54 protein-coding genes, 1 tRNA gene and 3 pseudogenes (2 of these 58 running past the window's edge) are annotated in these 55,668 nt (G+C 71.3%); 35 read left to right on the top strand and 23 right to left on the bottom strand.

What is annotated here, in order from left to right; genetic code table 11:
* The 4 genes from P3T39_RS09560 to P3T39_RS09575 form a co-directional block, all read left to right on the top strand.
* Positions 1-2,662, top strand: the 3' portion of a protein-coding gene (locus P3T39_RS09560; protein ID WP_280696958.1) for an NEW3 domain-containing protein. 1,541 nt of this gene lie to the left of the window's left edge; 2,662 of the gene's 4,203 nt are visible here — the last part of the coding sequence; the start codon falls outside the window, past its left edge; its stop codon occupies positions 2,660-2,662.
* Complete coding sequence (locus P3T39_RS09565) at positions 2,659-3,492, top strand: hypothetical protein (protein ID WP_280696959.1); 834 nt, start codon at positions 2,659-2,661, stop codon at positions 3,490-3,492. Before P3T39_RS09560 ends, P3T39_RS09565 begins: the two co-directional genes overlap by 4 nt.
* Before the next feature lie 59 nt (positions 3,493-3,551).
* Positions 3,552-3,788, top strand: a complete 237-nt coding sequence (locus P3T39_RS09570) for a DUF6296 family protein (RefSeq protein ID WP_280696960.1) — start codon at positions 3,552-3,554, stop codon at positions 3,786-3,788.
* Between the two features lie 337 nt (positions 3,789-4,125).
* Positions 4,126-4,680: a GNAT family protein gene (locus tag P3T39_RS09575; protein ID WP_280697080.1), complete on the top strand. Its 555-nt coding sequence runs from the start codon at positions 4,126-4,128 to the stop codon at positions 4,678-4,680.
* A 3-nt stretch (positions 4,681-4,683) separates the two neighbouring features.
* Here the strand turns inward: P3T39_RS09575 and P3T39_RS09580 are convergent, their stop codons facing one another.
* The 3 genes from P3T39_RS09580 to P3T39_RS09590 form a co-directional block, all read right to left on the bottom strand.
* Positions 4,684-4,875 (bottom strand): hypothetical protein, encoded by a 192-nt coding sequence (locus P3T39_RS09580; RefSeq protein ID WP_280696961.1) that lies wholly within the window; start codon positions 4,873-4,875, stop codon positions 4,684-4,686.
* Positions 4,876-5,207: 332 nt separating this feature from the next.
* Positions 5,208-5,717: a F0F1 ATP synthase subunit B gene (atpF, locus tag P3T39_RS09585; RefSeq protein WP_280696962.1), complete on the bottom strand. Its 510-nt coding sequence runs from the start codon at positions 5,715-5,717 to the stop codon at positions 5,208-5,210.
* Positions 5,718-5,862: 145 nt separating this feature from the next.
* A complete protein-coding gene (locus P3T39_RS09590; RefSeq protein WP_280696963.1) occupies positions 5,863-6,006 on the bottom strand; it encodes a hypothetical protein in 144 nt (47 codons plus the stop codon).
* Positions 6,007-6,117: 111 nt separating this feature from the next.
* Here P3T39_RS09590 and P3T39_RS09595 point away from each other — a divergent pair, with 111 nt between their 5' ends.
* The 9 genes from P3T39_RS09595 (at position 6,118) to P3T39_RS09635 (ending at position 17,195) form a co-directional block, all read left to right on the top strand.
* Positions 6,118-6,369, top strand: a complete 252-nt coding sequence (locus P3T39_RS09595; protein WP_348534324.1) for an NAD-dependent epimerase/dehydratase family protein — start codon at positions 6,118-6,120, stop codon at positions 6,367-6,369.
* A gap of 171 nt (positions 6,370-6,540) precedes the next feature.
* A complete protein-coding gene (locus tag P3T39_RS09600; protein WP_280696965.1) occupies positions 6,541-7,149 on the top strand; it encodes a DUF6585 family protein in 609 nt (202 codons plus the stop codon).
* Positions 7,150-7,772: 623 nt separating this feature from the next.
* Complete coding sequence (locus P3T39_RS09605) at positions 7,773-8,570, top strand: phytanoyl-CoA dioxygenase family protein (protein ID WP_280696966.1); 798 nt, start codon at positions 7,773-7,775, stop codon at positions 8,568-8,570.
* 11 nt (positions 8,571-8,581) lie between these two features.
* Positions 8,582-9,172 (top strand): DUF6309 family protein, encoded by a 591-nt coding sequence (locus P3T39_RS09610; RefSeq protein ID WP_280696967.1) that lies wholly within the window; start codon positions 8,582-8,584, stop codon positions 9,170-9,172.
* A gap of 20 nt (positions 9,173-9,192) precedes the next feature.
* Positions 9,193-13,443 carry an amino acid adenylation domain-containing protein gene (locus P3T39_RS09615; protein WP_280696968.1) on the top strand — a complete coding sequence of 1,417 codons (4,251 nt, stop codon included), beginning with the start codon at positions 9,193-9,195 and terminating at the stop codon, positions 13,441-13,443.
* A gap of 58 nt (positions 13,444-13,501) precedes the next feature.
* On the top strand, positions 13,502-14,758 hold the full coding sequence (locus P3T39_RS09620) for an aminotransferase class III-fold pyridoxal phosphate-dependent enzyme (RefSeq protein ID WP_280696969.1): 1,257 nt from the start codon (positions 13,502-13,504) through the stop codon (positions 14,756-14,758).
* Between the two features lie 37 nt (positions 14,759-14,795).
* Positions 14,796-15,656, top strand: coding sequence for a TauD/TfdA family dioxygenase (locus tag P3T39_RS09625; RefSeq protein WP_280696970.1), 861 nt, complete (start codon positions 14,796-14,798; stop codon positions 15,654-15,656).
* Positions 15,653-16,420 (top strand): SDR family oxidoreductase, encoded by a 768-nt coding sequence (locus P3T39_RS09630; RefSeq protein ID WP_280696971.1) that lies wholly within the window; start codon positions 15,653-15,655, stop codon positions 16,418-16,420. Before P3T39_RS09625 ends, P3T39_RS09630 begins: the two co-directional genes overlap by 4 nt.
* 4 nt (positions 16,421-16,424) lie before the next feature.
* Positions 16,425-17,195 (top strand): methyltransferase domain-containing protein, encoded by a 771-nt coding sequence (locus tag P3T39_RS09635; protein ID WP_280696972.1) that lies wholly within the window; start codon positions 16,425-16,427, stop codon positions 17,193-17,195.
* A gap of 42 nt (positions 17,196-17,237) precedes the next feature.
* Here the strand turns inward: P3T39_RS09635 and P3T39_RS09640 are convergent, their stop codons facing one another.
* Complete coding sequence (locus P3T39_RS09640) at positions 17,238-17,546, bottom strand: hypothetical protein (RefSeq protein WP_280696973.1); 309 nt, start codon at positions 17,544-17,546, stop codon at positions 17,238-17,240.
* 293 nt (positions 17,547-17,839) lie between these two features.
* On the opposite strand from P3T39_RS09640, the gene P3T39_RS09645 reads away from it, so the two are divergent.
* The 3 genes from P3T39_RS09645 (at position 17,840) to P3T39_RS09655 (ending at position 20,660) form a co-directional block, all read left to right on the top strand.
* Positions 17,840-18,376 (top strand): ferritin-like domain-containing protein, encoded by a 537-nt coding sequence (locus P3T39_RS09645; RefSeq protein WP_280696974.1) that lies wholly within the window; start codon positions 17,840-17,842, stop codon positions 18,374-18,376.
* A 177-nt stretch (positions 18,377-18,553) separates the two neighbouring features.
* Positions 18,554-19,279 carry a DUF998 domain-containing protein gene (locus P3T39_RS09650; RefSeq protein ID WP_280696975.1) on the top strand — a complete coding sequence of 242 codons (726 nt, stop codon included), beginning with the start codon at positions 18,554-18,556 and terminating at the stop codon, positions 19,277-19,279.
* A gap of 151 nt (positions 19,280-19,430) precedes the next feature.
* Positions 19,431-20,660 carry an aromatic acid exporter family protein gene (locus tag P3T39_RS09655; RefSeq protein ID WP_280696976.1) on the top strand — a complete coding sequence of 410 codons (1,230 nt, stop codon included), beginning with the start codon at positions 19,431-19,433 and terminating at the stop codon, positions 20,658-20,660.
* A 42-nt stretch (positions 20,661-20,702) separates the two neighbouring features.
* Here the strand turns inward: P3T39_RS09655 and P3T39_RS09660 are convergent, their stop codons facing one another.
* From P3T39_RS09660 to P3T39_RS09670, 3 genes are all read right to left on the bottom strand, one after another.
* On the bottom strand, positions 20,703-21,389 hold the full coding sequence (locus tag P3T39_RS09660) for a hypothetical protein (RefSeq protein ID WP_280696977.1): 687 nt from the start codon (positions 21,387-21,389) through the stop codon (positions 20,703-20,705).
* A gap of 91 nt (positions 21,390-21,480) precedes the next feature.
* Entirely contained in the window at positions 21,481-21,708 is a 228-nt protein-coding gene (locus tag P3T39_RS09665) for a DUF6480 family protein (protein ID WP_280696978.1), read from the bottom strand.
* Between the two features lie 118 nt (positions 21,709-21,826).
* Positions 21,827-22,156, bottom strand: coding sequence for a hypothetical protein (locus P3T39_RS09670; protein WP_280696979.1), 330 nt, complete (start codon positions 22,154-22,156; stop codon positions 21,827-21,829).
* 217 nt (positions 22,157-22,373) lie between these two features.
* On the opposite strand from P3T39_RS09670, the gene P3T39_RS09675 reads away from it, so the two are divergent.
* Positions 22,374-22,447: transfer RNA gene (locus P3T39_RS09675), tRNA-Met, on the top strand.
* Positions 22,448-22,859: 412 nt separating this feature from the next.
* Here the strand turns inward: P3T39_RS09675 and P3T39_RS09680 are convergent.
* The gene (locus P3T39_RS09680; protein WP_280696980.1) at positions 22,860-23,744 is read right to left on the bottom strand and encodes a LysR substrate-binding domain-containing protein; all 885 of its coding nucleotides are present in this window, start codon (positions 23,742-23,744) and stop codon (positions 22,860-22,862) included.
* Between the two features lie 143 nt (positions 23,745-23,887).
* On the opposite strand from P3T39_RS09680, the gene P3T39_RS09685 reads away from it, so the two are divergent.
* The 3 genes from P3T39_RS09685 (at position 23,888) to P3T39_RS09695 (ending at position 26,473) form a co-directional block, all read left to right on the top strand.
* Positions 23,888-24,916 carry a bile acid:sodium symporter family protein gene (locus P3T39_RS09685; protein ID WP_280696981.1) on the top strand — a complete coding sequence of 343 codons (1,029 nt, stop codon included), beginning with the start codon at positions 23,888-23,890 and terminating at the stop codon, positions 24,914-24,916.
* Positions 24,917-25,067: 151 nt separating this feature from the next.
* Positions 25,068-25,301: a hypothetical protein gene (locus P3T39_RS09690; RefSeq protein ID WP_280696982.1), complete on the top strand. Its 234-nt coding sequence runs from the start codon at positions 25,068-25,070 to the stop codon at positions 25,299-25,301.
* Positions 25,302-25,543: 242 nt separating this feature from the next.
* On the top strand, positions 25,544-26,473 hold the full coding sequence (locus tag P3T39_RS09695) for a hypothetical protein (RefSeq protein WP_280696983.1): 930 nt from the start codon (positions 25,544-25,546) through the stop codon (positions 26,471-26,473).
* A gap of 149 nt (positions 26,474-26,622) precedes the next feature.
* Here the strand turns inward: P3T39_RS09695 and P3T39_RS09700 are convergent, their stop codons facing one another.
* Together P3T39_RS09700 and P3T39_RS09705 are read right to left on the bottom strand one after the other, a co-directional pair.
* Positions 26,623-27,084 (bottom strand): DUF5990 family protein, encoded by a 462-nt coding sequence (locus P3T39_RS09700; RefSeq protein ID WP_280696984.1) that lies wholly within the window; start codon positions 27,082-27,084, stop codon positions 26,623-26,625.
* A 74-nt stretch (positions 27,085-27,158) separates the two neighbouring features.
* Entirely contained in the window at positions 27,159-27,839 is a 681-nt protein-coding gene (locus tag P3T39_RS09705) for a phosphatase PAP2 family protein (protein ID WP_280696985.1), read from the bottom strand.
* 510 nt (positions 27,840-28,349) lie between these two features.
* Here P3T39_RS09705 and P3T39_RS09710 point away from each other — a divergent pair.
* Positions 28,350-29,414: an NAD(+)/NADH kinase gene (locus P3T39_RS09710; protein WP_280696986.1), complete on the top strand. Its 1,065-nt coding sequence runs from the start codon at positions 28,350-28,352 to the stop codon at positions 29,412-29,414.
* A gap of 160 nt (positions 29,415-29,574) precedes the next feature.
* On the opposite strand, the gene P3T39_RS09715 is transcribed toward P3T39_RS09710, so the two are convergent.
* From P3T39_RS09715 to P3T39_RS09725, 3 genes are all read right to left on the bottom strand, one after another.
* A complete protein-coding gene (locus tag P3T39_RS09715) occupies positions 29,575-29,841 on the bottom strand; it encodes a DUF6295 family protein (RefSeq protein WP_280696987.1) in 267 nt (88 codons plus the stop codon).
* Positions 29,842-29,843: 2 nt separating this feature from the next.
* Complete coding sequence (locus P3T39_RS09720; RefSeq protein WP_280696988.1) at positions 29,844-30,587, bottom strand: dienelactone hydrolase family protein; 744 nt, start codon at positions 30,585-30,587, stop codon at positions 29,844-29,846.
* Positions 30,588-30,694: 107 nt separating this feature from the next.
* Positions 30,695-32,554, bottom strand: a complete 1,860-nt coding sequence (locus P3T39_RS09725) for a right-handed parallel beta-helix repeat-containing protein (RefSeq protein WP_280696989.1) — start codon at positions 32,552-32,554, stop codon at positions 30,695-30,697.
* Positions 32,555-32,649: 95 nt separating this feature from the next.
* Here P3T39_RS09725 and P3T39_RS09730 point away from each other — a divergent pair, with 95 nt between their 5' ends.
* From P3T39_RS09730 to P3T39_RS09750, 5 genes are all read left to right on the top strand, one after another.
* On the top strand, positions 32,650-33,543 hold the full coding sequence (locus P3T39_RS09730) for a TetR/AcrR family transcriptional regulator (RefSeq protein WP_280696990.1): 894 nt from the start codon (positions 32,650-32,652) through the stop codon (positions 33,541-33,543).
* 94 nt (positions 33,544-33,637) lie between these two features.
* Entirely contained in the window at positions 33,638-34,060 is a 423-nt protein-coding gene (locus P3T39_RS09735) for a GntR family transcriptional regulator (protein WP_280696991.1), read from the top strand.
* Positions 34,057-35,151, top strand: coding sequence for a DUF5808 domain-containing protein (locus P3T39_RS09740; protein ID WP_280696992.1), 1,095 nt, complete (start codon positions 34,057-34,059; stop codon positions 35,149-35,151). The genes P3T39_RS09735 and P3T39_RS09740 overlap by 4 nt, the downstream gene beginning before the upstream one ends.
* Before the next feature lie 76 nt (positions 35,152-35,227).
* Positions 35,228-36,310: an alpha/beta hydrolase gene (locus P3T39_RS09745; RefSeq protein WP_280696993.1), complete on the top strand. Its 1,083-nt coding sequence runs from the start codon at positions 35,228-35,230 to the stop codon at positions 36,308-36,310.
* Positions 36,311-36,555: 245 nt separating this feature from the next.
* A complete protein-coding gene (locus P3T39_RS09750) occupies positions 36,556-36,984 on the top strand; it encodes a protein-tyrosine phosphatase family protein (RefSeq protein ID WP_280696994.1) in 429 nt (142 codons plus the stop codon).
* A 183-nt stretch (positions 36,985-37,167) separates the two neighbouring features.
* On the opposite strand, the gene P3T39_RS09755 is transcribed toward P3T39_RS09750, so the two are convergent.
* Both P3T39_RS09755 and P3T39_RS09760 read right to left on the bottom strand, forming a co-directional pair.
* Positions 37,168-37,539 (bottom strand): hypothetical protein, encoded by a 372-nt coding sequence (locus P3T39_RS09755; protein WP_280697091.1) that lies wholly within the window; start codon positions 37,537-37,539, stop codon positions 37,168-37,170.
* Positions 37,503-37,673 (bottom strand): annotated as a pseudogene (locus tag P3T39_RS09760) (helix-turn-helix domain-containing protein); the annotation flags it as partial. The gene P3T39_RS09755 and the pseudogene P3T39_RS09760, both read right to left, overlap by 37 nt.
* 141 nt (positions 37,674-37,814) lie before the next feature.
* Between P3T39_RS09760 and P3T39_RS09765 the strand changes: the two are divergent.
* The gene (locus P3T39_RS09765) at positions 37,815-38,081 is read left to right on the top strand and encodes a hypothetical protein (protein WP_280696995.1); all 267 of its coding nucleotides are present in this window, start codon (positions 37,815-37,817) and stop codon (positions 38,079-38,081) included.
* Positions 38,082-38,186: 105 nt separating this feature from the next.
* Here the strand turns inward: P3T39_RS09765 and P3T39_RS09770 are convergent, their stop codons facing one another.
* Positions 38,187-39,089: a hypothetical protein gene (locus P3T39_RS09770; RefSeq protein WP_280696996.1), complete on the bottom strand. Its 903-nt coding sequence runs from the start codon at positions 39,087-39,089 to the stop codon at positions 38,187-38,189.
* 419 nt (positions 39,090-39,508) lie between these two features.
* Between P3T39_RS09770 and P3T39_RS09775 the strand changes: the two genes are divergently transcribed.
* Positions 39,509-41,461 (top strand): bifunctional metallophosphatase/5'-nucleotidase, encoded by a 1,953-nt coding sequence (locus P3T39_RS09775; protein ID WP_280696997.1) that lies wholly within the window; start codon positions 39,509-39,511, stop codon positions 41,459-41,461.
* A 117-nt stretch (positions 41,462-41,578) separates the two neighbouring features.
* On the opposite strand, the gene P3T39_RS09780 is transcribed toward P3T39_RS09775, so the two are convergent.
* Both P3T39_RS09780 and P3T39_RS09785 read right to left on the bottom strand, forming a co-directional pair.
* Positions 41,579-42,001 carry a nuclear transport factor 2 family protein gene (locus P3T39_RS09780; RefSeq protein ID WP_280696998.1) on the bottom strand — a complete coding sequence of 141 codons (423 nt, stop codon included), beginning with the start codon at positions 41,999-42,001 and terminating at the stop codon, positions 41,579-41,581.
* 43 nt (positions 42,002-42,044) lie between these two features.
* Positions 42,045-42,965 carry a zinc-binding dehydrogenase gene (locus P3T39_RS09785; protein WP_280696999.1) on the bottom strand — a complete coding sequence of 307 codons (921 nt, stop codon included), beginning with the start codon at positions 42,963-42,965 and terminating at the stop codon, positions 42,045-42,047.
* 122 nt (positions 42,966-43,087) lie between these two features.
* Between P3T39_RS09785 and P3T39_RS09790 the strand changes: the two genes are divergently transcribed.
* Positions 43,088-44,050, top strand: coding sequence for a LysR family transcriptional regulator (locus tag P3T39_RS09790; RefSeq protein WP_348534322.1), 963 nt, complete (start codon positions 43,088-43,090; stop codon positions 44,048-44,050).
* Positions 44,051-44,125: 75 nt separating this feature from the next.
* Here the strand turns inward: P3T39_RS09790 and P3T39_RS09795 are convergent.
* Positions 44,126-44,266 (bottom strand): annotated as a pseudogene (locus P3T39_RS09795) (aldo/keto reductase); the annotation flags it as partial.
* Here P3T39_RS09795 and P3T39_RS09800 point away from each other — a divergent pair.
* Positions 44,264-44,401 (top strand): annotated as a pseudogene (locus P3T39_RS09800) (aldo/keto reductase); the annotation flags it as partial. The pseudogenes P3T39_RS09795 and P3T39_RS09800 overlap by 3 nt on opposite strands.
* 159 nt (positions 44,402-44,560) lie before the next feature.
* Positions 44,561-45,412 carry a class I SAM-dependent methyltransferase gene (locus P3T39_RS09805; RefSeq protein WP_280697001.1) on the top strand — a complete coding sequence of 284 codons (852 nt, stop codon included), beginning with the start codon at positions 44,561-44,563 and terminating at the stop codon, positions 45,410-45,412.
* Positions 45,413-45,658: 246 nt separating this feature from the next.
* On the opposite strand, the gene P3T39_RS09810 is transcribed toward P3T39_RS09805, so the two are convergent.
* Positions 45,659-47,671 (bottom strand): glycoside hydrolase, encoded by a 2,013-nt coding sequence (locus P3T39_RS09810; protein WP_280697002.1) that lies wholly within the window; start codon positions 47,669-47,671, stop codon positions 45,659-45,661.
* Positions 47,672-47,821: 150 nt separating this feature from the next.
* Between P3T39_RS09810 and P3T39_RS09815 the strand changes: the two genes are divergently transcribed.
* Complete coding sequence (locus tag P3T39_RS09815; RefSeq protein ID WP_280697003.1) at positions 47,822-48,319, top strand: hypothetical protein; 498 nt, start codon at positions 47,822-47,824, stop codon at positions 48,317-48,319.
* Between the two features lie 78 nt (positions 48,320-48,397).
* Here the strand turns inward: P3T39_RS09815 and P3T39_RS09820 are convergent, their stop codons facing one another.
* Positions 48,398-48,661, bottom strand: a complete 264-nt coding sequence (locus P3T39_RS09820; protein ID WP_280697004.1) for a hypothetical protein — start codon at positions 48,659-48,661, stop codon at positions 48,398-48,400.
* Between the two features lie 323 nt (positions 48,662-48,984).
* Entirely contained in the window at positions 48,985-51,636 is a 2,652-nt protein-coding gene (locus tag P3T39_RS09825; protein ID WP_280697005.1) for a SpoIIE family protein phosphatase, read from the bottom strand.
* Positions 51,637-52,093: 457 nt separating this feature from the next.
* On the opposite strand from P3T39_RS09825, the gene P3T39_RS09830 reads away from it, so the two are divergent.
* Complete coding sequence (locus tag P3T39_RS09830; RefSeq protein WP_280697006.1) at positions 52,094-53,494, top strand: glutamine synthetase; 1,401 nt, start codon at positions 52,094-52,096, stop codon at positions 53,492-53,494.
* 115 nt (positions 53,495-53,609) lie between these two features.
* Here P3T39_RS09830 and P3T39_RS09835 read toward each other — a convergent pair whose 3' ends face one another.
* Positions 53,610-54,221: a TetR/AcrR family transcriptional regulator gene (locus P3T39_RS09835; RefSeq protein ID WP_280697007.1), complete on the bottom strand. Its 612-nt coding sequence runs from the start codon at positions 54,219-54,221 to the stop codon at positions 53,610-53,612.
* 95 nt (positions 54,222-54,316) lie between these two features.
* Between P3T39_RS09835 and P3T39_RS09840 the strand changes: the two genes are divergently transcribed.
* The gene (locus tag P3T39_RS09840) at positions 54,317-54,841 is read left to right on the top strand and encodes a PH domain-containing protein (RefSeq protein ID WP_280697008.1); all 525 of its coding nucleotides are present in this window, start codon (positions 54,317-54,319) and stop codon (positions 54,839-54,841) included.
* Positions 54,838-55,668 carry the 5' portion of a PH domain-containing protein gene (locus P3T39_RS09845; protein ID WP_280697009.1) on the top strand. It continues 726 nt past the right edge of the window, so 831 of the gene's 1,557 nt are visible here — the first part of the coding sequence; its start codon is at positions 54,838-54,840; its stop codon lies beyond the right edge, outside the window. Before P3T39_RS09840 ends, P3T39_RS09845 begins: the two co-directional genes overlap by 4 nt.

Here is a 55,668-nt window from a genome sequence, read left to right on the forward strand (position 1 = left end):
CTTCGACCGGTCGGCACTGGTGGAGGTGGCGCTGCCGGAGGGCACCGACGGCGGGCGGGTGCTGGACGACACCGGCGCCGAGGTGCCCAGTGCGGTGGACCGGGGCACGCTGCGCTTCCTGGCCGCGGACGTTCCGGGGCTCGGCTGGCGGACCTGGCGGCTGGTGGACGGCGAGAGCGACCAGGGCTGGGTGGCGGGCGACGGCGTGGTCATCACCAACGAGCGCTACCGGGTCACCGCCGATCCGGCCCGGGGCGGCGGCCTGACCAGCGTCCACGACCTGCGCCACGACCGGGAGTTGATCCAGGACGGTCAGGTCGGCAACGAGCTGCGGGTGTACGAGGAGTATCCGCAGCACCCCGACTTCGGTGAGGGTCCCTGGCACCTGGTCCCCAAGGGGCCGGTGGTCGGCGCCTCGGCCGGGGCCGCGACGGTCCGCCGGGAGAGCGGCCCGCTCGGCGAGCGGCTGGTGATCGGCGGCACCGTCGAGGGCATCGCCTACGAGCAGACCGTCACCCTCTGGCGCGGCATCGAACGCGTCGACTGCCGAAGCCGCGTGGTGGACTATGCGGGAGCGGACCGGCTGCTGCGGCTGCGCTTTCCCGTCGATCTGCCGGGCGCGCTGCCGGTCAGCGAGGTCGCGGACGCCGTGGTCGGCCGCGGATTCGCACTGCCGGACGTCGATGCGGCCGAGTCTCCGTGGACGCTGGACAACCCGGCCAACACCTGGTTCGGGCTGGGTTCCACGGCCCGGGCCGAACTCTTCGACCTCACGGGCACGGCGATCGGCGCGCGGGCACTGGGCGTCGCCGAGGTGGTCGTCCCCTCGCTGGAGGAGGCGGCCGAGGCCCGCGACCTGGTCGTCGCCCTGGCCCGGGTGGGTGTCACCGCGACCACGTCGAGCGCCGACTGGTCCCGCTACGGCTGGCTGGACGTCGACTCCAACCTGCCGGACTTCCGGATCGTGCTCGGCGGACCCGAAGTCAACGAGGCCGCGCGGGAGTTGCTGGAGCGCGCCGGTGCCGAGTACCAGTCCGCGCTCAGGGCGCACGGCAGGGTGTGGGTGCCGGCGGACAAGCCGCTGCACGAGATGTGGCAGCCGGGCGCCGACCTGCGCGATCTGCGCGCGCTGCCCGCCCTGGTGGTGAGCGATCCGGCCGCGCTCGCCGACGACCTGGGCGACGCCCGGGTGTCCGCCGTCTGCCCCGGCACCGTACCCGGCGGCGAGCTGCTCACGGACCACACCGTCGCACTGCTCACCTTCGGCCTGCCGGGCTTCGCCGTGGACCCGGGCGGTGCCCTGCACCTGTCGCTGATGCGCTCCTGCACCGGCTGGCCGTCCGGGGTCTGGATCGACCCGCCGCAGCGCACCCTTGCGGATGGCTCATCCTTCCAACTCCAGCACTGGACCCACGAGTTCAGCTACTCACTGGTCTCGGGCGACGGCGACTGGCGGGCCCTGGCCCTCCCCGCGCAGGGCCAGGAGTTCAACCACCCGCTGTACGCCCGGACCGCCGCCGCACACCCGGGACCGCTCCCGGCGCGCCACGCCAACCTGCGGGTGGAACCGGCCCGTGAGGTCCTGCTCGGCACCCTCAAGCCCACCGGCAACCCGATCGCCCAAGGCTCGTCGGCCGGCACCGACCCGGCCCTGGGGGTGACCCTGCGCCTGGTCGAGTCCACCGGCCTCGGCCGGGCGGCACGCCTGGCGGGCGCCCTGCGCTTCACGGAGCTGCGGAGCGCCGATCTGCTGGAGCGGACCGGTGAACTGCTCACCGGCGACATCGTGCTGCACGGCTCGGAAGTCGCGACCGTCGTCGGCGTACCGGGCGGGGCGAACCGGGGCGAGGCGGCCACCGAGCGGGCGCTGGGACCGGTCGCCGAGGTGGCACAGCCCGTGCACGCCCGGTATTGGCTGCACAACCGCGGCCCCGCACCGATGGGCTATCTGCCGGTGTCGATCGGCCTCTCGCCGGGGCTGCTGCGCACGGACGGCGAGTCGGTGGAGGTCTCGGTGGTACTCGCCTCGCAGCTGCGCGACGCGGCCGTGGAGGGCGCGGTGAGCGTGCTGGCTCCGCAGGGGTGGACGGTGAGTACCGGGCGGCGGCCGTACCGGCTGGAGGCAGGCGGCCACCTGCGGTTCCCGGTGACGCTGCGGCCGCCGGCGGACACGGCACCGGGCCTGTACTTCGTGGCGGCCCGGGTGGAGCACGCCGGACAGTGTGTCGAGGACGTCGCCACGATCGCGGTCGGCGCGCTGCCCTCCGTCCTGCCGGTGCCGGGCGCGGTGCCGGAGGACTGGGCGGCGGCCCAGGGCACCAAGGCCGCCGCCGGACGGGACACGGGCCTGTCCGTGGACGTGGTGTCGTCGTCCCTGCGGCTCGCCCCCGGCGGCCGGGCCGACCTGGGCGTCGTGCTCGCCAACCGCACCCGGGGCGAGATCCGTGGCGAGCTGCAACTGGTCTCCCCCTGGGGCACCTGGGAGGCGATCGCCGCTCCCGTCCGCGGCTTCGTCCTGCCGGCGGGCGCCGAGCAGACGGTCGCGTTCGAGGTGGCGGTGCCGCGCGATGCCGACGCCGGGGCGTACTGGGCGCTGGCGAAGGTGATGTGGTTCGGCCGGTGCCAGTACGCGCCGACCGTCGAGGTGGTGGTCGCGCCGTGAGCAGCACGCACACGCCCGGCCGCACCGGTTCCCACGGGCACAGGCACGGAAACCGGCACGAACACGGGCACGGGCACTCCGACGGGACTGCGCACGCCCACCCCGTGCCGGAGATCCTCGGTCTGCTCGACGGCAGGCCCCTCCCCCGGACCGAGCTCGACCGCCGCCTCGCCGCCCTGCGCGGCGGGCCCCGGTCCTCGGCGCTGCCCGTACCCGGCAGCGCCGAGGACCGGCAGTTGACCCGCTGGGTGGCGCAGGTGGTGCTCACCGAGCAGCTCTGCGCAGCCGAGGCGGCGGCGCGCGGACTGGACACGGCCGCCGAGGCCACCGGTCGCAGCCGGCCGGCCCGCCTCGACCAGCGCGCCGCCGTCGAGCTCGGCTCCATCGCCGCCGCCGCATTCGAGGGCAGCGCCGCCGTCCGGGCGGTGTACCGGGCCGTGACGGCCGACGCCGCACTCTCCCCCGACGAGGCCGCCGCATACCGCCGGGCCACCGAGGGCCGGGCGGAGGACGGGCCGCTCTGGCGGATCGCCACGCCGGACGGCGAGTTCGACGCCCGTCCGCAGACGCTGCCGCTCGCCCTGGCGGCCGCGCTGCGCACGGCAGGCCCGGGCCGTACGGTCACGGCCGACGGCTGGACGGCCACCCTGCTCACCGAGCAGAACGCGCCCGTCGCGCAGCGCGACCCGGCGCCCGAACTGCTCGAAGCCGCCCGCCGGATCGCCTTCGTCCGATGGCTCGACCACGCCCGCGCCCACCGCCTGACCCTCGTCCCCGGCCTGGAACACCCGGGAGACCCGGCACAGCCGGACAACCACCACCGGCACTGACCTCCGCCGGGCCCCACTGTCCGTACGATGGGGGATGGGGCCCGGTGAGGAGAGCGGTCATGGGTCGAGTTCGACGGTACGCACTGACATTCCCCGGCGATCCGGGCAGCCACGGGCCGCAGGACGTGGTCATCGTCAAGGACACGGGCGTGGACGGTTCCGGCGGCCATCCGGTCTACGCGGACGACTCCGGAATCGTCCGGGCCGAGATCAGCGATCGCGGCGAGGTCCGGATGCTGGCGAGCGGTGGACACCAGTCGCACCGTACGCCCCTGCACGCCGAGCCCCTTCCCTGACTCCCGCGCCCGCACATGCGGGCACGCGCGGAGACCGAGCGGCGCCCCTGCGAGGGCAATGCGCGCAGAAATGCGGGTGTGCGGCGGATCCTCCGCAGTCTTTGCGCGCCAGCATCGCTCCGGGGGCTCTGCGCGTCGCGCCATTCCCGCTGCCGCCCTGCTGCTCGGCCTCTCGCCCGTCGCTAAGCCGTCCAACCTACCGTCCACCGCCGGGTGTTGCGGATCCACTCGGACAATTCGTTTGCTGCGACGGCTGCTTCATGCCGACAATCGGCCTGTGGACCAACACTCAAGAGCCGACTTCTCCGTCAAACCGACCCTGGTCGGCGACAAGGTGATGCTGCGCCCCTTCCTCCTGGACGAGGACGCCCCCGCCATCCGTGCGCTCCTCCAGGACCCGGAGGTGGGCCGACTGACCGGCAGCGACAACGGCCCGTCCGATCCGCAGCCGTGGGACGAGTCGGCCGAACAGCGGATACGCACCTGGTACGGCAGCCGCCATGAGCAGCCGGACCGGCTCGACCTGGCCGTCGTCGAGCGGGCGACGGGTGCCTGCGCGGGCGAGGCGGTCCTCAACAAGTGGGACAGCGACAATCGCAGCTGCAACTTCCGCATCGCCCTGGCCCCGTCCGGTCAGAACCGCGGGCTCGGCACCGAGGCCCTGAGGCTGATCGTCGGCTACGGCTTCGAACAGCTGGGCCTGCACCGGATCTCACTGGGGGTCTTCGCCTTCAACCCGCGTGCCATCCACAGCTACGAGAAGGCCGGTTTCGTCGTGGAGGGCGTCCAGCGCGACGCGCTCCACTACGACGGCGCCTGGGTGGACCAGGTCGTCATGTCGATCCTGGCTCCCGAGTGGGAGGGTCATCGCGGCCACCCGAAGACCGGCTGACCGCTACTCGGCCGCAGGTGCCGCGGCTGCCGAAGGCGCCGCCTGGGAGGACCGGCGGAGGGCACCGACCACCATGGTGACGGCTCCGGCCACGGCGGTGATCAACCCGGCCCCTGCGGTGATGATCGCGGCGAGGGAGTCGCCCTCGCTCTTGTCGGGCGCCGACTGGACCACCAGGAGCGTCTGTGTGACCACGGGCACCGGAGTCGGCGTCGGCTCGGGGCTGCCGGTGGGCGGCGTCGCACCATCGGTGGGCGGGCCCGCTGTCGCGCTGACACCGGGCCCGTGGTCTGCGGACTTTGGCGAACTGTCGGCCGGGGCCGCCAGAAGGGCGCCCAGCAGCAGCAGGACTCCCGCACCCAACAGCGCGGCCCCGGTCGGTACCGGCCTGCGCGACCCCCGCGGTGACTGCGCAGTCGCCCCCTTGGTCTCCCGCACCATTCCCCTCCCCTGGAGAATCCGCGGTCAGCGTACCGCACACGATCCCCGCCCACCGGGGGCTTACTGCGCAGCTCGAAGCCGTCGGGTCAGGACTGCGCGGTGGCCTTGGCGTCCAGTTCGGCGAAGAACTCGTCGGCGACGGCGCGGGTCCTCGGCAGATCGGCCAGCGGTTCACCGACGATCCGGCCGGCGAGTTCGCTCGCCAGGGCGATGACGTCCTCGCGCAACTCGGCCTCCGCGATGACCCGGTCGGCGGCCAGCTGCACGTTGGCCTCGGCGACGAGCTGGTCACGCTGCTGCTGTCCTTCGGCGCGGACGGCGGCCATCAGGGCCGCGCCCTCCTCGGCAGCGCTCTGCCGGAGCTGGGCCGCCTCGCGGCGGGCCGCCCTGAGTTCGGTCTGGTACTCCTCGTAGATGCGCTGCGCCTCGGCGCGGGCGGTCTCCGCGCGTTCCAGACCGCCGCCGATCGCATCTTCGCGAGCCGCGAGCGTCTTCTCGATCCGTGGCAGCACCACCAGTCCGAGGACGCCGAAGATGAAGAAGAAGACGACTAGTCCGACGACGAGTTGAGCATTGTCAGGCTGCAATGGTCCCATGAGCACATGATAGTGAGAGCTCATTCTCCGGCCTGCGGCAGGTCCTGACTTCTCGTCAGCAGAGCTGTTCCGCAGCCACCGGGACGACAGAGCGCCCCGCCCCGGACGGCCAGCCGACGCAGGGCGCTCCCAAGGATCTGCGAGGTCAGGCCGGCTCCGCCGACTCCGCCCCGGTCGCGACGGGCTTCGGCGCGGAGCCGGAACCGGCGGCGGGGCCCGAGGCGCGGCGCAGGAAGAGGGCCAGCGTCGGGACGAGGTAGACCGCCCAGACGGCCACCTTTAACTCCACACTGCCTCTCCTCTCGGCTTCCACCCCCGGCTTCCGCCCTTTCTGATCGCTCATCACCGCCTCTCCCCCACCTGGCGATTCACGCCGTGGGACCCTGGTCAGGTGGACGAGATGAAGGTTCTGGTGGTCGGCGGTACGGGATTCCTGGGGCGCGCCGTGGTCGCGGAGCTGCTGGGCCGAGGCCATCGGGGCACCGCGCTCAGTCACAGCCGGCCGCTCGCCGACGACCCGGCTGACAGCCCGGCACACGGCCCATCGGGTGCCGGGACTGCCGTTGTCGCGGATGCGGAGCAGTTGGGCGAGGACGGCTGGGCGGCGCGGATGGGTTGCCTACTGGCGGAGCCTCTTGGACCGCTCGTCTAGGATCAGCCGGTCGACGGCCGAGTCCGAGAGGGTCCACAGATGGCGAGAGAGCGCGACGAACCCCCGCCGGAGGTCCGGCGACTGGCCGAAGAGCACGCGTTCGGACGGTACGTCAGGAGCGGCGACGCTCCGTGGTTCCCGAAGACGTGCGCGGGGTGCCTGGTGAGCGGCGTGGCACTGTCACTCGGGGCCGGACTCCTCCTCCACGGCGACCAGCCCGCCTGGGCGGTGGCCGGCGCCACCCTCGGCGTCCCGCTTGCGCTGCTCACCGCCACCGGACTGCTCGACAGGAGAGGCGCGCAACGGCTGCCTCGCGCGCACTGCTTCGAGCACGGCATGGTGCTGGCCACCGGAGCGGAACTCGCCGCGCACTCCTGGCAGCGGCTGCGCCCCTTCGAGTGGGTCACGGGCGGCTACCGGCAGACTCCCGTCCACCACCTTCAACTGCGCACCCTGGACGGGCAGCCGCTGTTCGAGTTCGGCGGCGAGGTCGGTTGGGCGGCAGAGCTGGTAGCCGCCGACGAGCTGCCGCGCTCACTCCAACTCCTCGACCAGGGAAGCCCGGTGAACTTCGGCCGGGTCACCCTCACCCCCGAGGGCATGGTGGTGGACGGAACCGCCGTGCCCTGGCCCACGATCCGCCGCATATCCTCCCACCGGGATCGCATCGACATCCTCCACCTCACGGCGCGAGGCGAGTTGCGCGCCACGATCCCCTGCCAGGACACGCCGCACCAGCGGGTTCTGCTCACCCTGGCCAGGTCCCACATGCCGGAGTGACGCCCCGCCCGGCCATCACCGCATTCCCCGGGATGCCCAGGTTCCGGGAGATCAACCGGATCGACATTCGCCCGGCCCGGGACAACCGGTGTATCTCAGCCCAGTCCACCACTCGAACCACTCTCTCCTCCTGACCCTCAAGGAAGATCAGGACGATCGGATGATCGCAAAGACGGTTCACCATTGATCCGCCGATCAGCGGTCGGATTTCACCTGATACCGAGATCCCGTTCTCTTCGATCATCATGATCCAGTGTCCGAAATCTCCATGTACCAGAACAAAGGCCCGGATACTTCCCGCCTACCCCCCGAGGCACCCGGGATCGAAAGTGTCCACCATCCGGGACGGGCCCCCTCCAGCCTGCGCACACACCGCCCGACAGGCCGAACGGTCCACCGGACGAACCGGTGGGCGGACGAAGGATCGGGGCCGGACGGTCAGTTGGCCTGAACATGCCCCCAGGCCCGATGCGGCTCTTGTGAGGCGCGCTCTCGGAACCCCAGACTCCATCACGCAGAATCCGACCGGGCATGGTCAGTTCGTGCCCTTCCGTGGTGATTGAATCGCCTGAAGCCTGCGGTGAATGACGCGTCATCGTCGCCTGAAAGGGTGAATAATTTTAGTGCCACTGTTTCTTGAGGAGCGTGAGGCCCTCGACGCCGCACAGCTGGATCAGTTTGCGGAATCAGGATATTTGGTCCTTCCCGGTCTCCTGTCGGAGACCCTCCGGAACCGGCTCGTGCCCGAAGTGGACCGCTGGGTCGACGAGGGTCTGCGCGCTCGCTCGATAGCCTCCTGCGTCGATCCGGTCACGCACGAGCCGCCCCCGGTCATGGAACTGGAGCTGCCGGGGCACGGTGAACTTCTCACCCACCGCCTGCTGATGCGCGCGCTCGCGGACCTCATGGGCCCTTCGTTCGTCTTCCACCATCTGCACAGCGACAGGCAGAGCCCCGACATCGCGGGCAAGCCCTGGCACCACGACTACGAACCCAATGACCGTGCGGATCCGTCGCTGTTGATGGTCCACGCGCTGCACTACCTCGGCGGCCTCGACAAAACGGTCGGGAGCCTCGCGGTTCTGCCCGGTTCCCATCGCGAGTCCGTCGGCAAGACCGCGCTTGTCCACCTCGGCACTGCGGGACTGCCGGGTGAGGTCGTCATCGACCGGCTGCCGGCCGGCTCGACCGTGCTGCTCAACTCGGCGCTGTTCCACACCCGCAGACCCGCCCCGGACGGACCCGGTCGGCCCCGCTACTTCGTCGACGCGTCGTACTGCCAGGTGGGAGCGCGCTGGCGGCCGGTCAAACCCTACTGGCGACAGATGCTCGCCCGGGCCCGAGAGCTCAACCTCGATCACGGGCGGTGGCCGGAACTGTTCGCGGACCGGCACTTCACCGAGTACACCAGAACCACCTGAGAGGCATCGGTGTGAAAGTTGTCAGCTCGGTCACGTTCGCCGAGGTCCAGGAGATCTACCTGGGGTATCACCCGGTCGGGCAGACGCACGAGGCGAACACCAACCAGGACGGGGAGGAGAACCTCCAGCGTGCCGAGCAGCTGCTCGGCAGCTGGTGGGGAGTGCGGCTGTCGCGGGCGGAGGTCCTCGACGTCATGCTGCCCTGGCACCTCAGCGAGGGCGGCAAGCTCGAACTCGTTCCGCGGGCCGGGCTGACGGTGGGGCAGGCCGCGGAGCGCGTCCGGTCCGGCGGGGCCGAGTGGGCCGAAGCGAACCCGGTGTGTGCGGCAAAGCTCGAACTGCTGAAGTCGTCACCGCTCACCCCCGTGTACCTCAGCACTCTCCCGGTGCCGCATTCCGACTACTCGGACCTCCGTCTCGGAAGCGGCCTCGTCCACCTGGACGGCCTGCATCGAATGATCGCCTGGGAACTGGCCCGGCGCCTGCCCCACGAGGAGCGGCTGGAGGCCTTCGTCGCGGGCGATGTCCGGACCCACCTCGACGCAGGAGACAGATCGACCATCATGACGCCGCCCGCACAGACCGGAGACGAGCAAACGTGACGTGTGCGATACGGTCCACCTTGTCGCTGACCGATCTGCTGGCACACAATGCCCGGGTTCACCCGCACCGGCCCGCCCTGACCGACGGGCTCCACTCGTTCGACTACCGAACGCTCGACATGGTGGCCAGCCAGGTCGCAGGCCACCTGCGCGAGCTCGGCGTCGGCCGCGGGGACCGGGTGGCGCTGCTCGGGCCCAGGGACGCCCGATTGTGCGCCTTGCTGCACGGTGTTCTGCGTTCGGGCGCCGCTGCGGTGATGGCCGACCCGGAATGGTCCGGTCCCGACCTGCACAGGCGTCTTGACGCCGTCCAGGTCAGCTGCGCGCTCACCACGGACGCGGCGGTCCGGGCACCGGAGGCCTACCGCACCGAGGTCCTCGACGTCGATGCGCTGGCTGCCGGCAGCCCTGCCGGCCAGCCCCTCACCGTCCTGGGCCCGGACACGGATCTGGCGTACCTCTCCTTCACCTCGGGTTCGAGCGGAGCACCGAAGGCCGTCGCCGTCACCCACGCCAACGCGGTGCACTACGCCCGGTCGCTGCGCCACCGGCTCGGGCTCACCGACGCCGACGCCCCGCGCATCGCCCACGTCACCACGCTGGCTGCCGACCTCGGCCACACCTCCTGGCTGCTCGCGCTCGCGACCGCGGGTTCGGTGCACGTCGTTCCTGATCACGAGGTACGCGACCCGGAGGCCTTCTGGGCATCCCTGCGCAGCGCCGGAGTGTCGGTCCTGAAGACGACGCCGTCGCATCTGATGGCGCTGCTGGAAGGGCGGCCCTCCGCGAGCCCTGCCCTGCACACCGTGCTCCTGGGCGGTGAGGCGCTGCCGCGGACGTTCGCCGCCGGCCTGCTCGACGGTGGCGTCACGGCCCGGGTGGCCAATCACTACGGGCCGACGGAGACGACCGTCGGTGCCACCTGTTTTCTCGCCTCGGCGCCGAGCGACCTGCCTGCGGACGAGGCGACGGTCCCCATCGGCACCGCGATCGGCGAGGTGGACCTCAGGTTGCTGGACGGCACCGGAGAGCCGGTCCCCGATGGCGCGGAGGGCGAACTCTTCATCGGCGGGAAGGGCGTCAGCGCCGGCTACTTCGGCCGGCCCGACGAGACCGCGCGCCGCTTCACCCGGCACGACGGCGAGGGGGTACCCCCGGCCGGAGGTTGGGGAAGGGTGTACCGGACGGGCGATGTATGCCGTCGCCGACCGGACGGGAACCTCGTCTTTCTCGGCCGGTCCGACCGCCAGGTCAAGGTCAGGGGTTTCCGGGTCGATCTCGCCGAGGTCGAGCGGGCCATGGAGGAGTTCCCGGGCATCGTCAAGTCCGCGGTGATAGTTCGGGACACTCCCACGGGCAGCCAACTGCTGGCCGCCGTGCGGTCGGCGGACGGGCACGGCGAGCGCGTGACGGTTGACGCGCTCCACTCCCACCTGCGCGACCGGTTGCCCGGGTACTCGGTCCCGCAACCGATCATCGCGGTGCAGGACTTCCCGATCGGCTCGAACGGGAAGCTCGACCGCGAGCGCCTCGGCGCGGTCGTCAGCGGGATCATCGAAGCCCGGGCGCGACGGGCGAAGACGGGGCAGGCGGCCCCGTCGGACCGGATCGACACGGAGCTGGTGCGCTCCATAGCGGACCTCTGGGCGGGCGCGCTCGGCCTGCCCTTCGTCGGTCCGCACGCCGACGTGCTGAGTCTCGGCGGGGACTCGATCCTCGCCATGCGCACGGTCGCGCTACTGCGCCGGTCCGGGTACCGCGTCGCGTTCGAGGACTTCTACCAGAACCCGACACCGACACTCCTGGCCTCCGTCGCCACCCCGGTACATGACGGTGCGTCAGTGTCGGCCGCAGCCCCGGACGGTGGCCGGGACCGGCGGCTTGCGCCGGCCCAGCGGTGGCTGTTCAGGCAGCCCGTCGACGACCTCCGGCACTGGAACCAGTCGGTTGTCCTGCGGTGCGAGGCGGCCGTAGACGCCGCGGCTCTCTCGGCGGCCGTCGAGGGCGTCCTCCAGCGTCATCCGGCACTGCGGCAGCCCCTCTCTCCGGACGGTCCCGGCGACCCGCGGCCCGTGGGCGATCTGGACGTGGTGTCCTTCTCCTCGATTCCGCGACCGGCGGGCCGACTTGCAGAGGTGATCGACGGCGTCTGCACCGAACTGCACCGCAGCCTCGACCCGGCGGCGGGGCGCTTGATCCGGATCCATCTCTTCACCGGCCCGCCCGGCGTCGACGACCGGCTGGCTGTGATCGTGCACCACCTGGCCATCGACGGTCTCTCCTGGCGGATCCTGCTCGACGACTTCGCCCGTGCGTACCGGGCGGCGCTGTCCGGGCAGCAGGCCGACCTTCCCCCGACGGCCGACTTCTACCGGTGGGCCGCAGCCTCGCCGTCGGCGTCCACCGTCGCCGGGACGGATGCGCCGCGCCTTCCCGTGACCGGCGTGACCAGCGTGACCGGCGGTACCGAACCGGCAGCCATCAGCTGGGCTCTCGACGAGGGCGCGACCGCCCGGCTCGTCGGGCGGTACGGACGAGGGCAGGGGCTCGAAGCGTTCCTGCTGTCGGCTTTCGCCGACGCCGTGTCGGGCTGGAGCGGCCAGTCCCGTCTTGCGGTGGAGGTCGAGACCCACGGCCGCGATGTCTCGGGCGACGACGGCGAGTACCTGGACACCGTCGGCTGGTTCACGGCCGTGAAATGGGTGACCGTCGACTCCCCCGACCGGACCGGCAGCGTCGACAGCGCGGGTCGCCCTGCGGTGGCCGAGCGGGTGCGCGAGGTCGGGCGTCGCGTCGGGGAGGCGACCGAGCTGCCGATGGACACGGCAGGTTCTCGCCCCGAGGTCGGGTTCAACTTCCTCGGGACGTTCCGGCTGCCCGACGAGCCGTCGCTGGGCTGGTCCGTCGCGGACGAGCAGGCCGGAACGGCCCGGTGCACGGCCGGGGATCCGCTCTACCTGCTCCGCCTCACCGCACGCATCGTCGAGGACCGGCTGGTGACCGATCTGGTGTACACGTGGCCGAAGTTGTCCCACGGCAGTGCGGACGGCATCGTCGCCTCCTTCGCCCGCAGCGTGGCGGCCGCGGTCGAGGCCCCGGCCCTTCCGCACACCAGGACGCCGGCGTCGACCTCCGGTCAGCTGCTGCACCCGGGGACCGGGACGCGCCCCGGCGGCGGCCGCTGGAGGGTGAGCGAACCGACGCGGGTGCTGCTCACCGGGGCCACCGGCTATCTGGGCAGGCATCTGCTCACCGAGTTCGTCGACCGGGGCGCGCACGTCACCTGCCTGGTACGCGGAGAGCGCGACGCCGACGCCGCTCGACGGCTCGACACCGGACGCGACCGGGTGGATGTGGTCGCCGGTGACATCGACCGGGAGGGCCTCGGTCTGTCCCGGGCCGGTCTCGCCCGCGCCCGCGCCGCGCATGTCGTCGTCCACGCCGCTGCGGACGTCCGCCTGGTGGCCTCGCCCGCCGAGCTGGAGCAGACCAACCACGCTGCGGTCCAGCGGCTGCTGGGCTGGATCGACGCCCAGGCCCCCCAGGCCCGCTTCCACCATGTTTCGACGCTCGCCGTCGCCGGCAGCGTCGACGGGCCCGCCCGCCGTTTCAGCGAGGCCGACCTGCGAATCGGCCAGAGCTTCCGCACCCCCTACGAGCGGGCGAAGTTCGGAGCCGAGGAGAGCGTCCGGTCCTGGGCGGCGTCGGGCCGTCAGTACTACATCCACCGGAGCGGTCACATCGCCGCGCACAGCCGCACCGGTGCGTTCCAGCGCAACATCGGGGACAACCGGATCTACCAGCTCGTCCGTGGCTATGTGCTGGCCGGCGCGGCGCCGAGGCGGCCGTCGACGACCTTCGCGTTCTCCCATGTCGACACGGTGGCCGCAGGGATCGCGGCGATCGCGACGAATCCACACGCCGCGCCCGGCGTGTACCACGTCGAGACGCCCTACGAGGTACCCCATGACGAGCTCGTCGGATGGCTCGTCGACTACGGCTACCAGATCGTGCTGACCGACGACGACACGTTCGCCCGGGCCATGGCCCGCGCCGAACAGACCCATCCGAGGGCAGCCCGGCTGGCGTCGGCCTGGTCCCAGCTGGAGGACCGCAACGTCGTCGTCGACAGCTCGTACACGACGTCCGTGCTCGGCCGCGTCGGCGTGCGCTTCGCCCCGCCGACCCCTCAGTGGTGGTCCGCCGCCCTGTCGTGGGCGGCCGGAGTCGGTTTTCTCCCGTCGCCCGTGGTCTCCGGCCGGACGGCCTGACCACAGCCGTCACCGCAGTGCCATCACCGCGTATTCCACCAAACAGAGGGTAGGCCCCGTGTCTCAGCTGTCCCCGGTGCTCAAACAAGCCACGCCCGTCGTCGCCACCCGAGGAGAAGGGATCCACCTCTTCGACGCGGACGGCCGGCGCTACCTCGATTTCACCTCCGGGGTCGGGGTGACCAGCACGGGCCACTGCCACCCGCGGGTGGTCGAGGCGGTTCAGCGGCAGGTCGGCCGGTTGATCCACGGGCAGTACACGACCGTGCTGCACGAGCCCCTGCTGACCCTCACCGAGCGTCTCGGCGAGGTGCTGCCCGACGGCCTGGACTCGCTGTTCTATGCCGCCTCCGGCAGTGAAGCGGTGGAGGCCGCGCTGCGGCTCGCCCGGCATGCCACCGGCCGGCCGAACGCGATCGTGTTCGACGGCTCCTTCCACGGGCGCACGATGGGTGCGGCGGCCCTCACCACCGCGGGCACACGGTTCCGCGCCGGAATCGGTCCGCTGATCCCCGGCATCGCGGTGGCGCCGTTCCCCTACGCGTTCCGGCTCGGGATGAGCGAGGAGGCGGCCGTGGAGTACGCCCTGCGCGGTCTTGACCACGTGCTCGCCACCGTCAGCGCACCCGGCGAGACCGCCGCGATGTTCGTCGAGCCGGTGCTGGGCGAGGGCGGCTACGTTCCGGCCCCGGCGGGCTTCGTGGCCGGACTGCGCGAACGCGCGGACCGCCACGGGATCCTGCTGGTGCTGGACGAGGTACAGACCGGGTTCGGCCGGACCGGCAGGTTCTGGGCCCACCAGCACAACGACGATGTCGTGCCGGACGTACTGATCACGGCCAAGGGGCTGGCCAGTGGCTTCCCGCTCTCCGCGATCGCGGCGCCGACCGCGCTGATGCGGAAGGCCTGGCCGGGTTCGCAGGGCGGGACGTACGGCGGGAACGCGGTGGCGTGCGCCGCCGCACTCGCGACGCTCGACGTCATCCGCGACGAGCGCCTCGTGGAGAACGCCGCCGAGCAGGGACGGCGCCTGGTGGACGGGCTGCGGAAGGTCGCGGCCGGCGCCCCGGCCATCGCCGACGTGCGCGGCCTCGGGCTCATGGTGGGCAACGAGTTCTGCCACCCCGACGGCTCCCCCGATCCGGCCACCGCACAGCGCGCCCAGCGGGCGGCCGCCGACCTCGGTCTGCTGCTGCTGACCTGCGGGACGTACCTGAACGTCGTTCGGATGATCCCGGCACTGGTCGTCACCGCCGAGCAGATCGACGAGTCGCTGGCGCTGTGGTCGAAGGCCGTAGCCGTCACGACCGACTGAGTACCTGGTACCGATGATGAAGGGAGCAATCCACGACATGTCCGATGACACGGTGACCGAGATCGGCTGGAGCAGCACGGATCTGGCGTCTCGACGTGCGCTCTGGTCGATGTCGCTCAGCGACGGCGACAAGAAGCTCTTGTGGGCGGACGCGCAGGCCGGGCGGTGGCACCGGGCCGACAGGGTGCGCGAGATGCTGCGCACCTTCGTGCTCGGCAGCACCCGGTCGGCGGGTTTCGCGCACGTGGGCAACCTGATGGATCCGGCCGCGCCCGAGGACGACATCGTGGCCGGACTGTCGTTCGTGCTGCGGGAGTTCGGGGAGATCGTCGTCCAGAACGCCCAGGGCGACCTGACCCAGGTGCTCCGTGACCGCGACGGTGACGGGGCGACCGAGCTCGGGTTCCACTGCGACACCTGCGACCTGCTCGTCCTGCTCTGCCTCCAGCCCGCCGTACGGGGTGGGGGAGACACCAAACTGGCAAGCGCACGGAACGTCCACGACATCATCGAGCGAGAGCGGCCGGATGTCCTCACCACGCTCCGCGAGGAGTGGACCTTCGACCGGACCGGCCGCGCCGGCGAGCAGATCGTCGTCGCCCCGATCTTCTCCACCGGACAGGACGGGACGGTGAGCTGCTACTACCAGCCCCGCACGGTGCGGACGTCTCCCGAGAAGGGCGGCCCGCCGCTGAGCGCACGCCAGTGGGAGGCCCTCGGTGTCCTCGACGAGGTCCTCTACCGGCCGGAGATCGCCTTCGGCCTGTCCATGGCGGCGGGCGATCTGCTGATCATCCGCAACAGCCGGGTGCTGCACGGGCGTTCGCCCTACGTCGACGAACCGGGACCCGGATCCCGCCGCATGCTCAGGGTGTGGATGAACACGGAGGTCCTGTGACTGCCGGCGCGGAGGGAAACGGCAAGGTCGCCATCGTCACCGGTGGCGGCAGCGGAATCGGCAGGGCCAGTGCGCTCGCTCTGCTCGAAGCCGGATGGTCGGTCGCACTGGCCGGCCGGCGCAAGGAAGCGCTCGAGGAGACCGTCGGACTCGCGGGAGCCGACCCGCACCGGATGACCGCCGTCCCGACCGACATCAGGAACCCCGACGAGGTCGCAGCCCTGTTCAGGAGCGTGAGCCAACTCTTCGGCCGGGTGGACCTGTTGTTCAACAACGCGGGCGCGGCCACCCTGCGGAGGCCGATCGCGGACGTACCGTTCGAGGACTGGACCCGGGTGATGGACACCACCGTCACCGGCACCTTCCTCTGCGCGCAGGAGGCCTTCCGCACGATGCGGTCGCAGTCACCGATGGGCGGGCGCATCATCAACAACGGTGCCCCGTCGGCGCATTCGCCACGGCCGAACTCCATCGCCTACACCACGGCCAAGCATGCCGTTCTCGGACTGACCCGAGCGCTGTCGCTGGACGGACGGCAGTACGGCATCGCCTGCGGGCAGATCGACGTCGGCAACGTGGCTCCGGTGGACGGGAGCCCGCAACCACCCGCCATGCAGGCCGACGGGACCATGGCCGTGGAGGCGACGATTCCCGTGGCGCGCTTCACCGAAGCGCTGCTGCTGATGGCGTCGATGCCGCTGGACACCAACGTGCAGTTCCTCACCGTGCTGCCGACGACGATGCCGTTCATCGGGAGGGGCTGAGAGCATGCTCGTCAGCGCCCGATCCTTCGACGAGTACCGAGCGATGTTCGCACTGTCGGACCACGACCTCTCCCTGCGTGTACTGGACTGCCCGGGCGGGGCGGCGAGCTTCGTGGCACTGGCCGGGGCGCGCGGTACGGACGCCGTCGCCGTCGACCCCCAGTACGGTCGGGACCGGGACAGGCTGGGCACGTTGGTGCTGCGCGAGATCGAACACAAGCACGCGTTCCTCGTGGAGAACGAGTCGAGTTTCGTCTGGACGTGGTTCGGCGGCGTCGAGCGCTACACCCGGCTGCGCGCCCAGGCCGCGCGCACCTTCGCCGCCGATCTCGCCGCACGCCCGGACCGCTACGTCGCGGGCTCCCTGCCCGACCTGCCCTTCGCCGATCGCTCCTTCGACCTCGTGCTCAGCTCCCACCTGCTGTTCTCCTACGGGGCGCAGCTCGACGCGGCCTTCCACCTGAGCGCCCTGCTCGAAATGGCGCGCGTGGCCCGCCGGCAGGTCCGGCTGTTCCCGGTGCTGCTGCACACCAGCGACGAGCGGTACGGCCCGCTGGAGCGCATCCGGGAGGAGTTGGCCGGCTACGGCATCCCGACCCGGCTGGAGCGGGTCGACTACGAGTTCCAGCGCGGGGGCAACGAGGCGCTCGTCCTCGACTGCAGCGACCACGGTGCGTTGCCGAGGGCGAATCCCGTCGGCCGGCCTGCGGCCGGCAGCACCGATCCGGTGCGCTGGAGACATCTCGGTGCGGGCTTGGCGCGGCCCTCCCCCTGAGCAGTGGTGCGCCGGCTGCTGCCCCACCGTGCCCGTGAGGTCTCAGTGGGGCAGCAGCCGGCGGCCGACCAGCCCGACGAGGGCGATCAGGGTGGCCAGCCAGAACAGGCCGAAGAGAGCCAGCACCGGGACGGAGTCGACCTGGACCGCGACGGTCATCAGCCCGAGCGAGCAGGCGGTCAGGAACACCGCGGTGGAGCCGGTGACGGAGCACACCTGCAGCCACAGACGCCACAGCCGACCGAGGGTCATGGTGCTCAGCCTCCGGTCGAGCCCGGTGTCGGCCTTGAGATCCGCCTCGATGGCTGCCAGGATCTGTCGCTCTCGCCGGGACAGCGCAGGACCATCCATCGTCGCCACCTCCTCGGTCCACGGTGGCGGGACTCCACCTCGCGGTTGCCCGAAGTCCGCACGTTCTAACATCGGCCGCGTCCTCAATCGGCCGCGCTGCGGGCGGTTCGGCTCCTGCGGGAGTCCTCCCCGCCCACCCGTGTGACGCGGTGCGGTTTCGGCCGCCGTGGTCGGGACATACGTTCCTCCGTGACGGCGGGCGGCAGCGGGGAGCCCGGGTCCGTACCCGTGAGCGCGCGCGTGCACAGGTGCACACCGCGACGAGAGCAGCGATGGCACGAGGAGGCAGGCCCATGACCGACAGCCTGGTGCTGGACGTGGAGCGAATCCGCAAGGAGGCCCGGCAGACCATGGCCGCGGGCCCGGTCACCGGCGCGTACGGGCTGGACACCGAGCGAGTGGTGAGCGTCCTCAATGACGTGGTGACGACCGAAGTGGTCGGCTGGCTGCGCTACACCCGACACGCGATCAAGGCGCGCGGAGATGCCGGCACGCAGGTCAGCGAGCTTTTCACGGCCCACGCCGACAAGGCGATGGAGCACGCGACGGCCGTCGCGGAACGGATCGCCCAGCTCGGCGGCCGACCGAACTTCGCCCCCTCGACCCTGGCGCAGCGCGCGCACACCACCTACGCGGCCCCCGAGGGCGCCGCACTCACGGCCCTGCTGGAGCAGAACCTGGTCGCCGCAAGGACCGTCATCGCCACCTACCTGGAGATCGCCCGCTGGCTCGGCGACCGCGATCCGACCACCCGCACCCTGATCGAGTCCCTCGCCAGGGACGAGCAGCAGAACGTCGACGCGCTGACCGCCCTGCTGAGGAACAGCTGACCCGCCCCGAGCCGCGCGGTGCGGCCGGCGATGCGCCTTGCGGGTGCTCATCCGGCCGCCGAGAGCCGTCCGATGCCGCCTTCTGGAGCTGCTGCGGTGGTGTCGGGCGAAGCTTGGAGACCTTGGGTGGCACCGTGGGGTCGGACCGGCACTCGCCGACGGCTTCCGAGGAGAACCGTGCACCTGTCCCCCGCGCTCACCGGGCCGCACCGCTGGTCCGGGCATCGGCGCACGCTGTGGGCCGCACTGCTGCTGACCCTGGCTTCGGTGGTCTACAACGACTGGCTTCTGGAGTTCCTCCTGCCGACGGGCCTGGATCCCCGGCACTCCTACGTGAGTGAGCTCTATGCGGCCGACCAGCCCTTCCGCCAGCTGTTCAGCTGGATCGAGGTCGCCTCGGCCGTGCTCGTGACGGCGGGAGCGCTACTGGCACGCGGCTCGGCCCCGGGCCGCCTGGCCGCTGCCGGATGGTGGTCCCTGGTGGGCTTCGGTACGTTCTCCGTGGCCGATGTGGTCCTGCCGATACGGTGTGCGGCATCGGTGGAGCGCGCCTGCGAGGCCGTGAATCCCTGGCACACCACCACCAGCGCGCTGGTCCATTTCGCGCTCTTCGCCTCCATGGCGCTGCTCATCGTCTCGGCCGACATCGAGCGCCCCCGGCTGCCGTTGATCCGCCGCTGGGGCCCCTGGGTACTGCCTTCCGCGCTGGTGACCGCGGTGGCCACGGTCGGCCCGCTGTTCGGCCGGCCCGGCTGGCACGGCGTACCGCAGCGGGCGCATCTGGTTCTCGTGGGGGTGTGGTTCGCCCTCCTGGCCGCAGCGCTGGCCAAGTCCGTGGTCGATCGCGGTGTGCCTGCAGACGCGCCTACGGATGTACCTGCCGATGCACCGGAGGCCGCTTGAGGGACCGTCAACTGCACGGCGCGGCAGCCGATCTGTCGGCCGTTCGCGGCGGCATCCAGGCGGCATCGAGGCCATTGGCTCATGCGGGTGACTGTCCGAGTGCGGGACACGGCCTTTCCGGTGCCGTGGCGCCTGTACGGGAAGAAGGGGAATGCCTGGCGAACGTGGTGCGGTGACCGAGGCCGTGAAGCGCCGTCTCAGGGAGCCCGTCGTCGTACTGACGGTGCGGGCGACGGTGGCGGCAACACTCTCCTACGCCGTCGCGGTGCATCTGAGCAGTGAACCGGCGCCCCTGACCGCACCTCTCACCGCCCTGCTGGTCGTCCAGGTGACCCTGTACTCCACGCTGACCACCGGCATCCGCAGGGTGAACTCCGTCGTGGTCGGGGTGCTGATCGCCATCGGGTTCAGTTCGGTGGTGGGCCTGACCTGGTGGAGTCTGGGGCTGATCATCCTCGCGTCCCTGACCATCGGGCATTTCGTGCGCGTCGACGAGTTCGTGAACGAGGTCGCGATCAGCGCCATGCTGGTGCTCGGGGTGACCCGGCTGGCCTCACAGGCGTGGGACCGGGTGCTGGAGACCCTGATCGGGGCCGGGGTGGGTCTGCTCTTCAACTTCCTGTTCGCCCCGCCGGTGTGGGTGGACACGGCCGGCGAGTCCATCGAGGACCTCGCCCGCCGTGCCCGGCATCTCCTGGTGCGCATCGCGGAGGAGCTCGGTGGTCCGACACCGGTCGAACGCGCCGCCGCCCGTCTCCACGAGGCCCGCCGTCTCGACCAGGCCATCGCCGATGTCGACGCCGCGCTCCGGCAGGCGGAGGACAGCCTCAGGCTGAACCCGAGAATCAGGGAGGGCCTGCTCTCCCGGCTGGTGCTGCGGACCGGCCTGGACACGCTGGAGATCTGCGTGGTCGTGGTGCGCGTGCTGGCCCGCTCGCTCACCGACCTGGCCAAACGACGGGACAAGGACGAACAGCTCTTCCCGCCGGACGTGGCGCTCGCGCTGGAGGAGCTGCTCACGCATATCGGCGGGGCTCTGGTCAGTTTCGCCGTCCTGGTGACAACGCAGGTCAGCCGCAATGCCGAGGAGGCCGAGGGGCGCCTGACCGCGGAACTCACCGCTGCCTGGGCCAGCCGTGAGAACGTCGCCCACATGCTGCTTCGGCGCGTCCAGCAGCATCCCGAGGCATGGCAGTTGCACGGCTCACTACTGGCCGAGATCGACCGGATCCTGGACGAACTGGACCTGCAGCACCGCTCCCGACGCCTGATGGAGGAACTGGACCGGGCTTCCGTGGCGAACCGCGAGAGGTTCACCTCGCTCGGCAGGCTCCGGCGCTTCGCCCGCGGCGAGCACCTGCGCCGCCGGCGCGAGGCGTGAGCACGCCCGGTCGGTCCAGGACCGGTCCGCGCCGCCGACCGCTCACTCGTCGGGCGGCAGCTCCGCGTCGTCCGCGCGGATGTGCATCGCGCGTTCCTCGGCCGACAGTCCGACCTCGTCCCCCGTGGCCTCCCCGGTGAGATCGCAGTGCGGGTCGTCCTCGACCAGCGATCCGGCGGGTGGCTCGGGCGAATCCTCGGCTCCCACCGCTTCGATGTCCGGCTCCTCCTGGGCGAGGCGGGCGTCCAGCGACTGCCCCGCTGCCTGTTCGGCTCCGGTCGTGCCGAAGGACTCGGCGGCCACCGGAGAGTCGACCGGCACAGGCTGCAGCTCCGGGTCCTGGGACCAGCGGCGGGAAGGCGAACCGTTGTCGAGGTCGGGGATGCCCTCGTCCTCCGGCTCGGCGCCCGGGTCGTGCGGCTCGGTCCGCTCCGGATCGACCGTGACCGAGTCGTCCAGGTCCTCGGCGAACTGCGTGCCCTCGGCCGCGGGCCTGGGCGGTCCCGGCGGATCTATGGAGAGCGGCGGCCGGTGCGCGGGATTCGCGAACCGCTCACCCGGCTGCACTCCGGGCACCGGGCCCTGGGCGATCTCCGGCTGCTGCTCCGCGCTCCCCGCGACGTTCGCCGTGTCGCCCTTCCCGATGGGCGACGGCCGCCGTTCGGACCCGGAGCTGCCGTCGTCGTGCCTGGTTCCGGCGGTGTCCGCCGGGCCGATGTTCCCGCCCATGTCGTGGAGCGTTTGGTGGCTTGGTGTTCGCTTCATCGTGCTCCCTCGGAGCGGCCGACCGACCGGCCGCCTTTCCGCACCGGTGGGTCTGTCAGCCGCTCAGCGCAATGATCATCCCGATCAGCATCACGGAGACGGCGACGGCCACCAGGATGATGACCCCGATGGCCCAGGGGCCCCAGGCCCGACCGACCTCAGGCGGTTCCGGATACGAGATGCCCGAGATACCGCCCTCGCCGGGTGGGGTGTCGCCCTCGGCCAGGGTGTGCCGTTCGTTCAGGCCCGCCGTACGGTCAGGGTCGGGATCGGGTGTCGACATGGTGGTTTCCTACCGTTGGCCCCCAGCAGTCCCCCCTACGACGACGTCTACCCGAAGCCAGGATGTCCAACCTGTCGCCGCCGCGCCACCGCGGCAGCAGTTCCCGGCCCCGACCGGATCAGCCCCACCACATCTCGGTGCGCTCCGGATCCGGCCCTTCCAGGCCACCGTCCTCGTTCCCCGCCTCGTCGCCGCTCCCCTCCTCAAGCCCCTCGACGGCGGTGCGCAGGTCCGCCCCGAAGGTGTCGAGCTCCCCGCGGAGCACCTCCGCGACCCGGCCCGCGACATCTGCCGACAGCCGCACGGTGCGCTGCTCCACGTCGTACGGGGCTTCGATCGTCACCCGCACCTCCCGGGTGGTACCGGGTACGGCGGCCCGCTCGGCAAGGTCGTCCAGGACGTCCGCGAGGTCGATGGCCGCACTGCCGCTGTTGCTGTCGCTGCTCATTCACTCAGAGTAGGAGTCGGACCTGGCGGGCAACGGGCGACACGGCAGACCCGCGTACGGCCGTCCGGGCCACTCCTGACCAGCGGGAGATCGTGACGATCCCCGGTGTCGAATCCGTCGCCGATCCGTCCTTCCGGCGCGGGATCGGTGGCCAGGGGGTGCGGTCGGCTACGGATTTCGCGATGCGCGCGCGATGGCGTAGAGTCGGGTTTACCGACGCGGGGTGGAGCAGCTCGGTAGCTCGCTGGGCTCATAACCCAGAGGTCGCAGGTTCAAATCCTGTCCCCGCTACTAACGGCTGAGGCCCGGCGCACTCTGTGCGCCGGGCCTCAGCCGTTTCCCGGGCGGATACCGGCCGGCGGCACCGGATCACTCCGCACCGATGCACCGGCTCTTTCAGCCGCGATCGCATCGCACATGGGCACGCCAGCGGTGGCGCAGGCCAGTTGATCTCCAGTCCGGTCAGACGCACGCTCAACGCGCAGGCCTTCTGGTGCAGTTCACGGTCGAGACAGGCCCGTTGCGGTCGGTGGTGGCTGCTCCATGCGCAATAGCCGCCGGTCCTGTCGGTCGGCTCGGTGCCGGTCAGGAACCGTGGCAGTGGCTCGTCGAACAGCTCGGTCCCAACTGCCACCGGATTGCGCGTGCCCCGGCGTCGCGACGCCGCCCCCCAATTGCCGGACGGTCTGGGCCGGCAGCCCGGTCAGCGGCTCGGGCCCGGGTTCTCACGCCGGACGCGGTGCAGTCGGTCACCACCCGCGAGGACGGCGTCGGCCAGCGACCGTGCGGGCCCTCGGGCCGTCGTGCGTCCCGAGGTCAGGACGAATTCGGTCTCACCGAGGTCCGGCAGCTCCGCCTGGTGCGGCATGGCTCGCAGACCGGGAGGAATCAGGCTGCTCGCATGGGCCATCACGCCGAGACCGGCCAGCGCGGCAGCCCGTACCCCGGACAGGCTCGTACTGGTACAGGCGATCCGCCACGGCTGCCCGGCCCGTTCGAGGACGTCGAGGGCGCGGGCCCGGGTGATGCTGGGCGGCGGATAGACGATCAGCGGCACGGGCTGGCCCGGGTCGGGGCGATAGTCCTCGGCACCGATCCAGACCAGCTGGTCCCGCCAGACCAGCCGTCCTTGCGATCCACCGGCGGGGCGCTTGCCGAGCACCAGATCGAGCCTGCCGTCGGCGAGTTGCTCGTACAGGGCGCCGCTGAGGCCCACGGTGAGTTCGAGATCGACCTGCGGATTGCCGCGCCGGAAGGTCCGCAGAATCTGCGGCAGCTCGGTGTACACGAAGTCCTCGGACGCCCCGAACCGTACCCGGCCCCGGACCTGCGTCCTGGCGAAGTACGCGAGGGCCTGCTCGTTCGTCTCCAGGATCGACCGGGCGAAGCCCAGCATGGCCTCCCCCTCGCTGGTGAGCTCCACGGAATGGGTGTCGCGGAGAAACAGCCGGCGATCGGCGGCCTCCTCCAGCCGCCGGATGTGCTGGCTGACCGTCGACTGCCGCAGCCCCAGGCGCTGCGCGGCCCTGGTGAACCCGCCGGTCTGGGCGACCGCGAGGAAGGACCTGAGCTGTACCGGATCGAACACATCCCCAGCCTAGCCGCGGTCATCACGATCCATGATGACAGTGAGTGCCTCGAACGGGATTCACAATCACCGGGGCGGGGACCAGGCTGGGAATCCGCCCCGGCCGCCCCCGGCCGCCCCCGAACCCCGTCAGCGGAGAGACCATGCCTCGACCGAAGCCCCCACGCCGCCTGCCCGTGGACCCCTACATAGCCGCGCTGCTCTGCACCGTCGGCCTGGCCTCCCTGCTCCCCGCCCGTGGCCCCGCCGCGCCCGCCGTCTCGGACGCGGCGGACGGCGCGGTCGCCCTGCTGTTCTTCCTCTACGGCGCGCGACTGTCCACCCGCGAGGCCCTAGACGGTCTGAAGCAGTGGCGCCTGCACAGCACCGTGTTCGCCGTCACCTTCGTGCTGTTCCCGCTGCTGGGACTGGCGAGCCGGGTACTCGTTCCCGAACTGCTCTCCCCACAGCTCTACCAGGGCCTGCTCTTTCTGACCCTGCTGCCGTCCACCGTGCAGTCGTCGATCGCGTTCACCTCCATCGCACGCGGCAACGCGGCGGCCGCCGTCTGCAGTGCGACCTTCTCCAGCCTCTTCGGCATCGTGCTCACGCCGCTGCTCGCCGCCGCCCTGCTCAGTACCCGGGGCGGGATTTCGGCGGGTTCGGTGCTGGGGATCGTGGAGCAGCTGCTGCTGCCCTTCGTGGCCGGCCAGTTGCTGCGCCGCTGGATCGCGGACCGGATGGCCCGCCACCGTGCGGTCCTCGGCCTGGTGGACCGCGGCTCCATCCTGCTGGTGGTCTACAGCGCCTTCAGCGCGGGCGTGGTGGGCGGCGTCTGGGGCGCGCTGTCCCTGCCCCGGCTCGCGGCGCTGTTGGTGGTGGAGGCGGTGCTGCTGACGCTGGTGCTGACCGCCAGCGCGTTGGGCAGCCGCCGGCTGGGGTTCGAGCGGCAGGACCGGATCGCGATCGTCTTCTGCGGCTCCAAGAAGAGCCTGGCCGCCGGTGTTCCGATGGCGTCGGTCCTCTTTCCCGGACCTACCGCCGGGTTGCTGGTACTGCCGCTGATGCTCTTCCACCAGATCCAGCTCATGGTCTGTGCGGTTCTCGCCCGCCGTTGGGGTGCCGAGGCCCAGCCGACGAGAATCGCAGCCGCCGGAGCGGAGGCCCGGGTTCGGGAAGGCGCTGCCCCCTGACCGATCTTCACTCTTTCGGATGGCCGACGGGGCGCCGGGGCGTGCACTGTCCCTTTCGGGGTGACAAACGAGCCGATGGGTGGGGTTCCTCAGGTTCAGCACCTGCCAGGGGGATGCCCGCATTCGGGCACGTGAGTTCAGGGGGGTTCCGATGACGGACAACGGCAGCGCGACGCTCTCGGCCGGGGCGGTCACCTTCATCACCGCCAACGAGAACCGCGACCACGACACCGGGATCAACATCTCGGTCGCGACACCGGACGGCGTCGAAGTCGCCTCCATCTCGGTGCCGTTCGGCGAATTCAAGGACGGTACGACGGCCCGGCGCTCTCCTCGTCCTTGGCGCCCACGACTACTTTACGCGCTGAACTGCCTTTGTCCGTAAAGGAAATGAGCCGCCGCCAAGCGTCAGGCTCTCGGCGGGACGGGTACTTGGGACGTGGCATCGCCCACCCCACCCGTGTGGACCGTCCCGTTCCGGAGTTCGTCCCCTGGGTGGAGCCCGCCCAGCCCCCAGAACGAGTCACCGCTCCCCCGCGCGGGGGAGGCGGCTCCGCCCTCCAGCCGACGTACCCGACCGAGCTGCGCGGCAAGGATGGGATTCCCGCTGACGGAAGGGGAGCTCACATGGAGGGCTGGGACCGGATCGGCCGATCCGCCGGCTACGGGGCAGCCATCGCGCTGACCCCTTACTTGCTGATCAAGGTGTCCTGGGTGGTCGGTTCGCTGGTGGGACTGCTGCCGGCCGAGGCCGGGCTCGACAAGGCGACGTGGGTGACGCTGAACACCGTGACCATCGGTATGGCGGCAGTCGGGATCATCCTCGCCCTCGCGCTGGTGCGGCCGTGGGGGATGCGGATACCCGGGGTGCCGCTCGCGTTCTGCGCGTGGGTGGGGGCGGGGTTCCTGGTCTCGATGCTGCCGTACCTCGTGCTCGGCTCGCTGCTGGGATCGACAGGTGGCGCGAGCAGCGGGGGCGGGACGGACGACGGCTCGTCCATGCCGAACTGGGAGGGTGCCCTCATCGAGTTCAGCTTCGCGGGGATGGCCGTGGGCCTCGCCCTGGCGCTGCCCGCGTACCTTCGGCGGCGCTGGCCGCACGCGTTCGCCGGGCAAGTCGGGGACGGCCCGAGGAGCGGGCAGCGCTCGCGATGGGTGCTCGTCGCCGGCGCCGCGCTCGGCGCGTGGTGGCTGTACTGGGCGGCGGGCGGCCGCCTCGGCATCGCACACCCGGCGGCGCGGGACTCCAACGGGTATCTGCTGGCAGCGGTTTCCGGTCTCTGGGCGCTGGTCGCGACCGCCGCCGTCTGGACGCTCGGCGGTGCCCGGCCTGCTCGGCTTCCCCGCTGGGTCCCGACGGTCCTCGGCTGGCTCGGGTCGGGGTCGCTCTTCGCGTGGGGCGGCTGGAAGCTGCCGTTCACCGCGTACCTGGCGGTGGCCCACCCGGCCGGTGTCACCTGGCCGGAGAACCTCGCAGTCGTGGCGGCACTGGACATCACGGCCGTGGTGACGGGCGCGGCGATGGCACGCACGCTCGTTCGCATCTGCGCCGAGTAGCCGTTTTCCGCTCGCCCGGCGCCGCCTGCCGCTACTCGGCCTGCGGCGCCGGAAAAGGCACCGCGCAGAAGCCGCCGCCGTCAGGCGCTCCGTTGGCGGTCGACCATGCCTGCCACGTCCCCCCACGACGCGGACCAGCTCCTGTGCCGTCAGCCGGCGGACTCGGCGGACCACTTCACCAGTGGTGGCCGCACGTGGGCGCACAGAGGGCGGCCCTTGGCATCCGTGAGCCGCAACCGCGCGGTGAGGCGCCCGGTCCGCACGGCAGCGGCGATGGTGTCCTGACCGATCGCGTCGAACATCAGCTTCGCCCGGCGGAACATGGTGAAACCACCGGTGTCGTCCACCGTGACCCACGAAAGGTAGATGAACCGCCCGCCCAGCCGGTTCTGGATGTATCGGCCCCTGAGGTCGATGCCCGTCGGGGTCTCGACCGCGGTGCAGTCGAGCGTCCACACGGCGGTTGAGGCGTCCCCCGGCTGCAGGTCGAGCAGTTCGAGCGGGCGGTCCTTCCGCTGGACACCCACGTGAATGCTGTCGGCGCCGGGGAAGTCGGCGCCGGCGCCGCAGGCGCGGCCCGGCAGGTCCGACGCTTCGATGCGGATCTGCACCTGCCCATCATCCTCCAGACCCTGGCCCGGGGCCGGTGTTCCGCACGAGTTGTGGCCGCCGACGCCGCAGCGGATCAACGGCGCCGGTCGGCGTGGCGGCCGCGGTGTGCGGGGGGATCCAGGCGGGTGCGGACCGCTGGCAGCGTCGCCAGCGCGGCGACGGCAGCGGCCGCGGCGGCGGCACCCAGGCAGCTGCCGATCACATCGGGCAGGTAGTGCACGCCCAGATACATCCGCGAAGCAGCCACCACGACAACGAACACCGCTCCGATCACGGCGGCGAGCGGCCGTCGGCGACCCCGGACCACAACCAGCAGCACCAGGGCGAGCGCCGCCGCCACAGCGGTGTGCCCGCTGGGGAAGCTCCACTGGCTGTCCGGCGGGATCACCCACAGCCGCGACGGCGGACGCACCTCCTTGATCGCAGACTTGGCGACAAAGGCGACGGCCAGGGTGCCGGTTATCAGAGCGAAGCACGCGGCCGCATCCGCGCGGCGGCGCCACACCAGCAGCGCCAGCGGCACGACCAGTGCCAGCGCGATGCCGGCCGCGGGCTGGGCCACGGCGGTGGCGGCCTTGGCCAGCGTGGTCAGCGCGGCGCTGCGGTGACCGGCAATGTCCTGGTCCAGACTCACGTCGGCGCGGGTCACGCCCGGTGTGGTCGCGGCCCAGCCCAGAGCCAGGGTGCACAGCAGCAGAAACGCACAGGCCAGCAGACGGCGCACAGCGATCCGCGGGAAAACGGCAGATGTCATCGAGTGGTCTTCCTCATGTTCGGGGGGCGAGCACCACATTAACGTCTACACGAATGTAGTCACCTGCTGGTTCCACTCCCCCGGGCGGCACCGCCGCCGTCCCCCTCGGTCCGTCCCTTCGAGGAGGGTGCTCCGCCGCCTGTGGCGCATCACCCGGACCCTGCCCGGACGACCGGCGCCCGGGCGGCATCCGAGTGAGCGCAACGGCCCACGCTGGGGCAAGGGTGGCGCCGTGACGTCGGCGACATCACTCGCTACAACCCGCCGTGAAGATGACCCCGCCGCGCGCCGCCTCTCAGCACCGGGCCCGGGAAGGCAGTACTCGGGCTCGCCGTAATGGTCCCGCGACCGGGGTTGCGCCCGTTCGTCGGGCGTGACGGGCGGGTGCGGACCGGAGCGGAGCGCTCTGGGCTTGACCGGTGACCGCAGCGCGGGGCGGACTTGCCAAGTGCCTGTCCGCGCTGTCTGCTGGGTCCGGGGCGTCCCGTCGATGGTTGTGGAGTACGCGAGATGCCAGTGAACCGGATCGGCCTGGTCGTCCACGGCGCCCGGCCCGCCGCCCGCGCGGCGGCTGCCACCGTGCGCGCCTGGTGCGCCGCGCACGACATCCCCTGCACCGACCTCGACGTCTGGCACGAGGACCGGCCCAGGCTCGGAGGCCAGCAGGAGGCCGCGGCTGCGGGGCACCCCGACCTCATCGTCACCCTCGGCGGCGACGGCACCTTCCTGCGGGGTGCCCGGATCGCCGCCAAGGACGATGCCAGAGTGCTGGGTGTGGACCTGGGCCACGTCGGCTTCCTCACCGAGGTCCCGGCCGACGAGGTGCACCGGGCCCTGGACGCCGTGCACGAGGACCGCGTCACGGTCGAGGAACGCATGACCCTGACCTTGCGGACGTCCCGCCCACTGGAGGTCCCCGCCGGCATGGAGGCACTGCTGCGCCACGGGCGGGGCCCGGCGCTGCCTTCGCCGCAGCCGCGTACGGGGGGCACCGGCGAGGAGAGCTGGGGTGTGCCGCTGGACGTCACCGCCCTGAACGACGTGGTGCTCGAAAAGCTCGCCCGGGACCGGCAGGTCGCCCTCGCGGTCTACTTCGCCGGACGCCTGCTGGCCTCCTACTCGGCGGACGCGGTCATCGTGGCCACCCCCACCGGCTCCACCGCGTACAGCTTCGCCGCCGGGGGGCCGGTGTTGTCACCGCGCATCAACGCCGTCGTCTTCACCCCGGTCGCCCCTCACATGTCCTTCAACCGAACCGTGGTCAGCGCTCCCGACGAACCTGTCGCCGCACGGGTACTGCCGCACTCCGGGCAGGTCGCGGTCAGCATCGACGGCCAGCTGCGCGGAGTCCTGGAACCCGGCGACTGGGTCGGCGTGTACCCGGCCCCGTCCCGGCTGCGCCTGGTCCGGCTGGGGCCCACCGACTTCTTCGGCCGTCTCCGCGACCGGTTCCGCCTCACCGACGCCCCCGCCACCGTCGCCGACGGCGAGGCTCCGCTGCTGTTCCGCCCGCCCAATGCCGACGTGCCCGAGGATCTCGCCGGTCTGCGCCTGCCCCCGGCCCTGGAGGAATGACCCTCCGCAGACGCCCCGGCCCGTTCCCCCTGCGGGTGTCCAGGACTCTGCGGACGGCAGGCAGATCCTGGACACCCTCACCCGGCACCGCTGTCGCGGCGACCGTCCGGGGCAGGGAGCAGAGGGGCTCTCCGACAGGGGAAGTGCCCTGCGCCGTGCGTCAGGCGGTGAGTTCGGCGGGGACCGCCGCGAGTGCCTCCTGGATGGCGGCCACCAGTCGGCGGGCGGACTCGGCGGTCAGCTCCAGCGCGACCCGTGCCGAGGGGCCCTTGCTCGGATCGGCGAAGTCGATGTTGAGGGTGTGCTCGGCCATCGCGTGCACGGGGTGGTCGAAGTAGACCGTCACGTCGGACACATGGAACCAGGCGCCGCCCGGCCCCTTCGCGCTGCCGTCCATGGCGTCCTTGACGGTCGTGTAGGTGCACATGCTCATGCTCCCAGGTGCTTGGCATAGAAGGCGGCGATCCGCTCCCAACCGTCGTTCGCCGCAGCCACGTTGTAGGAGGGGCGGTCCACCGAGAAGAAGGCGTGGCCGGCTCCCTCGTAGCTGTGGAACTCGAAGTCCTTGCCGTTGGCGGTCAGGATCTGCTCCAGCTCGGCGACCTGCTCGGGGCCGGGGAACTTGTCCTCGGTGCCGAACAGGCCCAGCAGCGGCGTGCGCAGCCGGGGCAGCTGGTCGACCAGGTTGACGACCTGCAACGGGAAGCCCTCCGGCGGGTTTCCGGTGACGAAGGCGCCGTAGCAGTCCACTGCGGCGTCCATGTCCAGGTTGCAGGCCGCGAGGACCGACTGCCGTCCGCCGGAGCAGTAGCCGATCACACCGACCCGCCCGTTGGAGCTGGGAAGTGCGCGCAGATGGGCGGCGGCGCCGGCCACGTCGCCGAGCAGACGCTCGTCCGGCACCCCGCCACTGGCCCGGGCGACCGCGGCCGCGTCGTCGGGAGCGGCTCCCGGTGCCTCGCGGAAGTACAGGTTGGGGCAGATCGCGTCATAGCCCAGTTCCGCGAAGCGGCGGGCGATCTCCTTGGTCGCCCGGTCGTAGCCGGGCATGTGGTGGATGACGACGACGCCACCGCGCCGCTCCTCGCCCTGCGGACGGGCCAGATAGGCCTCGATCTCGTCGCCGTCGTGACCGGTGATCCTGACGGTCACCGCGCTGAGGGAATCGTTCATGAAACGATCTATACACCAAAAGTCCGAACGGAACAGGCCGGTGCTGACGATTGGTGAGATCTCCTGCGAGGCGCCACGTTTCGCGGCAGGTCTGCCGCGGGATGCGGCTACCGCTCCTGTCGCGCTCCCCGGCGGCTGCCGCGCGGAGCGACACGGCCCGCGGATGCCAGGATGTCCGCGCCTGCGGGATCGGCGGCCAGCGCCCGTTCGAAGTCCTCCTTCGGCAGCACGGTATTGGCGCCGAGGGTCACTCCGGGCGGCGGGCTGTCGTAGCCGGCCGGGTGGTCGTCCCAGAAGTTGCCGAGGAACGCGACGTTCTCCAGCGGCGGCGTCACCCGCAGCACGATCGGAGTGTCGCTGCGGTACACGACATTGCCCTGGACGGTCACCCACGCGGCACCGAAGTCGGTGTAGAGCCCGAAGTTGTACGAGGTGACCGTGGAGTGGATGACGTTGCCGCGCACGAGGGTGCCACCGGCCCAGGAGGCGCCCTGGCGGCCGTTGAGGTAGATGCCACCGCCGTCGGCGAGCACCGTCATGGTGTGGTGGACGAGGTTCTCGACGACCTGTACGCGGCTTGCGTGTTCGCCGCCCACGACGATGATGCCGCAGTAGGGCACGTGGTGGATCTCGTTGTGCGCCACCGTCGCCTCCCGCGAGTCGGCGACCCAGACGGCGGGCGTGCCGTGGTACTCGCGTCCGATGTCGTGGATCAGATTCTGTTCGATCCGGGTCCCGGTGCCGGAGTTGACGGCCACCCCGTAGCCGGAGACGTCGTCGATGAGATTGCCGAGGACCGCGTTGTCCCGGCCCGGCCCGAAGAGGCCGACCGCGCCGCCGCCGAGCCGGGTGAACCTGTTGTCCTCGAGCGTGACCCTCGTCGCGGACGCGAATTCGACGTTGGCGGCGACCTGTTCGGTGCGCTCCGGGGCCGTGACATGTGCCATGCCCTCGGCGAGTGCGACCTTCTGCAACGGTCCGCCGTCGTAGTAGGCGATGCCGTGGAAGTGCATGAATCCCCCGGGCCCGCTCGGCTTGGTCCAACCGGCGTGGGAGAAGGTCAGTCCGCGCAGGGTCACGTCGTGCAGCGGGCTCTCCTCGGTGCCCCGGCCCACGACCAGCTGCTCCAGCACCGGCACGACGATCTCGGCCTCCGCCGGATTCTGGCCGGGCAGCGGCAGGTAGTACAGGACATGGCGGCCGGGAGTGGAGCGGTCGAGTGCGAAGGTGCCCGGCTCGGTCAGGAAGCTCGCGCTGTTCTCCGCCGAACTCGGCACCGTGAGGGTGCGCCAGATCCCGTCGGAGCCCTCGGGCGGCGTTCCACCGGTCCATTCCGCGGAGTAGAGCTCGCGGGCCCAGCCGAACCCGGGCTGGGCCAGGGTGATCGTGGTGGAGTGCTCGTCGCCGGATATCCCGGCGACCGGGCAGCGGGCCTCGGACCACGGATAGACGCCCTCGAAGACGAACTCGATGCTCGCCGGGTCCTGCCAGCTCTGCGGAACCGTGCTGTCCGTGACGTAACCGGTCTCGGTTTTCGTCACGTACCCGGGAATGCCGGACCTGAGCGCCGCCCTCGGGGCCCGGCGGCCGTCGACGTACAGCTGCCGGGTCTCCAACTCGCCGACCTCGGCCTGCCAGACGCCCACCCGCTCGCTGGGCCGCCACCCGGTGATCTCACGGCCTCCGCTGAGAACGGCTTCCTCCGGGGTCGCGGTTCCGTAGCCGTACGCCTGGTAGACGACCCGGTGGCCGTTCCCGCCCGAATCGCCTTCGTCGCCGCTCAGTACGAACGGCTCGGCCAGGACGTGGGTTCCGGCCCGCAGGTTGACCACGAGATCGGCCCGGAGGGACGCCGTACGGGTGCGGACGATCCGCTGCACAGCGGGCAGGGTGGCGAACGGCTGCTCGAACGTACCGGGCCAGGAATCCCGGCCCCAGGGTGCGACGTAGAGCTGGTTCTCGGGCATGAGCGAACCTTCCTCGGAAGAGTTTATGGTGTACACAGCCGTGTACACCATAAACTCAGGGTCGAGGCAGGTGTCAAGGACAAGAAGGGCTGGGCATGGCCGGCGAGAACGCGGCGGCGGATCCGAAACGCACCATCGAGCTGCTCTGGGACCCCGAGGAGAACCAGGGCAGGACGGGGCTGAGCCTGGACAGGATCGTCAGGACCGCCATCGAGATCGCGGACTCCGAGGGCCTCGCCGCACTGTCCATGCGACACGTGGCCGAGCGCCTGGGATTCACGACGATGTCGCTGTACCGGCACGTCCCGGGCAAGGCGGAGCTCATCGAGCTCATGCGCGACGCGGTCATCGCCGAGCTGGACTTCCCCGAACCAAAGGACGACGGCTGGCGCAGCGGCCTGGAGTCCTGGGCACGGGCACACTGGGCCCTGCACCTGCGGCATCTGTGGCTCGCACACACCGCCGGAAGCCGCCGACTGCCGGGGCCGAACATCATGGCCGACTACAACCGGGCGCTCCGGATCGCCGAGGGGACGGGACTCCGGGCGAGTGAGGTGGTCGCGGTGGTCTCGCTGGTCGGAGGCTTCGTGAACACCGCCGCCCGGCAGGTCGAAGAGGTCTTCAGGGAGGAACGGGACTCCGGCCTCTCGCACGAGCAGTGGTGGCGCAGCCGGGAGGAGCTGATCGAGCGTATGAGCCCCTACTCCGCGCTCGGCAGGCTCTGGCTCGCCGGTGGATTCGACCACCCCGAGGACCCGTTCGACTTCGGTCTCGCGCGCGCCCTCGACGGCATCGAGCTGCTCGTCCGGCGCCGCCGTGATGAGCAGCGTGACGTAAGTACGGAGCCCGCTTCCGGAGGCCGGTGCTCGGTCTGCGGCAAGCCGCTCGACGGTACCGTCCGGGGCAGGCCACGGGACTACTGCTCGCGCGCCTGTCAGCAGCGCGCCTATCGCCGCCGCCGCTCGGCCGGCCTCTCCCGGGAGACGTGAAGCGGCCCCTGACGGTGTCTCGGTCGTTGGCCATTGCCACCCGCTGCCTATCTGTTCTATAAGTAATAGAGCAGATAGAACGGCGGGAGCCACCGTGATCCTGAGCATCGACCTGAGCAGCGACGTCCCGATCTACCAGCAGATCCGGGACCGGATTGTCGAGGCGATCGCTTCGGGGGAGCTTGTCGAAGGCAGTCCGCTGCCTTCGACTCGGCAGCTCGCCGCCGATCTGGGCGTCAACTTCCACACCGTCAACAAGTCCTACGACCTGCTGCGCCAGGAAGGGCTGGTCCGCCTCAACCGCAAGAGCGGCGCGGTGGTTCAGCGCGACGCCGGGTCGGGGCCGCCGGAGGCGGGCTTCACCGACGAGTGGGCGGCCAGGCTGCGGACGCTGCTCGCCGAGGCGGTCGCCCATGGCGTCGACGGGTCCTCGGTCCTGGCGGCGTGCGGTTCGACACTTGCCTCGTTCGCAGTGCGCACAGCAGACCTCACGACGGACCAAGGAGAGCCGGCATGACGACCGGAGTGCTACTGAGCCACGCGGTCGTCCCGCTGGTGCTCCTGCTGATGGCATGGCTGATGCCGGCACTCACCGGACCGACCCTGCCCTTCGGGGTGCGGGTGCCCGCGTCGCGCTCCGACGCTCCGGTGATCGCCGAGCAGCGCCGCGCGTACCGGTGGTGGGTGGCCGGCGCCGGGGGTGCGCTTGTCATTCTCGGCCTCGCGCTCTCCGTCACCGGACTCCGCTCCCTGGCCGGTCCGTTGAGCGTGCTCGCCTTCGCCAGTGTGTGCGTCACGGCGTATGTCCGCGCCCGCCGGGCGATCCGGGCCGCCAAGCAGGTCGAGGGCTGGTACCAGGGGCTGCGGCAGGCTGTGGCCGTGGACACCTCACTGCGGACCGATCCCGAGCACTTTCCGTGGCGCTGGGCCGTACCGGCGCTGCTCGTCCTCGCCGTCACGACGGTCGCCGCCGTGCTCCGCTACCCGTCGATGCCGGACCGCCTGCCCACGCACTACAACCGTTCCGGCGTGGCCGACCACCTCGCCGCCAAGTCGGTCGGCACCGCCTTCGCGCCGGTGTTCGCCGAGGTCGGCAACACCGCCGTGATCCTGCTGGTGGCCTGGTTCGCGTTCCGCGCCCGGGCCGACCTCGACCCGGCACGACCGACGGCCTCCGCGTTCCAGCACCGCCGTTTCGTCGTACGGATCACGGCCGCGGTCCTGGTACTGGCCGCCTGCGCCAATCTGTCGGTACTCCTGGCGGCCTGGCCGATCTGGCACGGCGACCACACCGTCGTCCCCGCAGTGCTGCTGGCACCGGTACTTGCAGGCCTCGCGATCGTGGTCGGCGTAGCGATCCGGACCGGCCAGAACGGCAGCAGGATTCCCGTCCAGGACGGACAGCCCGTCCCCGGCGTGGCCCATCGCGACGACGACAGGTACTGGCGCCTCGGCGGGCTGTTCTACGCCAACCGCCAGGACCCGGCGGTCCTCGTGTCCAAGCGCTTCGGCATCGGATGGACCGTCAACTTCGCCAACCCGCGCACCCTGCTGCTGGTCGTCCTGCTCGTCGGCTTCGCCGTCCTGATGAGCCTCATCGGACGCTGATCCCCCCCTGTCCCCCGCTGGTCCTCACCGATCCTCACTGACCCCTTACCGACCACTGATCCGACCGGAGACACCCATGCGTTGGAGTACCCGGGCGCTCGCCGCCCTGCTGGCCCTGACCGCGGCCGCCACCGTCGGCACCGGCACCGCCGCAGCCCAAGCCCCGTACAGCCGCGGCGAGTTACCAGCCGTCGACCGCGAGGTGCAGTTCACCGCGGACGGCACCACCGCCTACGGCACCGTGCACATACCCGCCCACCGCGCCGGCCGGCGGCTGGCAGCGGCGCTGCTGCTGCCCGGCAGCGGCCCCACCGACCGCGACGGCAACGAGCCGCCCGCGCTCACGCCCTCCACGCTCGCCCTCGTCGCCGACACCCTGGGCGAGGACGGCGTGATGAGCCTGCGCTTCGACAAGTACGCCACCGGGCAGACCGGCCTCGGCCGGTACCGGACGGACCCCGGCCGTATCGACATGGCCGCCTTCACCCGCCAGGCCACGGCCGCGTACGCCGCGCTGCGCGCACAGCCGGAAGCCGACCCGCACGCCCTGCTGATCGCGGGTCACAGCGAGGGAGCCCTGCGCGCCCTGCTCGTCGCCCGGGCCGTACGGCCCGAACCGGCCGGTCTTGCCCTGCTCGCACCGCAGGACCTGCGCTTCCTCGACCTCCTCGACGGCCAGATCGCCGCCCAGCTCCAGCAGGCCGTGGCATCCGGGCAGCTCACCCCGGCGGTGGGAGAGGCGAACAAGGCAGGCGTCGCGCGCGCCATCGCGGACTTCCGGGCCGGCCGCCCCACGGACACCAGTGGACTGCTCCCACCGCTCGCCGACCTGTTGGACAAGGCCGTCTTCAGCCCGGTGAACGCCCGCTACGTGCGCAGCGACGACGAGGTCTACCCGCCCGACGTCGCCCGCCGGCTCACCCCCGGCATCCGGGTCACCGTCACCTGCGGAAGCGAGGACGCCAACGTCCCCTGCAGGACGGCTCCCGCACTGATCGGCGCACTTGCCGAGGCCCGCACCACCGGCCCCGGCCTGCGGGTCCTCCCCGGTCTGGACCACTTCCTCCACCCGGCGGGCACCCCGGTCAACGACCACGTCCTCGCACCCGCCGCCGTTCAGGCCCTCCACGAGTTCGCCCGCCCGTGGCGCCGTGCGTAGTCGCCCGGGGCGCGGGTGGTCCTGAGCGGACTCAGACCGACCGGAGAGCCTGACAGCCGCCGCGTAGGTCCTGTGCTGCCGGTCTCGTACGAGGGTGCCGGACCTTCGCCGAGCAGGTGAGGGGCCTGACGCGTCGGCACGGCCGACGACGCCACCCAGGTCACCGCCGACCAACTGCGCGAGGTCGTCGGCAGGATCATCACCGCCGGCCACTGGCGCAGGAGCGATCCGGATACGCTCGCACCGTGACCGCAACATGGGAACACACGACGGCGGGCCTGCTGCGACTGCCCTCGGGCCGACTCGTCCGTGGCCGGGGGCTGAGCCGGCCCCTCCCGCAGGGCCCCCAGCCGACCTTCGCCCTCTACCTGTTGGGCCACCGGCCACCGACCGTCGCCTGGGAGCACCGGTGGCTGCGCTGGCCCGACTTCGGGCTGCCGTCCGACCGCACCACAACTGCCGACGCGCTGCGCGAGGCATGGGCACGCGCCGAAGCCGAACGCGTCGAGATCGCCTGCGCCGGCGGATACGGACGCACCGGCACCGCACTGGCCTGCCTTGCCGTGCTCGACGGGGTGCCCAACCACCAGGCGGTCGCCTACGTCCGGGCGCACTACACTCCACGCGCCGTTGAAACACCCTGGCAACACCGCTTCGTCTCCCGCTTCCGGTAGCCGCAAAAAAACCACTCACCGGCCGCCGCTGGCGCTTCAGAACTCCTCCGGAGTCATCCCCGGCCTGTTCTTCGTCTGTTCGCTCATACGCTCCAGCCGCCCGCCCGCGCCTTGATCAATGCGGCCGGACCGACAACCGCACACGGCCGTTGAACGCCTCCTTCGCCGCGTCGATGACGGGGGTCAGGATGATGCCTCGTACGCCCGGCGGCGCCTGTTGTCGGCTTGCCGCTTGCGCTTCGCTGCCCGCTCCGACAGCAGCCCGGCCCTGACCTGGCGGTTCAGCTCGGCGTTGCGCTCGTCAAGGCTGACGGTCGGGGCCATGAGAGACGGCCGGGCGGCGAGCTCGGTCGGCAGAGGTGTGCTGCGCCAGGATCCGTCCGCCAGTGCCCCGAGCAACTGTCGGCGGACCTCGCCTCTGGCGGCCCCCTTCCAGGCAGGGTCCAGCTCGCGGCTCGCGAAGTCGACTCCGTAGGCGTCCAGGCTGCGGCGCAGGAAGGTGTACTCGGCTCGGTGTCGGCGTTGCAGTTCGCCCGTTCCTGACGCTGGAACCATGCCGTCGTGCGGGCGTCCAGCGCCAAGTTGTAGACCTTGCGGACACATCCGAACGTGCGGGTCGGCTCAACCGCCTGCTCGTCGGCGGGATGGAAGCGGTACTTGAACGACCGCCTCACCAGCTCAGTCTTCATATCCCACAAACCACCCTGGTTGTTTGGAAAATGACAAACAGTCAGAGCAGCATGCACCGACGCTCCACCGATACGCGACTCCGAGCCAGGGATGCGTTCCCCCCAGGCCGAAGCCCGCACTATCCAACGCAAGGAGTCTCCATGAACAGCGTGATCGTCCTCCTGGAGGTCGCCGCGGACCAGGCGATCGGGCCCGATGGTGTCGAGCCGGTGGTGCTGCTGGTCCACGCGGCCGGCGCAGACCCGGACGTGCCGGAGGATCCCGGCCCCAGGACCCTGTGCGGACTGAGCACCGATGCGATGGAGCACTCCCACTACCGGCCGGCCAGGCCCGGCGAGCCCTGGTACCCGCCGACGCTGTACGACAAGCGGTGCAGAGAGTGCGAGGCGGTGCTGCGGAGCATCTGATCGCAGCCGGACCGGTCCGGACCGGTACAGAAGCCCCCGAGCTCTGCGGCGAGCTCGGGGGCTTCCAGGTGGTCGGCGAGGCGGTCAAACACCTGCCGACGCGGGTCAGCGCAGCTCGACGACCTTGTGCGTACCGAGGAAGGCGTGCGGCAGACCCCGCTTCTCGTCGGGGACGGAGCAGAGCAGCACATAGCTGCCGGGCTTCAGCCCGTGGGACTGCACCAGGGCGGTACGGCCGGGCGAGATGGCGCCGAGCCCGGTGGCCGGCCCGGTGAACGGCGACGACGGCTTGCCGCCGGCCGCGGCCTTGTCGAGGTAGGTCTGCACCTGCGCGTCGGTGGTACCGGAGGCGACCGGCCTCAGCTGCATGTCGCGGATCTCGGTGGAATCGTTGTGGACCAGGTAGGACAGGTGTGCGTTCACCACGTCCATCGTGTGGAAGCGGGGGCCCTCGGTGGTGTCCTGCTGGATCACGATGCCGCCCGGGAACCGTGCCTGGTTGGCGCTCTGACCATTCGTGCCCACCAGTTGCATGCTCTTGACCACCGGGTGCGCGGGGTCGGCCCGGAAGGCGGTGAAGTCCAGCAGATAGACGGTGCCGGGGGAGATCGCCTCGGTGAACTGCTCGTGGATCTGCGGGGTGACCAGGGCACCGCCCAACGCCTCGGCCTCACCGCGGACCGCCCGGATCCCGGTGGCCGCGGTGGACGGCGTGGAGCTGATCGAGTCGGCGAGGTCGTGGAGCACCCGGTCGAGTGAGACCCCGTCGTGCGGACGCAGGAGTTGGAGCTGTCGTCCGTTCGCATCCGCCGTCTTGACCCGGAAGCTGACCAGGCCGCCCTGGTGGCTGTCCGGCGCCCGGATGCCGGACGCGTCGACGCCGACCTCGATCGGGTGGTCCTCGGGCGAGGTGGCGGCGGCCGTACCCGCTGCGCCGACGGTCGTGGTGAGGGCGAGGACGGCGACGGCCGCCGCCCGCACCCCGCGGCTGAACAGTTGACCTGACATGAAGATCCTTTCGGTGTCCCTGCCCCGCCGCGAATGATCCCCAGCCGCGGACACGGCATAGCGCCTCCGGCCACATGCGAACCCGACCGGGCTATCGGCTGATGGTCCGCCAATGTCATTGGTGCCGCTCCGCCGACTGCTGGGGCGTCGGCTGTCGGATGGTCACGGACTGTTCATGCCATGGGGGGATCCGACCGCGGACGGTGGTCGGGCAGGCTGGCGAGGTGGGCGCACTGCCGCTGCCGCCGCCCGCGAGGAGCAGGCGGAGGCAACGTATGTGACACAGCGGCAGGCACCGCCGGACAGCGCACCACCGGCTACCGATTCGCGCTCGTGTGCGCCAGGAGCCCCCCTGCGCCCGGACATCGCGCCGCGCGACCCGCAGAACCTCCACCTACGTCCGCAGGAGAGTGAACCCAGTGCGAGAGATCGGACGACGGACTTTCATCACCGCGGCGGGGGCCATCGCCACCGTCGCCGCGGTCGGCACCCGTGCCTTCGCCAGCGGCCACGCACGGGACGCGGCCACCGCCGACGAGTACGTGGACGTGCAGTTGCTCAACATCACCGACCTGCACGGCTATCTCCAGGCCGCACCGGGAGGTGACTCGGTCATCACCGGGGCCGGGGGCAGGAAGTACACCGTCGGCGGGGTCGCCTATCTGGCCGCCCATCTGAAACGGCTCCGAGCGGGCCGCGGGAACTCCGTCTTCTTCGCGCCCGGAGACCTCTTCTCCGGCTGGGAGTTCGACGCGGAGTCCTTCGCCGACGAGCCGACGATCGAGGCGCTCAACCGGATGGGGCTGAACTTCGCCTCCGCCGGGAACCACGAGTTCGACAAGTCCCCGGCCTTCCTCACCCGGCACATGGAGCAGGGCGTCTCCTTCTCCCGGGTCGACTGGGACGACTCCTTCAAGGACTCCGGGGGACACCGCTTCCATGGCGCCGACTTCCGCTACTACAGCGCCAACATGGTGTGGAAGGAGACCGGCCGCACGGTCCTTCCGCCGTACAACATCGAATGGGTGGACGCCGGGAACGGCCGTCGGCTTCCGGTCGGGTTCATCCACCTGACCGCGAGCGGCACCGAGACCTTCCCCGGTTCCTTCCAGCCCGCGCTGAGCTCCCTGGACGAGGTCGAGAGCGCCAACCGCTGCGCGGCCGAGCTCAAGGCGCGCGGTGTCAACGCGATCGTGCTCAGCATGCACGACGGCGCGGTCGCGGGCACCGACTTCGACAGCGGCAGCAACCCCTCGGGCCCCGCCTACGACCTGGCGCTGCGGGTCTCCCCCGACATCGACGCGATCGTCACCGGCCACTGGCACTGCGCCTTCAACATGATGGTGCCCGATCCGAACGGCGTGCCCCGTCCGTTCGTCGAGGCCGGCTGCCACGGCCAGCTGATCAACGAGATCAACCTCCGGCTCGACCCGACGACGGGCCGGGTGGTCCGCGCCCTGACCATCTCGACCAACCACCCCAACACCCGGGACGTGGCGCCGGATCCGGAGCTGAAGCAGGTGGCGGACTACTGGGCCGGTTACGGCGGCCGACGCGCGCGGACCTCCATCGGCAAGCAGACCGCCTCCTTCACCCAGCAGCGCAACAGCGCGGGCGAGAGCACCATGGGCGACCTGGTGGCGGACTGGGCGTACTGGGCCGGACGGCAGCCGCTGGAACCGCTGAACGACGGAAACGCCTACCCCGACACTCCGGCGGAGCTGGCCGTCATCGCCGTCGCACCGCGCATCGGCCAGTGCGTCATCGGCTCCGACCTCGTCTACGACTCCGCCTCGGGCGGGACGATCACCTTCGGGCAGGCGTGGGACGCCGTCGGCTTCGGCGACCCGATCGTCACCGCGACCGTCACCGGTGCCCAGATCCACGACGCACTGGAGCAGCAGTGGTCCGACGCCGGGGGCGGCGGTCTGCGCTTCGCGCCACTGGCCGTCTCGCGAAACGTCCGCTACGGCTTCGACGCCGCCGGTGCGATCGGTGACCGGGTCGCCCCCCGTGATGTCCTCATCGACGGACGGCCGTTGGACCCGGCCCGCTCCTACCGGATCGCGATGCCCGCGTACACCCTGATCAACGAGGACGGGTACCCGGCGTTCACCGGCTTCACCCAGCCCTTCCGCCACACCCGGGACTTCGAGAGCTTCATCGCCTTCGTCAAGTCCCGCAAGCGCATCGCCCCGGCGCCCCTGAACCGGGTCTCGGTCAAGAACGCCACCGCTCCCGGCGCGCGGGTCGGCGAGATCGCGGTACCGCCGCGGCTGCTGCACGCGGACGGCAGTCCCATGCCGAGGGCCGAGGCCGCGGCGAGGGCCGCCGCCAGGCCGGACGTCCACGGATTCCGCGTCCCCTGCTGAACGGCAGGCCGTTCGGGCGCACTTGAGGACAGCCCCGGATGCCGCCGTGGGACGCCCTCCGGCAAGGACTTCCGTCCGGCCCGGAGGGCGTCCCACGGCACTGGGCACCGCCCTGGATCAGGCGTTGTCGAGCGGGCCGCCGAACAGCGAGCGCTCGACGTGCTGGGTGTCGGTGTACTCGCGGACGGAGACGATCCTGCCGTCGCGGACGACGAAGACACCGAGGCACTGGTTGTCGTAGACCCGGCCGTGGACGGTGGTGCCCTTGGAGGTCCACTCGGCGACGACCTGTTCGCCGTCGGCCACCACATTGGTGAGGGTGACCTCAACGGTGCTGCCGGGAGCGAACAGGCTGCCCGCCCCGCCCAGGAAGTCGTTGACGATGGCGTCGCGTCCGCGCCACACCCCCGTGAGCGGGACATCGCCGGGGTAGGTCCAGGTGGCCTCCTCGGCGAAGCTGGCGACGATGGTGTCGAGGTCGCCCTCGGCGACGGCGTTGACGTAGGTGACGACGACGGTACGGGGGTCGCTGCTGGTCATGGTGTTTTCCTCGGCAGTTGACGGTTGATCGGAAGACGAGCGATCAGGAGATGGTGAGGACCGCGTTGCCGCGGATCCTTCGTGCACGGAGGTCGTCGAGGACGTCGGGGGTGCGGCCCCAGTCGGCCACCGATCCGATCTCGGGGTGCAGCCGGCCTTCGGCCACCAGCCGGACCAGCGTCTGGAGGTCCGGCGCGTCCGGGCCGTCGGAGTCGGCGTAGCTGAAGTGGCGGATGGTCGCCGAGACCGGGCCGGCCAGCAGGCTGAAGAAGTCCAACTCGACGCGTCGACGGCTGGCCTGGCCGAACCAGATCAGCAGGCCGCGCGGTCGCAGTTTGGCGAGGGCCGTCGGAAGGTTCTCGCCGCCGGTGGACTCCAGCACCAGGTCGAACGGGCCCTCGGCGTCCTCGACCCGCCGGGTGACGGCGGCTGCGCCCAACCGGGCCAGGCCGGCGCCGCGTTCCGCCGAGGAACTGACCGCTGTCACCGACGCCCCGGCAGCGGCGGCCAGTTCGACGAAGTAGTGGCCGACACCGCCGGATGCACCGGTCAGCAGAATACGCCGGCCCGCGACACTCCCCGCCGCCCGCAGCAGGCGCAGCGCCGTCAACCCGGCCAGCGGGAGTGCTGCCGCCTCGATGGTCGCCACCTCCTCGGACAGGCAGGCGAGTTGGCCGGAGGGCACGGCCGCGTACTCGGCCCAGCCAGCCGACGGAGGGTGGGCGACCACGCGTCGGCCGACGGGCGGGCCGGAGCCGTCGGCGGCCGCCTGGACGACCAGCCCGGCCACATCCTTCCCGGGCCGCCAGGCGGCCCGGGGGCGTTCCAGCTGAAAGGTCTCACCGCGGTTCACCGAGTACGCGTCCACCTTCACCAGCACCTCGTCGGGGCGCAGCTCGGGCTGGGCGACGTCGGTGCGCCGTACCGAGTGGTCCGGGCCGCCGGTGGCCACAAATGCCTTCATCTCCCGTGCCTTTCGCTCGTGTCCGGCCTCTTCGGCCCGGCTGACGACCAGCTAACCGGGCGGGCCCGGGAGGGGTCCAACAACGGAAATCGGCTTTCGACAACCGGTGGTTGTCATGCAGGATGGCGGCCGTGGATCTCGACCTCGCGCAGGTGCGCGCCTTCGTAGCGGTCGCGGAAGTGCTGCACTTCCGCCGGGCGGCCGAGTCGCTCTCCCTCACCCAGCAGGGGCTCTCCAAACGGATCGCGCGCTTGGAGGAAGGACTCGGTGCGAGTCTCTTCGAGCGCGGCCGAACCGGTGTGGCACTGACTCCGGCAGGTGTGCGGTTCCTCGACCCGGCCCGGGCCGCGCTGGCGGCGGGGGCGGCCGCGCTGGCGGCCGTCCGACTACCCGAGCGGGCACTGCGGTTGGACGTCTGGGGGCACCTGTTCGCTCCGCTGCGGACCGTGCGGGAAATGCTCGACGCCACGGAGGGTGTGCACGCACAGGTCGGGCCCGGGCGGGATCTTCCCGGGGTGGCCGCCGCGCTGCTGCGCGCAGAGACCGATGCCGGGTTCGGGCGCTTCCACCCCCTCGCCGACGGGCCCACCCAGGCACTGGCCCACCGGCTGGTCCGCCTCGAACCCCTCGACGCGGTGCTCGCCGCGGACCATCCGCTCGCTGCTCGGAGCGCGCTGCGGCCCGCCGACCTCGCAGCACTGCGGCTGGTGCTGCCCGCGGCACCCGAGCGGCTGGACTTCCTGAGCCGCTTCGCCGAGCAGTTCGGGGTGCCGATGCTGCCGGGCGAGGCCAATCTCGGCCTCGACCACCTGCTGGAACAGGTCAGGACGACACCGGGCTCCTTCACCCTGCTGCCCGCCGAGCTGCCCCTGGAGCCCGGGTCCGGCCTGAGTGCCGTACCGCTCGTCGAACCGACACCGCTGTACGCCTGGTCGCTGGTGTGGCTGCGGCAGCCGCAGGCTCCCGGAGTCGCCGACCTGCTCAGGGGGTTCGCGGAAGTCGGCCGGAAGCGGCGCTGGTTGGAGTTCCAGCCCCGGCGGGACTGGCTGCCGGAGGCCGACCAGGCCGAAGTCCGCGCGCTCTGACGACCGGCCGGCCCGGCCGTGCGGGCGAGCCGCCGCCCGGGCCGACCTTACGCTGCCGACCTCACGTGGCCGATCTCACGAGGCGTCGAGGCGGGCCAGTTCGTCCCGCGAGAGCCGCAGTGCGCCGGCTGCCACGTTGTCGACCAGGTGGTCCGGATTGCCGGTGCCGGGGATGGCCAGTACGTGCGGTCCTTGCTGCAGCGTCCACGCCAGGCGCCGTACCCGGACGATCTGGCCATCGCCACCAAGGTCGGGCCGGGCCGTGGTCCGTCGGGCGAGTGGCTGCCCCCGGCCGCACCGGAGCAGCTACGCGGCCAGATGGAGGAGAACCTGCGCCAACTCGGCCGTGACCGCGGTGATCGTCTGTGAGGTCATGCGTCGAAGTCCGGCAGCTCCATCGACGGGGCGGGACACTGTCACAGCGACAGCGGTCGATCTACCGCCGCCGGTGCAGCAGCCTCCTTGCGGCAGACCAGGACCTGCGGTGCTCACCACGTGTAGGGTCCCCGGGTGACGACGACATCTGACGCTTCAGCAGCTGCGGCCCGGCCCGCCGAGGAGTTCCTGCGTGCCTTCCACGACCGGGCCCCCGGCCTCCAGTCGGCGGGAGCCGGATCCAGCCGCACCGCCGATGGGCGTACCAGCTACCAGATGCTGGCCGGCCGGGTCCCGCAGGCCCGACGGGTCCTGGACCTGGGGTGCGCCGACGGCGCGCTGCTCCAAGTGCTCGCCGAGGGCGGCGCCGAGGTCCTGGCGGGCATCGACCTGTCGGAGGGGGAGCTCGCGCTGGCCCGTCGGCGGCCCGCCCTCGCCACCGCCGACCTGCGCCACGGACGGGCACAGCAACTTCCCTTCCGTAACGGCTCGTTCGACACGGTCGTCTCGCACATGGCACTGATGCTGATGGAGGACGTCGAGCAGGTCGCCGCCGAGGTGGCGCGCGTGCTGGCACCGGGCGGGACGCTGGCCGTCGCCGTCGGCGGGGGTCCCGTCGCAGGAGAGGCGATGGAGCTCTTCCTCGCACTGGCCCGGCCGCACTTCAAGGCCACTCCCACCGAGCTGCGAATGCCACGGCTGGGCGACCGCAGGACACGCCAACGCGAGGGCCTGGACGAGATCCTGGCGCCTGCCGGGTTCGAACCGGTCTCCTGGGAGCAGATCGTCATCGACATGGGCGGGACCCCCGAAGAGGTCTGGAAGGCCAACTCCGGGACCTTCTACGACATGGTGGAACTGGACGAGGACCGGAGCGGACGACTGCACGACGCGTTCATGGAGGAGTCCCGCCCGCTGCTGACCCCTGACGGACGACTCCCCTGCGGCATGCGGATCAACATCGCCACCACCCGACTGCGGGATTGATCCACCCGCGCTCCCTATTGCCGGTCGGTCCAAGTCAGCCGGACACGGCTGCTCCCGAGTTCTTCCGCGCAGCGGGTAGGCCCCGGTTCGACGGCCGATGGGTCACCGCGCAGACCGTCTACGTCAACGGCGGCCTGGTGGCTCCCGCCAGCCGACCCGCCGAGCCTGCCGCCCCCGCCGACGGCTTCCGCCCGGCGGGGGCCTCACCGGGGGGCGCCGGAATAAGCGGCGTCCCCCGTCCCGCGATCAGGGCTTGACGGACGTCGGGCAGAGCCGGCGCGGGGACTGGTCGCCGCGAAGCCTGGCGTCCACGCAGCCAGACGGCAGGGTGCCGAACGACTGGGTGCCGAAGTTCGCGGTGACCTGGAGGACACCGTTGCCGAACGTCGTCCGCTGGACCTGGTGGTCCTGGGTGAGCCAGCGGAAGTCGGTCATCGGCTGGGTGCCGGCAGCCTGGTGCAGCGGAGCGAAGTAGCTTTGCAGCGCCGCGAGTTGCTTACCCTGTGAGGTGAGCGTGGGGCCGTCGAGAGCCAGGTTCAGCGGAGTATTGTAGAGCATGGCGAGCAGCGCCCGGGCGGTCTCCTGGTCCGGGAGCTTGGTGTACGACAGTTCCCAGCGGTCAAGGTTGACCTGCGCGTCGTGCAGTGCGGTCTCGTACAGCGGAATGCGGTACACCGGGTCGAACATCGCCTTGGCCAGATCGGACGGCAGGCTGACGGGCTTGAAGAAGACGCCCGGCGCACCGGCGGGCGCGTAGCCGCCCCAGACTGCCTTGTCCCGTTCCAGCGGCCAGAGCCCGTCGGCGACCGGAGTGGCGGAGCCGTGGCTGAAGGCGACGACCGGGGAGGCCCAGCTCCCTGCCGTCTCCGAGCCCAGGACCAGCTTGTCCCCGCCGGACAGCTTGCCCATCCGGGCGAGTCGATTGGCCTGGTCCTGCTGCTGGTTCATCGGGTGGGCGGGGCTGTGGTCGTCGAACAGCTCGCCCGCCGAGTCGACGTCCAGGAAGTAGCTGTCGGCTCCGTTCGCGACCATCTGGGACGTGCGCTCGGCCAGGTAGTGATCACTGCCTTCGCTCTGTGCGAAGGCCTGCGAGCTGAGGTAGCAGCCCCGGTCGTGGAAGCCCGCCTTCACCGAGCCGTCCTGGTTGTGGATGCAGAAGTCCGGGTAGACCGGCGACGGCCAGCTGGAGGTGGACGCGTCGGAGGTCTTCGGGTCCTGCCCGTTGGCGAAGGAGTCGTACGGGCCGACCAGGTAGCCGGCCTGCTTGGCTGCCGCGACCGCCTGGGCGTCCATGGGCTTCCCGTCGGCGTCGTAGCCGAGCCACATGCGCGACAGGCCCAGCGCCTGCATCTGCCGGACGCCCTGGGCGGTACGGGCGGTTCCCCAGGTGTAGGCGTGGAAGGCGCCGAGCAGCTTGGCGACCTCGGGGTTCGCCGCGATCTTGCTCTTGAGTGTGACGACCTGCCCGTGCTCGTCCAGCCAGTGGCGGTAGTCCAGCGCGGGGGCGACCGGGGAGGGGTCGGTCAGGGCGAAGGTGACGCTGTAGTCCTCGGTGTTCTCCTGCCGGGAGAACGTGTGCACGGTGGTGCTGTGCAGTCGCTCACCGGTGGAGGTGAAGCCGAGCGAGGTGCCGATCGGCTTCGGGACGAGGTAGCTGACACCGTGGTTGCCCACGGTGTAGCCCCACAGCGGCATGGTCAGGTCGGCGGTGAGGTCGTAACTGTGGCCCGCCAGACCGGTTGCGGTCGCGTTCCACCACGGGTCGGCCACCGGGACCCCGAGTCCCTCGCCGCGCGGGATCTGCACCGCCGAAGCGGCCGCATCCGTGCCGGTGACGGGCCAGGAGAGGGTGGATTTGTCCTGGCTGCCGTGCACATCCATGCGGAGCCGGCCCCGCTCGGCCGCCGCGGTGACCGTCAATCCCCTTTCGGGCAGGGTCCATTGGGCTGCACCGTGAGCGATCGTGACGGCCCCGGGGCGGCCGAGCGGCTCTGCCGAGGGCGCGGACAGCGTCAGGGCCTTGCCGTCACCCGTCCGCGCACTCACCGCCAGCGAGTCGGCCCGCACCTCGGCCGTTCCCCCGGCGATCGGGATCTCGACGGTGTCGCCGTGCAGTCGGATGCCGGGGTGAGCGGCGGCTCCGGAAGCGGACGGCCAGGTCACGGCGGACAGCGTCGCAGCGCTGGACACCAGCAGCGCCGCCACGGTCAGACGGCGGCGAGAAGTCCAGCCCGCCTGACGGGGAGTCATGAAGTTCATGAAACGGAGGGTGCCAACCCGCGATAAGGGCGATTCTTATCTCGACCGTACGAGGGCAGAGCCCGTCGGCGCGCGGTGCGGCCCGGGACGTCCAGTGACGCGCTGGGCTCCCCCGTCCAGGCCGGGAAGACGCTTCCTATGCTGGGCACCATGACTGCACCCAATCCCTTCGGGCATCCTTGTTGGGGACTTCAGTTCTTCTGGTGGGCCGTCGATCCGGCAGGTTTCGTCGGCCTGTTCCAGTCCGCGTTCGGACCGGTGCCGTCCGCCGCGAACGCCCATGCGCGGGCCGTGGACGAGGCGACTGCCCGTGCCAGGAGGCGACACCCGGAGTGGTTCGACGCCCGGTGCCTCGACGACGCCTGTCCCGAACAGCGGGGCGAGGAATGTCCGGTGACGCACTGCCTTGTCCGGCTCGCACGGGGGCCGTACCTGTTCACCTGGGACGAGGAGCACGACGACCGGTACACGCGATACGGCGTGCCGAAACGGCCGGTTCCGGTGTCGGAGCTGCCGGGTGACCTCGCCGCAGCGGCGCGGCTCGTGGAGGTCGGCTTCACTTTCGACCGGGCCGTCCGGATCGACCTGAGCTACCCCGGAGGACAGGAGGTTCTCTCGGCCACGTACCCCGCTTCGACGGGAGGATGACCGCTCGTGGGCGCCGGGGCGCACGTCTGTGAGGCGGCCTGATCCGCCGGGCGCGTCACCGCCCGCCCGGTGACGGCGTCAGCCGTCGGTGTCCTCGACGCCGAGGACGGCGCGCAGGCGGGTGCGGGTGGCGGCGGCCGCATCGCGGGTGACGGGGTCGTTGCTGGCGAGAGCGTGGTCGAGGAGGGCGTCGGCGGCCGCGATGACGGCGGCGGGCAGGGTCACCTCGCGCAGGCCGAGGAGTTGGGCGGCGGCCCGCTGGCCGGAGCTCCCCTCGGCCTTGTGGGTGTGCGGGATGAGCGCGGCCAGGCCGCGCGGGATCTGGGAGCTGTTGGTGGTCATCCGGTCATTCTCCTGGGTCTGGCGGGGTGTGGTGATCACGCGGACGCCCCTGCTCCGACGACGGCCGACGGCCCGGCCCCAGCGGGCTCGGAGCCATGGTCGTCGATCGGGCTGGTGGGTGGCGGTGACAGCAGGCTCATGCCGGGTGCAACCGCCGACCCGGGCAGCCGGTCACGGAGCGGATCGGGAGCGGCCTACAGGCACTTGCTCTCGATCCTCCGCGAAGAACGCCTTGGCGGGCCGCAGGAAGTCGGCCTCCCGCAAGCTGAAAATGTGACCGGCCCCGGGTCGTCAGTAGGGCTCGTCGTCAGTAGGGCTCGTCGTCAGTAGGGCTCGTCGTCCGCCGAATCGGTCAGGGACTGTTCGGCCCAGATGACCTTGCCCTCGGGGGTGTAGCGGGTGCCCCAGCGCTCGGCGAGCTGCGCGACGAGGAAGAGACCACGGCCGCCCTCGTCCTCGGCTGCCGCGTAGCGCAGGTGCGGTGAGGTGCTGCTGGTGTCGGAGACCTCGCAGATCAGGGTGCGGTCGAGCAGCAGGCGTACCCGGATCGGTTCGGTGGCGTAGCGGATGGCGTTGGTGATGAGCTCGCTGAGGATCAGTTCGGTGGTGAACGCCGCCTCGTCCAGGCCCCAGCGCGCCAGCTGCCGGGTGACGTCGGCGCGGGCCACGGCCACGGCCGCGGGGTCGGAGGGCACCCCCCACTCGGCGATCCGGTCGGGCTCCAGGATGTGGGTGCGGGCGACCAGGAGGGCGATGTCGTCGGTCTGGCGGGCGGGCAGCAGTGCGGCGAGCACGGCGTCGCAGGTCTCCTGGGGCGTCCGGGCGGGGAATGCCAGCGTGGTGCTGAGGATCTCCAGGCCGATGCTGATGTCGCGCCTGCGGTCCTCGATGAGGCCGTCTGTGTACATGACCAGACTGCTGCCCTCGGGCAGTTGCACTTCCGTGGCTTCGAAGGGCATACCGCCCAGGCCCAGCGGCGGCCCTGCCGGGAGCTCGGGGAACTCGACGGTGCCCTCGGGGAGGACGATTGCGGGCAGGGGGTGCCCGGCCCTGGCGAGACTGCACCTGCCGGTCGTGGGGTCGTAGATCGCGTACAGGCAGGTGGCGCCCGTGATCGTGGCTTCCCCGTCCACGACGGCCGACTCCTGGTCGATGTGGCCGACCAGTTCGTCGAGATGCCCGAGGAGTTCGTCGGGCGGCAGGTCGAGCGCGGAGAAGTTCTGCACGGCGGTGCGCAGGCGGCCCATGGTGGCGGCGGCGTGCAGACCGTGGCCGACCACGTCACCGACGACCAGCGCGACGCGGGTGCCCGGCAGCGGGATGACGTCGAACCAGTCGCCGCCCACCCCGGCCTGGGCGGGCAGGTAGCGGTAGGCGAGGTCCAGGGCGCTCTGCTCGGGCACGCCACGCGGCAGCAGGCTGTGCTGGAGGGTCACGGCCATGGCGTGTTCACGCGTGAAGCGGCGGGCGTTGTCGATGCACACGGCGGCGCGGGCCGCCAGCTCCTCGGCCAGCGACAGGTCGTCCTCCTCGAAGGGGTCGCTCGCCCGGGTACGCCAGAAGTTGGCGACACCCAGGAGGACGCCCCGGGCCCTCAGCGGAACGGTGACGAGCGAGTGGAAGCCGTAGTCCAGGACCGCCTGGGTACGGTCCGCGTCCTGGGTGCGCCAGCCGGCATCGGCGCCGAGATCGGGGACGAGCACGGGCTGCCCGCTGACGAAACCCTTGGCCATCGGCGTGGGCGCGGCGAACATGTGCAGCTCGCCCGCCCGGTACAGCGGGTGGTTGTCCGGGACACCGCTGAGAGCCACCCGGAGCAGCTCGGCTGCCTCACCGCGCGCAACCACTCGCGGTTCCTCGCCGCGCAGGACGGGCTCGGAGAGGTCGACGGTGGCGTAGTCGGTGAACCCGCGGACGGCCACCTGGGTGAGCTCCTCCGCGGTGCGCTGGACGTCGAGGGTGGTGCCGATGCCCACGCTCGCGTCGTACAGCAGCCGCAGGCGGCCACGTGCGACCTCGGCCCTTCCTTCCAGGGCCCGCAGCTCGGTGGAGTCGCGCAGCGTGGCCACGCTGCCGGGCGGGCCTCCCCCGCGGTCGGTCGGCCGGTTGTTCACCGCCAGCAGCCGGTCGCCGACCAGGAGCACCTCGTCGGTGGCGACGCGACGGGAGACCAGCAGTTCGGCCATTCGGGGGTTGAGGTCGAGGTCGGTGACGGCGCGGCCCTCCACGTCCTCGGACAGGTTGAGCAGCCGGCGCGCCTCGTCGTTGGCCAGTAGCACCCGGCCGTCGTCGCCGACGATGACCACACCCTCGCGCACCGCGTGCAGCACCGCGTCGTGGTGGTCGTACATCCGGGTCATCTCTGCCGGGCCGAGACCGTGGGTCTGGCGCCGCAGCCGCCTGCTCACCAGCGCCGCGCCGGCTGTCGACAGGCCGAGCGCGGCGGCGCCGGCCCCGAGAACGACCGGCAGCTGACGGTCGACCGCGCTGCTCACCTGCCGGACCTTTATCCCCGACGACACCAGGCCGACGACCGCGCCGTGGTCGTCCGTCACCGGGACCACGACCTGCAGTTCCTGGCCGAGGGGGCCGTGCACGCTCTCGATGGTGATACGGCCCTGGAGCGACGGCCCGATGGTGCCGACGAACCTCTTCCCGATCAGCTGCGGCTCGGGGTGCGTGTAGCGGATACCGTCCCGGTTCATCACGACGATGAAGTCGACTCCGCCCAGCTTGCGGGCGGCTTCGGTCAGTGGCTGGAGCACCGCGGGCGGGTTGGGGCCGCGCATCGTGGCCACCAGACCGGGGCCGTGCGCGAACGCCTCGGCCGCGGCGAGCGAGCGGTCGCGCGCCGCCTGGAACCTGTCGCTCCTCGCCTGGAGCACCAGTGCCACCACGGCGGCCACCACGACCAGCAGCACGATCAGCACCTGGAGCAGGAACATCTGCCCGGCGACGCTGCGGATACTCGTCATCGACCGCAGACGCCGCGCCAACGGCACCTGCGGGCCTTGGCGCCGACGGCGCCGCTCACGCCAGCTGCCTGGGCGCCGGCCGGTTGACCCGCGGCCCGAGGGCTCCCAGGAGCGGCCCCGTACTCGGGCCATACCCCATGTCTACCCCGCCCCCTTCCGTGACGCGAACGATACGCAGCACGCCGAGGACCTCCTACGCGCCCGGCACGACGCGTACGACCCGCGTCCGGGGGGCCGCCACCACCCCGGCCGGGCCGGGGACGGGTCTGCCCGTCGCCGGCGCCTGCGGGGGCCGTCCGGACGCGGCATTTGCCGGGGATGTCGCGCGGCAGGGTGGAAAACAGCCATTGACCACCCGCGGGATGGGCATAGCTCAACATGACCGACAGTCGGGTGGGAGTCACCGCCCTGCGGCGCCGCTGCCCACCCGTCCGCCCTCATCGACCGCGAGGCACACATGACGATGGCCGTGACCCGTACCCGCTCGGAGCTGGACGGGCACCGCGAACGCAATACCGACCAGGCCGCGGTGGGGGCGGTTCGCGAGCAGCTCGCCGCGGCCGAGGTGGAGTACATCTACTACCAGACCGTGACCCTCACCGGCCGTGTCATCGGCAAGGTCGTACCCGCCGGGCACCTGGCCCGCATTGCCGAGCGGGGCGTCCAACTGCACCGCACGGGCCTGTCGGACCTGCAGACCGACCGGGACGGCACGCTGCTCGGCGGCGGGTGCGAGGCCGCCGAAGTCACCGCGCTCCCCGACCTCGACACGTTCGCCGTGCTGCCGTGGGACACCCGCGTCGGCCGGTTCTTCTGCCGCCTGTACGAGCCCGACCACCGCCCGGACGGCACGGCAGGCCGGGCGCTGCCCACGGATGTCCGCGCCAACCTGGCCCGCGTGCACGCCCGCTTCACCGCCCGCACCGGGCTGGAGCTGCGCAGCGGCTGCGAGCCCGAGATGTCCTGGACCGGCCTCGATCTGGAGCCCCGGAACCGCCCGAACACCAGCCCCGCTTACCACATCGACCATCTGGAGCGGAACCGGCCGATCTACCAGAAGGTGATCGGCTATGCGCGGGCGCTGGGATTCGACATGATCGAGGGCGACTACGAGGACCCCGGCCAGCTCGAACTCAACTGGATGTTCGACCACGCCGACCGTACGGCCGACCGGGTCGTGGTGTACCGCCAGATCTGCCGCCAGGTCGCGCGCGAACTCGGCGTCACGGCAAGCTTCATGCCCAAGCCCGCCAATGACAGGAAGGGCAACGGCTGCCACCACAACCTGAGTCTGTGGCGCGGGGACGACAACGTCCTGGCCGACAAGGACATGCGGGAGCTGCACCTGACCGACACCGGGCGGCACGCCCTCGGCGGCCTCCTAGCCCACGCCGCGGCCACTACCGCCGTCATGGGCCCGACGGTCAACTCGTACAAGCGGTACTGGCACGCCGGCCAGTTCGCGCCCACCCGTATCGACTGGGGCATGGACAACAAGACCTGCACGGTGCGGCTGTCGGCCAACGGGCGGCTGGAGTTCAAACTGCCCGACGCCATGGTCAACCCGTATCTGTCGCACGCCGTCCTCATCGCCGCGATCGAGGACGGCCTCGACAACCGTCTCGACCCCGGCCCGCCGCAGGGATCCGGCCGCGCCACCGACGAGTCCCGCCCGGCCGCGCTGCCGCAGACCCTGGGCGAGGCCCTGGAGCGGTTCACCGCCGACCCGGTCGTCACCAAAGCCCTGGGCACCGAACTCACCACGCTGTACACGGACTTGAAGCGCGACGAGTGGGCCCGCTACTGCGGCGCCGTCACCGACTGGGAGCACATGATGTACGCACACGAAGGAGTCTGACCCCGGAGAACCGGCACTCACGGGATCACCCGGGTCCTCTTGGCGTACATCCACTACGAGGAGCTCCGCCGCCCGCGCCCGAGACGGCGGACCCCGCCCCAGGGCCCCGTCCGGATCACGACCGGCCGCCGCTGCCGAAGAGGTTGGCCAGGTGGTGGTCGATGAGCCGCAGGGCGTCCTCGGGGGTGTGGACCTCCAGCAGTACGAAGCTGGTGAGCCCGTCGGCCAGGCTGATCAGCAGCATCGCCTCGGCCTCGGCGTCCCGGTCGGGGCCGACCTCGCCCCGCTCGATCGCCTGCCTCAACAGGCCCGCGAAGAGGGCCCGCAGAGCGGGGATGCCGTCCTTGGCGTGTCTTCGCAACCGCTCGTCGTGGACAGCCCGTACGAAGTAGGCCATCTGCACCAGACTGCCGGTACGGCTGTCGTCGTCCAGCGGCAGCATCTCGGTGAGGATCTCGCGGAGCACCTCGCGCGGCGCGGGCGTGCCGGACAGTTCCCCGATCCGGGCGAGCACCCGCTGCTCGCCCAACCGCTCGATGTGGCCGAGGGCGAAGACGAGCATCTCGTCCTTGCTCGTGAAGTAGTGCTGGAGCCTCCCGAGCGAGATACCGGCCTCGGCCGCCACATCGCGCAGGCTGGCGCCTTCGATTCCGCGCGTACTGGCGATCCGCCACAGCGCTTCGGCGATCTGCCGACGCCGCTCCTCATGGTCCACCCGCTTGGGCAAGGCAGCCGTCCCTTCCACTTTTGCAAGTCAGTCGTATTGCTATAGCTTAACCCCTGCCCGGTACAGATGACTTGGAAGGGGCACGGGACACTACGATGCCTGCGGACCACCAGCACCACCCTCTTCGACTGCGACAACCACGCCACAAGCCCGACCCGCGGGCCCGCCGGTGGTGGACCGTGCAGGCGCTCGTGCTGCCCAGCGGCCCGATGCTGCTGGTCGCCGCCTCCCTTTTCGTACTGTCCCTGCTCTTCTTCCCCGGCGCACTGCCCTGGCTCGGCCCGCTGCTGGCCGTCCTGACAGTGGGTGCGCTCGGCTACCTGCTGGTGATGCCGCGGTGGCGATACCGCGTGCATGCCTGGGAGTTGGGGGAACACGCGGTGTACGCGGCCAGCGGCTGGTTCTGGCAGAAGCGGCGGATCACCCCGCTGTCACGGGTACAGACCGTCGACACGGTGCGCGGGCCGATCCAGCAGGCCTTCGGGCTCGCCACGGTCACCGTCACCACCGCTTCCTCCGCAGGCAGCGTGAAGATCGCGGGTCTGTCCGCCGCCGACGCCGAAACCCTCGCCCGCCGCATCAGCGACGCCGCGCAGCTCGTACCGGGTGATGCCGCGTGAACACACAGCGTCCGACCGGCCGTTCGGCCGCACAGTGGCGGACACTCGATCCCCGCACCCTCGCCGTGCACTGCAGCTGGATGGGTGCGCCGCTCGGCTCGCTCACGCTCACCGCACTGGCCACCGGCGGCCGCCCGGGCACCGGCGCCCGGGTCACCCTCGCCGGCATCGGGGTGGCCTTCACGCTCGTCACACTCGCCCAGATCATCCGCTGGCGGCGGACCCGCTACCGGGTGACCGCCGACTCCTTCGAGCTGTGTACCGGCCTTCTCACCCGTCGGCTGCGGACCGTCCCGCTGCACCGCATCCGCAACGTCGACCTGACCGCCAACCCCGTGCACCGGATCTTCGGCCTCACCGTACTGCGCGCCGCAACCACCGGATCCAGCGACGATCGCCACGAACTCACCCTGGAGGCCCTGACCCGGCCCGATGCCGAACGGCTGCGCTCCGAGCTGCTCGCGCACGCCGCGAGCACCGACGCCGACGACCCTGTCCTGGCCACCGCCGACCCGCGCTGGCTGCGCTACGCGCCGCTCACCTTCTGGGTGTTCGGCGGTGTCTTCGCCGCCGCCGGCTCCTCCTACCGGGCGCTCGACGCGGCAGGCATCGAGCCATGGCGAATCGGCTTCGTCCGACGGTCCTTCGAGGAGTTCGGCAACAGCGCGCTGTGGATCACCATCCCGCTCGCCCTGCTCGCCGTCGGCGTCCTCGGCAGCGCCGGTGCGATCGTCCTCTACGCCGAGAACTGGTGGAAGTACCGCCTGGAATGGGCGGATGCCGACACACTGCGCGTCCGGCGCGGACTGCTCACCACCCGCTCGGTG

This window comes from Kitasatospora sp. GP82 (assembly GCF_029892105.1).
Taxonomy (GTDB): domain Bacteria; phylum Actinomycetota; class Actinomycetes; order Streptomycetales; family Streptomycetaceae; genus Kitasatospora.

Excerpts from the sequence above, each read along its gene's own strand:
- P3T39_RS09570 (WP_280696960.1), top strand. The coding sequence starts at position 3,552 with ATGGGTCGAGTTCGACGGTACGCACTGACATTCCCCGGCGATCCGGGC.
- P3T39_RS09575 (WP_280697080.1), top strand. The coding sequence starts at position 4,126 with ATGCTGCGCCCCTTCCTCCTGGACGAGGACGCCCCCGCCATCCGTGCG.
- atpF (WP_280696962.1), bottom strand. The coding sequence starts at position 5,717 with ATGGGACCATTGCAGCCTGACAATGCTCAACTCGTCGTCGGACTAGTC.
- P3T39_RS09595 (WP_348534324.1), top strand. The coding sequence starts at position 6,118 with ATGAAGGTTCTGGTGGTCGGCGGTACGGGATTCCTGGGGCGCGCCGTG.
- P3T39_RS09625 (WP_280696970.1), top strand. The coding sequence starts at position 14,796 with ATGTCCGATGACACGGTGACCGAGATCGGCTGGAGCAGCACGGATCTG.
- P3T39_RS09635 (WP_280696972.1), top strand. The coding sequence starts at position 16,425 with ATGCTCGTCAGCGCCCGATCCTTCGACGAGTACCGAGCGATGTTCGCA.
- P3T39_RS09640 (WP_280696973.1), bottom strand. The coding sequence starts at position 17,546 with ATGGATGGTCCTGCGCTGTCCCGGCGAGAGCGACAGATCCTGGCAGCC.
- P3T39_RS09645 (WP_280696974.1), top strand. The coding sequence starts at position 17,840 with ATGACCGACAGCCTGGTGCTGGACGTGGAGCGAATCCGCAAGGAGGCC.
- P3T39_RS09655 (WP_280696976.1), top strand. The coding sequence starts at position 19,431 with ATGCCTGGCGAACGTGGTGCGGTGACCGAGGCCGTGAAGCGCCGTCTC.
- P3T39_RS09660 (WP_280696977.1), bottom strand. The coding sequence starts at position 21,389 with ATGGGCGGGAACATCGGCCCGGCGGACACCGCCGGAACCAGGCACGAC.
- P3T39_RS09665 (WP_280696978.1), bottom strand. The coding sequence starts at position 21,708 with ATGTCGACACCCGATCCCGACCCTGACCGTACGGCGGGCCTGAACGAA.
- P3T39_RS09670 (WP_280696979.1), bottom strand. The coding sequence starts at position 22,156 with ATGAGCAGCGACAGCAACAGCGGCAGTGCGGCCATCGACCTCGCGGAC.
- P3T39_RS09685 (WP_280696981.1), top strand. The coding sequence starts at position 23,888 with ATGCCTCGACCGAAGCCCCCACGCCGCCTGCCCGTGGACCCCTACATA.
- P3T39_RS09690 (WP_280696982.1), top strand. The coding sequence starts at position 25,068 with ATGACGGACAACGGCAGCGCGACGCTCTCGGCCGGGGCGGTCACCTTC.
- P3T39_RS09695 (WP_280696983.1), top strand. The coding sequence starts at position 25,544 with ATGGAGGGCTGGGACCGGATCGGCCGATCCGCCGGCTACGGGGCAGCC.
- P3T39_RS09705 (WP_280696985.1), bottom strand. The coding sequence starts at position 27,839 with ATGACATCTGCCGTTTTCCCGCGGATCGCTGTGCGCCGTCTGCTGGCC.
- P3T39_RS09710 (WP_280696986.1), top strand. The coding sequence starts at position 28,350 with ATGCCAGTGAACCGGATCGGCCTGGTCGTCCACGGCGCCCGGCCCGCC.
- P3T39_RS09715 (WP_280696987.1), bottom strand. The coding sequence starts at position 29,841 with ATGTGCACCTACACGACCGTCAAGGACGCCATGGACGGCAGCGCGAAG.
- P3T39_RS09720 (WP_280696988.1), bottom strand. The coding sequence starts at position 30,587 with ATGAACGATTCCCTCAGCGCGGTGACCGTCAGGATCACCGGTCACGAC.
- P3T39_RS09725 (WP_280696989.1), bottom strand. The coding sequence starts at position 32,554 with ATGCCCGAGAACCAGCTCTACGTCGCACCCTGGGGCCGGGATTCCTGG.
- P3T39_RS09730 (WP_280696990.1), top strand. The coding sequence starts at position 32,650 with ATGGCCGGCGAGAACGCGGCGGCGGATCCGAAACGCACCATCGAGCTG.
- P3T39_RS09740 (WP_280696992.1), top strand. The coding sequence starts at position 34,057 with ATGACGACCGGAGTGCTACTGAGCCACGCGGTCGTCCCGCTGGTGCTC.
- P3T39_RS09745 (WP_280696993.1), top strand. The coding sequence starts at position 35,228 with ATGCGTTGGAGTACCCGGGCGCTCGCCGCCCTGCTGGCCCTGACCGCG.
- P3T39_RS09755 (WP_280697091.1), bottom strand. The coding sequence starts at position 37,539 with ATGGTTCCAGCGTCAGGAACGGGCGAACTGCAACGCCGACACCGAGCC.
- P3T39_RS09765 (WP_280696995.1), top strand. The coding sequence starts at position 37,815 with ATGAACAGCGTGATCGTCCTCCTGGAGGTCGCCGCGGACCAGGCGATC.
- P3T39_RS09770 (WP_280696996.1), bottom strand. The coding sequence starts at position 39,089 with ATGTCAGGTCAACTGTTCAGCCGCGGGGTGCGGGCGGCGGCCGTCGCC.
- P3T39_RS09780 (WP_280696998.1), bottom strand. The coding sequence starts at position 42,001 with ATGACCAGCAGCGACCCCCGTACCGTCGTCGTCACCTACGTCAACGCC.
- P3T39_RS09785 (WP_280696999.1), bottom strand. The coding sequence starts at position 42,965 with ATGAAGGCATTTGTGGCCACCGGCGGCCCGGACCACTCGGTACGGCGC.
- P3T39_RS09790 (WP_348534322.1), top strand. The coding sequence starts at position 43,088 with ATGGCGGCCGTGGATCTCGACCTCGCGCAGGTGCGCGCCTTCGTAGCG.
- P3T39_RS09810 (WP_280697002.1), bottom strand. The coding sequence starts at position 47,671 with ATGAACTTCATGACTCCCCGTCAGGCGGGCTGGACTTCTCGCCGCCGT.
- P3T39_RS09815 (WP_280697003.1), top strand. The coding sequence starts at position 47,822 with ATGACTGCACCCAATCCCTTCGGGCATCCTTGTTGGGGACTTCAGTTC.
- P3T39_RS09820 (WP_280697004.1), bottom strand. The coding sequence starts at position 48,661 with ATGACCACCAACAGCTCCCAGATCCCGCGCGGCCTGGCCGCGCTCATC.
- P3T39_RS09825 (WP_280697005.1), bottom strand. The coding sequence starts at position 51,636 with ATGACGAGTATCCGCAGCGTCGCCGGGCAGATGTTCCTGCTCCAGGTG.
- P3T39_RS09830 (WP_280697006.1), top strand. The coding sequence starts at position 52,094 with ATGACGATGGCCGTGACCCGTACCCGCTCGGAGCTGGACGGGCACCGC.
- P3T39_RS09840 (WP_280697008.1), top strand. The coding sequence starts at position 54,317 with ATGCCTGCGGACCACCAGCACCACCCTCTTCGACTGCGACAACCACGC.